This window comes from Odoribacter sp., assembly GCF_985060555.1.
The window spans coordinates 1-54,561 of the sequence record NZ_CFKYFN010000086.1; the positions used below are offsets into that span (position 1 = coordinate 1).

At 44.3% G+C, this 54,561-nt stretch carries 46 protein-coding genes; 34 read left to right on the top strand and 12 right to left on the bottom strand.

Annotated elements, in window-relative coordinates; translation table 11 throughout:
* On the bottom strand, positions 1-1,306 hold a 1,306-nt coding region (locus tag AC5RDS_RS10830), incomplete at its 3' end, for a DUF3945 domain-containing protein (RefSeq protein WP_494222335.1).
* Between the two features lie 752 nt (positions 1,307-2,058).
* On the opposite strand from AC5RDS_RS10830, the gene AC5RDS_RS10835 reads away from it, so the two are divergent.
* The 7 genes from AC5RDS_RS10835 (at position 2,059) to AC5RDS_RS10865 (ending at position 8,510) form a co-directional block, all read left to right on the top strand.
* Positions 2,059-2,874 (top strand): type IV toxin-antitoxin system AbiEi family antitoxin domain-containing protein, encoded by an 816-nt coding sequence (locus AC5RDS_RS10835; RefSeq protein WP_013611622.1) that lies wholly within the window; start codon positions 2,059-2,061, stop codon positions 2,872-2,874.
* On the top strand, positions 2,871-3,665 hold the full coding sequence (locus AC5RDS_RS10840) for a nucleotidyl transferase AbiEii/AbiGii toxin family protein (protein WP_013611623.1): 795 nt from the start codon (positions 2,871-2,873) through the stop codon (positions 3,663-3,665). Before AC5RDS_RS10835 ends, AC5RDS_RS10840 begins: the two co-directional genes overlap by 4 nt.
* Positions 3,666-3,805: 140 nt before the next feature.
* Positions 3,806-4,384, top strand: a complete 579-nt coding sequence (locus AC5RDS_RS10845; protein ID WP_022159449.1) for a hypothetical protein — start codon at positions 3,806-3,808, stop codon at positions 4,382-4,384.
* An 11-nt stretch (positions 4,385-4,395) separates the two neighbouring features.
* Entirely contained in the window at positions 4,396-4,845 is a 450-nt protein-coding gene (gene smpB / locus AC5RDS_RS10850; protein ID WP_013611625.1) for an SsrA-binding protein SmpB, read from the top strand.
* A gap of 147 nt (positions 4,846-4,992) precedes the next feature.
* Complete coding sequence (locus AC5RDS_RS10855) at positions 4,993-5,499, top strand: TlpA family protein disulfide reductase (protein ID WP_013611626.1); 507 nt, start codon at positions 4,993-4,995, stop codon at positions 5,497-5,499.
* A 249-nt stretch (positions 5,500-5,748) separates the two neighbouring features.
* Entirely contained in the window at positions 5,749-7,056 is a 1,308-nt protein-coding gene (locus tag AC5RDS_RS10860) for an acetyl-CoA hydrolase/transferase family protein (RefSeq protein WP_013611627.1), read from the top strand.
* Positions 7,057-7,157: 101 nt separating this feature from the next.
* Positions 7,158-8,510, top strand: coding sequence for a deoxyguanosinetriphosphate triphosphohydrolase (locus tag AC5RDS_RS10865; protein WP_041557241.1), 1,353 nt, complete (start codon positions 7,158-7,160; stop codon positions 8,508-8,510).
* 36 nt (positions 8,511-8,546) lie between these two features.
* On the opposite strand, the gene AC5RDS_RS10870 is transcribed toward AC5RDS_RS10865, so the two are convergent.
* The gene (locus AC5RDS_RS10870; protein ID WP_013611629.1) at positions 8,547-8,996 is read right to left on the bottom strand and encodes a GatB/YqeY domain-containing protein; all 450 of its coding nucleotides are present in this window, start codon (positions 8,994-8,996) and stop codon (positions 8,547-8,549) included.
* A 305-nt stretch (positions 8,997-9,301) separates the two neighbouring features.
* Between AC5RDS_RS10870 and AC5RDS_RS10875 the strand changes: the two genes are divergently transcribed.
* The 9 genes from AC5RDS_RS10875 (at position 9,302) to AC5RDS_RS10915 (ending at position 16,233) form a co-directional block, all read left to right on the top strand.
* Positions 9,302-9,646, top strand: a complete 345-nt coding sequence (locus AC5RDS_RS10875; RefSeq protein ID WP_013611630.1) for a Kelch repeat-containing protein — start codon at positions 9,302-9,304, stop codon at positions 9,644-9,646.
* 540 nt (positions 9,647-10,186) lie between these two features.
* Positions 10,187-11,419 carry a BamA/TamA family outer membrane protein gene (locus AC5RDS_RS10880; RefSeq protein WP_087381900.1) on the top strand — a complete coding sequence of 411 codons (1,233 nt, stop codon included), beginning with the start codon at positions 10,187-10,189 and terminating at the stop codon, positions 11,417-11,419.
* 15 nt (positions 11,420-11,434) lie between these two features.
* On the top strand, positions 11,435-12,766 hold the full coding sequence (locus tag AC5RDS_RS10885) for an MATE family efflux transporter (RefSeq protein ID WP_013611632.1): 1,332 nt from the start codon (positions 11,435-11,437) through the stop codon (positions 12,764-12,766).
* Between the two features lie 120 nt (positions 12,767-12,886).
* On the top strand, positions 12,887-13,054 hold the full coding sequence (locus tag AC5RDS_RS10890; RefSeq protein WP_157741833.1) for a sigma factor: 168 nt from the start codon (positions 12,887-12,889) through the stop codon (positions 13,052-13,054).
* A gap of 43 nt (positions 13,055-13,097) precedes the next feature.
* Complete coding sequence (locus tag AC5RDS_RS10895) at positions 13,098-13,418, top strand: RNA polymerase sigma factor (RefSeq protein WP_083813727.1); 321 nt, start codon at positions 13,098-13,100, stop codon at positions 13,416-13,418.
* Between the two features lie 111 nt (positions 13,419-13,529).
* Complete coding sequence (locus AC5RDS_RS10900; RefSeq protein WP_118121911.1) at positions 13,530-14,696, top strand: FecR family protein; 1,167 nt, start codon at positions 13,530-13,532, stop codon at positions 14,694-14,696.
* Positions 14,697-14,779: 83 nt separating this feature from the next.
* Entirely contained in the window at positions 14,780-15,454 is a 675-nt protein-coding gene (locus AC5RDS_RS10905; RefSeq protein WP_013611634.1) for a carboxypeptidase-like regulatory domain-containing protein, read from the top strand.
* On the top strand, positions 15,402-16,010 hold the full coding sequence (locus AC5RDS_RS10910; protein ID WP_022160213.1) for a TlpA family protein disulfide reductase: 609 nt from the start codon (positions 15,402-15,404) through the stop codon (positions 16,008-16,010). Before AC5RDS_RS10905 ends, AC5RDS_RS10910 begins: the two co-directional genes overlap by 53 nt.
* A complete protein-coding gene (locus AC5RDS_RS10915; RefSeq protein WP_022160214.1) occupies positions 15,967-16,233 on the top strand; it encodes a TlpA family protein disulfide reductase in 267 nt (88 codons plus the stop codon). Before AC5RDS_RS10910 ends, AC5RDS_RS10915 begins: the two co-directional genes overlap by 44 nt.
* 175 nt (positions 16,234-16,408) lie before the next feature.
* Here AC5RDS_RS10915 and AC5RDS_RS10920 read toward each other — a convergent pair whose 3' ends face one another.
* Positions 16,409-17,554, bottom strand: a complete 1,146-nt coding sequence (locus AC5RDS_RS10920; protein ID WP_228026172.1) for a MalY/PatB family protein — start codon at positions 17,552-17,554, stop codon at positions 16,409-16,411.
* Positions 17,555-17,724: 170 nt separating this feature from the next.
* Between AC5RDS_RS10920 and AC5RDS_RS10925 the strand changes: the two genes are divergently transcribed.
* The 4 genes from AC5RDS_RS10925 (at position 17,725) to mscL (ending at position 21,978) form a co-directional block, all read left to right on the top strand.
* Positions 17,725-18,660, top strand: coding sequence for a lytic transglycosylase domain-containing protein (locus AC5RDS_RS10925; protein ID WP_013611636.1), 936 nt, complete (start codon positions 17,725-17,727; stop codon positions 18,658-18,660).
* Positions 18,661-18,740: 80 nt separating this feature from the next.
* The gene (locus AC5RDS_RS10930) at positions 18,741-20,405 is read left to right on the top strand and encodes a nucleoside kinase (RefSeq protein ID WP_013611637.1); all 1,665 of its coding nucleotides are present in this window, start codon (positions 18,741-18,743) and stop codon (positions 20,403-20,405) included.
* An 82-nt stretch (positions 20,406-20,487) separates the two neighbouring features.
* Positions 20,488-21,528 carry an efflux RND transporter periplasmic adaptor subunit gene (locus tag AC5RDS_RS10935; RefSeq protein WP_013611638.1) on the top strand — a complete coding sequence of 347 codons (1,041 nt, stop codon included), beginning with the start codon at positions 20,488-20,490 and terminating at the stop codon, positions 21,526-21,528.
* 24 nt (positions 21,529-21,552) lie between these two features.
* A complete protein-coding gene (gene mscL / locus AC5RDS_RS10940) occupies positions 21,553-21,978 on the top strand; it encodes a large-conductance mechanosensitive channel protein MscL (protein WP_013611639.1) in 426 nt (141 codons plus the stop codon).
* 70 nt (positions 21,979-22,048) lie between these two features.
* On the opposite strand, the gene AC5RDS_RS10945 is transcribed toward mscL, so the two are convergent.
* Both AC5RDS_RS10945 and AC5RDS_RS10950 read right to left on the bottom strand, forming a co-directional pair.
* Positions 22,049-22,633, bottom strand: coding sequence for a porin family protein (locus AC5RDS_RS10945; RefSeq protein ID WP_494222336.1), 585 nt, complete (start codon positions 22,631-22,633; stop codon positions 22,049-22,051).
* 81 nt (positions 22,634-22,714) lie between these two features.
* On the bottom strand, positions 22,715-23,164 hold the full coding sequence (locus tag AC5RDS_RS10950) for a NanQ anomerase/TabA/YiaL family protein (protein WP_013611641.1): 450 nt from the start codon (positions 23,162-23,164) through the stop codon (positions 22,715-22,717).
* Positions 23,165-23,257: 93 nt separating this feature from the next.
* Between AC5RDS_RS10950 and era the strand changes: the two genes are divergently transcribed.
* The 10 genes from era (at position 23,258) to AC5RDS_RS11000 (ending at position 32,936) form a co-directional block, all read left to right on the top strand.
* Positions 23,258-24,139, top strand: a complete 882-nt coding sequence (era, locus tag AC5RDS_RS10955; protein WP_022160219.1) for a GTPase Era — start codon at positions 23,258-23,260, stop codon at positions 24,137-24,139.
* Between the two features lie 90 nt (positions 24,140-24,229).
* Positions 24,230-25,537: a ribosome biogenesis GTPase Der gene (der, locus tag AC5RDS_RS10960; RefSeq protein WP_013611643.1), complete on the top strand. Its 1,308-nt coding sequence runs from the start codon at positions 24,230-24,232 to the stop codon at positions 25,535-25,537.
* A gap of 97 nt (positions 25,538-25,634) precedes the next feature.
* On the top strand, positions 25,635-26,063 hold the full coding sequence (locus AC5RDS_RS10965) for a SoxR reducing system RseC family protein (RefSeq protein WP_494222337.1): 429 nt from the start codon (positions 25,635-25,637) through the stop codon (positions 26,061-26,063).
* 9 nt (positions 26,064-26,072) lie between these two features.
* Positions 26,073-27,065, top strand: a complete 993-nt coding sequence (locus tag AC5RDS_RS10970; RefSeq protein ID WP_046402393.1) for a Fe-S cluster domain-containing protein — start codon at positions 26,073-26,075, stop codon at positions 27,063-27,065.
* 20 nt (positions 27,066-27,085) lie between these two features.
* Positions 27,086-28,417 carry an electron transport complex subunit RsxC gene (gene rsxC / locus AC5RDS_RS10975; RefSeq protein WP_013611646.1) on the top strand — a complete coding sequence of 444 codons (1,332 nt, stop codon included), beginning with the start codon at positions 27,086-27,088 and terminating at the stop codon, positions 28,415-28,417.
* Positions 28,418-28,442: 25 nt separating this feature from the next.
* On the top strand, positions 28,443-29,432 hold the full coding sequence (locus AC5RDS_RS10980; RefSeq protein ID WP_182400474.1) for an RnfABCDGE type electron transport complex subunit D: 990 nt from the start codon (positions 28,443-28,445) through the stop codon (positions 29,430-29,432).
* Positions 29,433-29,490: 58 nt separating this feature from the next.
* On the top strand, positions 29,491-30,108 hold the full coding sequence (locus AC5RDS_RS10985; RefSeq protein ID WP_022160222.1) for an RnfABCDGE type electron transport complex subunit G: 618 nt from the start codon (positions 29,491-29,493) through the stop codon (positions 30,106-30,108).
* A 62-nt stretch (positions 30,109-30,170) separates the two neighbouring features.
* Positions 30,171-30,758, top strand: a complete 588-nt coding sequence (locus tag AC5RDS_RS10990; RefSeq protein WP_013611649.1) for an RnfABCDGE type electron transport complex subunit E — start codon at positions 30,171-30,173, stop codon at positions 30,756-30,758.
* An 84-nt stretch (positions 30,759-30,842) separates the two neighbouring features.
* Positions 30,843-31,415: an electron transport complex subunit RsxA gene (gene rsxA / locus AC5RDS_RS10995; protein ID WP_046402398.1), complete on the top strand. Its 573-nt coding sequence runs from the start codon at positions 30,843-30,845 to the stop codon at positions 31,413-31,415.
* Between the two features lie 117 nt (positions 31,416-31,532).
* On the top strand, positions 31,533-32,936 hold the full coding sequence (locus tag AC5RDS_RS11000; RefSeq protein WP_022160224.1) for a CCA tRNA nucleotidyltransferase: 1,404 nt from the start codon (positions 31,533-31,535) through the stop codon (positions 32,934-32,936).
* 1 nt (position 32,937) lies between these two features.
* On the opposite strand, the gene AC5RDS_RS11005 is transcribed toward AC5RDS_RS11000, so the two are convergent.
* Together AC5RDS_RS11005 and AC5RDS_RS11010 are read right to left on the bottom strand one after the other, a co-directional pair.
* A complete protein-coding gene (locus tag AC5RDS_RS11005; RefSeq protein ID WP_013611652.1) occupies positions 32,938-33,819 on the bottom strand; it encodes a diacylglycerol/lipid kinase family protein in 882 nt (293 codons plus the stop codon).
* Position 33,820: 1 nt separating this feature from the next.
* Positions 33,821-35,140, bottom strand: coding sequence for a UDP-glucose dehydrogenase family protein (locus AC5RDS_RS11010; RefSeq protein WP_013611653.1), 1,320 nt, complete (start codon positions 35,138-35,140; stop codon positions 33,821-33,823).
* 302 nt (positions 35,141-35,442) lie between these two features.
* Between AC5RDS_RS11010 and AC5RDS_RS11015 the strand changes: the two genes are divergently transcribed.
* Both AC5RDS_RS11015 and AC5RDS_RS11020 read left to right on the top strand, forming a co-directional pair.
* Positions 35,443-40,842, top strand: coding sequence for an alpha-2-macroglobulin family protein (locus AC5RDS_RS11015; protein WP_494222338.1), 5,400 nt, complete (start codon positions 35,443-35,445; stop codon positions 40,840-40,842).
* 460 nt (positions 40,843-41,302) lie between these two features.
* Complete coding sequence (locus tag AC5RDS_RS11020) at positions 41,303-41,938, top strand: AlbA family DNA-binding domain-containing protein (protein ID WP_013611655.1); 636 nt, start codon at positions 41,303-41,305, stop codon at positions 41,936-41,938.
* A 4-nt stretch (positions 41,939-41,942) separates the two neighbouring features.
* Here the strand turns inward: AC5RDS_RS11020 and AC5RDS_RS11025 are convergent, their stop codons facing one another.
* The 5 genes from AC5RDS_RS11025 to AC5RDS_RS11045 form a co-directional block, all read right to left on the bottom strand.
* Entirely contained in the window at positions 41,943-42,548 is a 606-nt protein-coding gene (locus tag AC5RDS_RS11025) for a MarC family protein (RefSeq protein ID WP_013611656.1), read from the bottom strand.
* Positions 42,549-42,810: 262 nt separating this feature from the next.
* Positions 42,811-45,723 carry a M16 family metallopeptidase gene (locus AC5RDS_RS11030; protein WP_087394135.1) on the bottom strand — a complete coding sequence of 971 codons (2,913 nt, stop codon included), beginning with the start codon at positions 45,721-45,723 and terminating at the stop codon, positions 42,811-42,813.
* Between the two features lie 27 nt (positions 45,724-45,750).
* Positions 45,751-46,332, bottom strand: coding sequence for a flavin reductase family protein (locus AC5RDS_RS11035; protein WP_046402438.1), 582 nt, complete (start codon positions 46,330-46,332; stop codon positions 45,751-45,753).
* Between the two features lie 130 nt (positions 46,333-46,462).
* The gene (rocD, locus tag AC5RDS_RS11040; protein WP_013611659.1) at positions 46,463-47,674 is read right to left on the bottom strand and encodes an ornithine--oxo-acid transaminase; all 1,212 of its coding nucleotides are present in this window, start codon (positions 47,672-47,674) and stop codon (positions 46,463-46,465) included.
* A 149-nt stretch (positions 47,675-47,823) separates the two neighbouring features.
* Positions 47,824-52,356 (bottom strand): translocation/assembly module TamB domain-containing protein, encoded by a 4,533-nt coding sequence (locus AC5RDS_RS11045; RefSeq protein ID WP_494222339.1) that lies wholly within the window; start codon positions 52,354-52,356, stop codon positions 47,824-47,826.
* 75 nt (positions 52,357-52,431) lie between these two features.
* On the opposite strand from AC5RDS_RS11045, the gene tsaD reads away from it, so the two are divergent.
* Both tsaD and AC5RDS_RS11055 read left to right on the top strand, forming a co-directional pair.
* Positions 52,432-53,451, top strand: a complete 1,020-nt coding sequence (gene tsaD, locus AC5RDS_RS11050; RefSeq protein WP_022160002.1) for a tRNA (adenosine(37)-N6)-threonylcarbamoyltransferase complex transferase subunit TsaD — start codon at positions 52,432-52,434, stop codon at positions 53,449-53,451.
* Positions 53,452-53,480: 29 nt separating this feature from the next.
* Positions 53,481-54,410: an NAD(P)-dependent oxidoreductase gene (locus AC5RDS_RS11055; RefSeq protein ID WP_306445969.1), complete on the top strand. Its 930-nt coding sequence runs from the start codon at positions 53,481-53,483 to the stop codon at positions 54,408-54,410.
* Positions 54,411-54,561 lie beyond the last annotated feature (151 nt).

Here is a 54,561-nt window from a genome sequence, read left to right on the forward strand (position 1 = left end):
AGATTTCCCGTGCGCCTTCCGGGGAGTCGGGATTGTAGCGGGTGTAGGACGGGCGGCCTGTCGCCTCGTCGAGTTTCACGTAGGAGGAGAACAGTTCCCCGTCCTTGCGCTTCATGCCCTCCACGAAGATGGCCTTGCCCTCGTTCAGGTCGTCAATCTGCTTCTTGGTCAGTTCGACGCCTCCCAAAGACTGCCGGTTGAAGAGCTTGTCGTTCTCGAAGATGAATTCCACGCCCCTGCGCTCGGCGTTGACCTGGAGGTGGGCGTCGAACGGGTTGCCCGATCTGGCTGTCATTCCTTCGACGAATATCTTCTTGCCTTCCCGCAGGTCGTTCTGCTCCTGCTCGGTCAGTTCAACTCCGCTGATTTCACGCGGTATGAAGACATTCTCGGCTTTCATCGCCACCACCTCGTTGGTCAGCTTGTCGATGCTGACGAAAGAGGGGACATACTCGCCGTTGCGGTTCTTCAGTTCCACGACACGCCCCATGTTGCCCGTCTCAAGCAAATTTTTCTTGTCCTCGTCCGAGAAGATGTGCCCGAAGTAGGGACGGTCGAGGTCGGGTTTCTGCCGGATACCGTGGATGCCCAGCACGATGTCCCCGGAGCGGGACTGCTGGAACGAGAGCCTCGCGTCGGTGCGTAGCACGGCGGAGCCGAAGTTCATGCTGATGGGCACGACCTGGTTGGTCTTGTAACCCTTGAGCATCTGGTCAAGTAGTCCCCGTTCCTGGAGTTCCTCACGGGAGAGCCCGAAGTTCTTCAGCTGTTCCCAGTTGATCATGGACTCGTTGTAGCGGTACTGGGGCTGTTGTTGTTGCTGCGTGCCGTCGCCTTGGGCGGCCTGCCGCTGTGTTTCATTTTCTTTTGACATTTCTTCTTGATTCTTGGGGTTGATACTTTGGTTTTCCTTGTCGCGGGGGACAATCTCGTATTTCTTGAGAAATTCCTCCACTGCCTTGGTCTGCTTTCCTGCCGCGATGTCTTCGACTGCCTGCCTCACTTCCGGGTTATCCAGCGTGTCTTCCTTGATGGTAAGGATACCGAAGCGTGTCGGGTCCTTGAGCTGGCTCCAGAAGTTCTTCAGGAAATTCTCGAACATGCTGGCGTAGCGGTCGATTTTCAGAAAGGAGTTTGTATGCTCCTTGTCTGCCGGAACCGTCTTGTACCTGCCGTCCTTGTCAATTTGGGACACTGCCTGTAAAATCAGTTCCATCTTGTCGAGGATAAGGATGATGTCGCTCATCTGTTCGTTCTCGGCGACTTGCGGTTTAGGGGGATCGTCCCTTCCATTTTTCTTTGCCATAACTTTGGTTTTTAGGGTTGATAACTATGATTGTCAGTGCAAATATATAGGATGATTTCTGATATATGATTGATTTACAATACGTTGTACTATATGTTTCATCGTTTGTCATCCTGTTTCACCGCGGGAGGAAAAGCGGGAGGCGGAAAAACGGGAAAGTCAAAGGAAAAAGTAAGGAAAAGCACCGGATTAAAGGGGCGGAAAAGGGCGGGCACACACGAATGGCAAGCCCCAGGGTAAGAAAAACGGCAGGAACGCCACGAAACCGGCAAGGAGAAAACCGTATTATGCAGAGTTGCGAGCGAGCTGTCTTTAGTCCCCGCTTCCTTGTGCCGCTCTATAAGACAGGAAGAAGATTTTGTATGGGGAATGTGTTGACGGCGTAATCCATTGGAACATCAAGTCCGGCAAAATACCGCTGTCAGATTGTTTTTTATCTTGTCCTATGCGCCGTAGGTCGCTTCGCTTGCTAAGTCCCGGCCGTCTCCACAACTCGGACGGCGATACCGGAACGTTTTTTCGGGTGAAAAATTACCGCAGGGAATTTTTTGCGCGAAAACCGCAGGCTCGAACGTGGAAGGTATCGTCCCTCCGAGTTACCTTTTCAATGGGACTTGACAAGGGAAGCGCGGCTATGATGGATTTTTATAGAGGAATATGGAAAAATGCACATTTAGCCCAAGATAATTGCAATCATTTTGCGTAAGTAATCAGGAAATGATTACTTTTGCAGAATCATTGCATCGTGTGATATGAAAAAGGATATAGAAAACTTGTCAGAATGGATTGAAAACAGGGAAATGAGGGGTTACTACACCTTCACCAAGGAAGATATTGAAAAGCAATTCCCTTCATTGGGCAAGGATTATATGAAAACCTATCTGTCCCGTTTGGTCACTAAAGCGAAAATCATTTCGCCCTGGAGAAATTTCTATGTCATCATGCCTATAGAGTATTCGCTGAAAGGGATTATCCCTCCGGTCTTCTACATGGATCAGCTTATGGCTTATCTTGACAAGAAATATTATGTAGCCTTATTAAATGCCGCAGCTTTTTATGGGGCCTCCCATCAAAGGGCTCAAACTTTTTCGGTAGCGGTTGAACTACCTTATATGAGGAGTACTTCTAAAAATGGCACATCCATATTATTCTTCTCTAAAAAAGAAATTCAAACGGAGTTCATAAGAAAACACAAAACCCAAACTGGATATATCAACGTATCTTCTCCTGAACTGACAGCTATTGACTTGATAGAAAACGAAAAGAGCGTGGGTGGTCTGAACCGTGTCTGCACTGTTTTGAACGAATTGGTAGATGTCGTGAATCTGGACAGCCTGAATGACTCCTTCTTCAAAGCATCATCTACACCGGTCTTTCAGCGGTTGGGATATATCATGGAACATATCTTGGAGCGAGAGGATTTGGCGGAAACTTTATATTCCAAAATGGAGGTCGCAGGATTAAAATTTAGAAAAGTTCCGTTTAAGGTAAACAAACCGACAGGATATTGTGAAGTTGATAAAAAATGGAAAGTGATTATTAACCAAGAAATAGAAATAGACGAATGATTCCCGAATTTGCAATCAGAGAATGGGGCGAACAGGTTCCATGGACAGAAACCGAACAGGTTGAACAGGATTTGTTGATATGCAGAGCCTTGACAGAAATTTATAAGGACCCATACCTTGCATCACATCTTGCATTTCGTGGTGGAACTGCCCTGCATAAGCTGTTCCTGTCACCCCAGCCCAGATATAGCGAGGATATCGACCTTGTACAAGTTAAAGCGGAACCGATAAAAGAAACATACGACCGCATCAGAGAAGCACTTTCTTTTCTCGGCGAGCCCAAAGTCAAGCAAAAGAAACATAATAACACTTTAATTTTTAGACTTGAATCAGAAATTATACCGGTTGTTCCGATACACCTCAAGGTGGAAATCAATTGCAAGGAACATTTCAATGTGCTACCAATGCAGGAAGTTCCATTCTCAGTTTCAAACAAATGGTATAATGGAGAGTGTCATGTCTTGACCTATCAGCTGGATGAATTGGTGGGGACTAAGTTGCGTGCTTTGTACCAAAGACGAAAGGGACGTGATTTATATGACTTGTATAAAGCATTGACCCTATCAGATGTCAACATAGCTCACGTATTGGCTTGTTACCAAAAGTATATGGAATTTGTGGTAGATCACGTTCCTACTTACAAAGAATTTATTATCAACATGGAAGATAAAATGCAAGATGATGAGTTTTTGGGAGATACCAAGCAGTTGCTTCGGCCAGATGAAGAGTTCAATCCACATAAAGGGTATGAGGTAGTCCGCACACTTCTAATAGACCGGTTACAAAAGTAATGCAAAGCCCATTCTTTCCATCCTTATCAGAAGAATGGGCTTTGTAGGCTTTCACCTTTCCCTAGCTTTGTCTTTCCCGGACAAAGTATCTTCAAAAATTCCTGTTGTTTTTCAGGAAAAATTAGATATTTTTGTCTGGCATGAAAAATATTAATTTCAAATATCTATACCGACGCACCGAACAATTGCTGATGGTTCCGGAGACTGTATGGCCGGAAGCCCTGAACGAAACTAATTCCGGAAAGGAATTGTATCGGAATTATCTGATTCCCATTACTATGGTTATCTCGATAATGGTTCTGTTGATCAATTTGATCAATTATAATTTTTGGCAAGCTACCGGTCTGACAATCATTAATCTGATAGCAATGCTCATCGGTAACTGGTTCGCCTATCTGATTACACGGGAATATTTGTGCCGGAAACTCTCTTTCGATACGAACCTGGCCTTAAATCTGACCGTATACAGTGGAGTGATTTTCATTATTTTTCATAGTATTGGAAATGCTCTGGGAAATATTTTTCTAGGCCAACTTTTTACGTTGCTCAGTTTTACTTTTATACGGACGCTTTACAAAGGACTTGGCCAAATCCCCCGATTGCATCCGGGCCAGAAAACCAATATTCTCGTCATCAGTTCACTGGCGATTATTTGTATTCCAGTCATTATCAATCAACTTTTGATGATCATCTTTGGAATTTCTGCTTTCAATATTTAATTTTTCAGTTTATGCCTAACGAAGTCAATATACGAAACAAACGAGCCTCCTTCGACTACGAATTTCTCGAAGAATATAATGCCGGCATCGTACTTACCGGTACCGAAATTAAATCTATCCGGGCCGGGAAAGCCAGTCTGGTAGATTCCTACTGCTTTTTTAACCGGGGAGAGTTGTGGGTAAAAGGGATGCATATCGCCGAATACAAACTAGGGACTTATTACAATCACGAAGAAAAACGGGAACGAAAACTACTGCTCACTCACAAAGAGCTGATCAAACTGCAACGTAAAGTGAAAGAATCCGGCCTGACCATCGTACCGGTGAAAGTTTTCCTCAACGAAAAAGGATACGCCAAACTCCGGATCGCCCTGGCTAAAGGCAAAAAGGAATTCGACAAACGGGAAAGCCTGAAACTGAAAGATGCCAAGAAAGATATGGAGAGGGCGATGAAAAGGTAAAAGGCTAAAAGCTATAGGCTAAAGGTTATTCGAGGAGATAAAAGAGAGAGGTTAAAAAGTGGGGAGATAGAAGTTGAGAGAAAGGGCTGTAACCGTTATAACTGAAAAAACAAAGGATAGACTTGAATACTAAAATTCTGATAAACAATGAAAAACACAATTATTTTACTGACCATGCTATTATTCAGCGGTATTGGATTTGCACAGGAAAGCAACAACGGCAAACAGTTGTGGGCAAAATCTTTTCTGAACGAAAAGGCACCGGAACTAACCGTAGAAACCTGGATTTCTAAAAAACCCGATACTGAGGGAAAATTCGTCATCATCGACTTTTGGGCTACCTGGTGTGGCCCCTGCCGGAAAGCAATTCCCGAGCTCAACGAGATTGCCAAAGAATTTTCGAAAGATGTCGTCGTTATCGGCATTTCGGACGAACCGGTAGAAAAGATTAAAGCGATGAAAGAACCCGTTATCGAATATTATTACGGAGTAGATACTAAAAAAACAATGGACAAAATCCTGGAAATCAAAGGTATTCCCCATGTCATCATCATCGATCCGAAAGGTATTGTCCGCTGGGAAGGTTTTCCTCTGCTCGAAAATCATAAATTAACCCCCGAAGTCGTTAAAAACCTGATCGAAAAATACAAGTAAACTAAAAAGGACGATTCTATACTTTACAGATAGAGTTGTCCTTTTTCACCATACTATTGATTATATATATCCGATCCGCAAACCATTACAGCAGTTTTGTCCGGTATTCTCCCCTATAATTTTATTACGCAACAAATTCTACACACAATTTACTCCCACTTTTTACCTTTTACCTTTTACTTTTTACTTTTTATTGCCTACCTTCGCATCGTTTGTGAGTGAAAGATTTTAATCTAATATAACAACATTATGGTTCAAGGTATAAAAACAGTATCATTTGAAGAAGCTGTCAAAGTGGTGAAATCGGGCGACCGGATTCATATTCACAGTGTAGCTTGTGCACCTCAGGGTTTGATCCAGGCTTTGTGTGCCCGCGGACGTGCCGGAGAGCTGAAAAACATTAAATTGCAACATCTTCATACGGAAGGCGCTGCTCCTTATGCAGAGCAGGAATTCGAAGGTGTATTCCAGCTGGAATCGTATTTTGTCGGCCACAACGTACGGAAAGCGACTCAGGACGGTTGGGCAGACTATATTCCGGTACACCTCAGTGAAACCCAGAAATTAATCCGTATGGGGATTACTCCGGTAGATGTGGCCATGATTCAGGTATGTCCTCCGGATAAACACGGCTATGTATCTATGGGTACTTCTGTAGATGCCACCCTGGCTGCCGTTCAAACGGCTAAAACAGTAATTGCGGTGATCAACCCTAACGTGCCGCGTGCCTGGGGAGATGCCATCATCAAATTATCCGATATCGATATCTTCTGCGAAGACAACACTCCGCTGATTGAAGCTAAACCGGCACAACCATCGGAACAGGATATTCAAATCGGTAAAAATTGTGCCGGCCTGATCGAAGACGGTGCTTGTCTTCAAATGGGAATCGGAGCTATTCCGAACGCCGTATTGTCACAGCTGGGTAACCACAAAAATCTGGGGATCCACACCGAAATGTTTGCCGATGGAGTATTACCTCTTTATTATAAAGGAGTAATCAACAACCTGAATAAAAAATACGATAAAGGGAAAATCGTTTCTACTTTCCTGATGGGTTCTAAAGCGGTATATGACTTTATCGACGACAACCCGGCAGTAGCTATGATGGACGTAGGCTATACCAACGATCCTTATATCATTGCCCAGCAACCGAAAATGACTGCCATCAACTCTGCACTTTCTATCGACCTCACCGGCCAGGTAAACGCCGACTCTCTGGGATGCAAATTCTACAGTGGTTGTGGAGGACAGTTGGACTTTATCCGGGGTGCAGCAGCCAGTGAAGGAGGTAAACCGATTATCGCCATGCCGGCTATCACAGCCAAAGGGATCAGTAAAATCAGTCCGACCCTGTTGAATGGCGCCGGAGTGGTGACCACCCGTTTCGATGTGCATTATGTCGTTACGGAATACGGGGTAGCCGACCTATATGGAAAAACCTTACAGGATCGCGCTAAAGCCTTGATCCGTATTGCTGCTCCTCAATGCCAGGAAGAACTGGACAAAGCTGCATTCGAACGCTTCGGAAGTCACTTCCACTTCATTACAAAATAAAAAGTAACCTTATACAAAGAGGCTGTCCCTAAAGTATAAACTTTTTGGACGTCTCTTTGTTTTTCAACCTATTATTCGATCTTATCTTCATTGCTTTACCTATGGATTGGAATCAACTTTTATCAGCCCATCGTTATCATCCGGGAAGTACCACTTCGTTGTTTCATTCGCACGACCGTTCGCAATTTCAACGGGATTACGACCGCCTGATATTTTCATCTCCTTTCCGTCGCTTACAGAATAAAACGCAGGTATTTCCCCTTCCGGGTAATATTTTTGTTCACAACCGTCTGACTCACAGCCTTGAAGTAGCTAGTGTAGGACGTTCGCTCGGAAATAAGGTCAGCCAATTCCTGAAACAACAGCAAGTAGAGATCGAAAATCCGGAAATTCTGGAAGAAATCGGAACCATTGTCAGCACCGGTTGCCTGGCCCACGACCTGGGGAACCCTCCTTTCGGCCACTCGGGCGAAGAAGCGATTTCCTATTTTTTCAGTGAAGGTGAAGGCCTGTATTTCAAAAAATTGCTTTCCGACGAAGAATGGAATGACCTAAGCCATTTCGAAGGTAATGCCAATACCTTCCGTCTCCTGACCCACAGCTTCAACGGACGCCGCCCGGGAGGCTATACCATGACCTATACCACCCTGGCTTCTATCGTCAAATACCCCTTCGAATCGACAAAAGCCAATCCCAAAGGATTCAAATACGGTTTTTTCCAGAGTGAAAAAGACATTTTCCGGCAGGTAGCCGGGGAACTGGGAATCCGCCAGCTCGGTGACCATCCGCTGCAATATGTACGCCATCCGCTGGTATACCTTGTCGAAGCCGCTGACGATATCTGTTACCAGATTATGGATATCGAAGACTCACATAAACTACGCATACTTTCTTATGACGAAACCGTCGCTATTCTGGAAAGCTTTTATGACAAAAATGAAGACAAAGAAGATCTGAAAATCATCACCAAAACTTTCAAGACGGTTACCGACAAAAATGAACGGATTGCTTTTTTGAGAGCCGGAATCATCAATAAGCTGATCAATGCCTGTGCCGACGTATTCTGCCAGAATTACGAAGCGATCATGAAGGGTGATTTCAACAGTACCCTGATCAAACAAGTCAGCGGAACGAACAAAGAAGCCTACGATGCCTGCACCGCCTTAGCTTACGGACGAATCTACCATACGAATATGGTAACCCAGATTCAAATTGCCGGTTTCAAAATACTCGGAACCATCCTCAAAGAATATACGGATGCAGTACTGAAACCGGAAACTTACTATGCCCGGAATATCTTATCGATCATGCCCGAACAATACAAGGTCAGTAAGGCAGATTCTATGTATACAAAGATTCAGACCGTAGTAGATTACGTCTCCGGCATGACCGACTCGTATGCCCTGAATCTCTATCGCAAAATCAAGGGGATCGATTTACCGGAGATTAAATAAAATCGGGAAACTTTATATTCAACGATCCTTACGTGCTCACCCCAGCAATTCCTTTACTTTAGCCGAGATCGCTTTACCGTCGGCCAGACCGGCCAATTTTTTGGTAGCGGTGCCCATCACTTTTCCCATATCTTTGGCAGAAGAAGCACCCACTTCGGCAATGATAGCTTTCAAAGCTTCAGTCAGTTCAGCTTCATCCAGTTGTTTCGGTAAGAATTCTTCGAGCACGGCCACCTGCCCGCTCTCCTGCTCGTACAAATCTTCGCGGCCCTGTTGTCTGTAAATTTCTGCCGATTCTTTCCCCTGTTTGGCTAATTTTTGAATCAGCTTGATACATTCGGCATCATCGATCCGGTCATTGGCCCCCGGGCGGGTTTTGGCTTCCAAAATCACTTTCTTGATATTACGCATCGTCTCCAGCCGAACTTTATCGTGAGCTTTCATGGCATTTTTAATACCATCGTTTACTTGTTCTTCTATCGTCATCATCTTAATTTATTACAACACATTCAACTGATTCATCAGTCTTAAATTCAACAAGAATATCCCGCAAACTTAAAAATCATATTTTTTAATGATTCAATAGTTGATAAGGAACTGACAATTCTTAAAACTTTTATGCTTAGAATCTCATTATTAATACTGTCTTCCTTTATTTTTTTTGCAAAATTAAAATTAATATTCCAAAACTTATTCACAGTCCGCCAATAATTTAATAATTGTTATGTATCAACAAAGTTTTTTAAGACCAATGAATTCAAAAGTAAAAATTATAATGGTCATATTCAAATATGCCAAATATAAATCATAAAAATAAATATGATTGTGAGAATTCTCACAGCAATAATCTATGGCAGTATAAAAGAACGACAGACTACATCGGATGGGATAAAATGAAGGACTTTCCAGGGAATTCAAAAATCGGGGCCATTGCTTTCGTAATCGAAAATAAAGCTTATGTAGGCTTAGGCAGATCTCAACTCAACGGAACCGTCTATCTTTGTTTCGGTCATAATGCTCACGAATATAGCCGGGATGTTTATAAATTCAACCCGGAAGAGTTTCGCTTTATACCGTTAAATACTCTTTTACCTGATAGATATCCGGGAATTACACGTTCCTATGCTTCTTTTTAACTATCGACGGACAGGAATATGCTTATATTGTAGGAGGAGAATTAGGATTAGATGCAGCTCCACCTTATTGGTATTGTTGTCGTTATAATTACTTGACAGACGAATGGGAAGAAGCACCTCCAATGCCAAGGACTCATCCTTATGTAACAACATTCACAAAGGACAACGCCGGATATGTCATATTTAATGATATCGCCTATAAGTTTGTATATTAGTACAAAAAACAAGAAATCTATTATTCGAAGTAGCTTATATTGAAAAGTGGTTATTCCCGAAATGAGGGTAACCACTTTTTTATTTTATCCTATTTTTGTATAATAAGGTTATTATAGATATAATCTGAGAAAACGAACCGATCAGAACCAGATGTGAATATAAAACCTAAATGATATCCGTTTCGTAATCTGATAATAGATTAGTAACCTCTTTTATCCGATAGAGTCGATAGCCATTGGTATATCATTGTCATAATATAAATTAACACATATAATTCCGATTGGCACAAATTTTGAAGTAAATTTGGCACATTTAAGAACAACTATGAAACTATTACTTCTTGTCCTGCTACTGTTGGTAGCGATCCCTGCATTTACACAGCAAGATTCTGTAAAAATCACGACACCGGGAGATACCGTCGTTGTGACCGAGACCTGGACCGTACGCCAACTGAAACAATTTGCCCGCCAGCAAAGGCGCGATTCGATCCGTGCCCATAAAAAAGTATGGCTTTCCATTCTTGGAGGTCCTTCCTATAACCCCGAAGCTTCGCTGGGAGTCGGTGGCGCCATGTTGATGACTTTCCGGATGAACCCCGACGATACCATCAGCCAACGGTCTTTTATCCCGGTAGGCTTCAATATCTCTATCAACGGGACTTTCGTCGCAGCAGGAGCCGGTACGTTGTTTTTCAATGAAAATAAATTCCGTATTTACATCAAATACGGTTATCGTACCGAACCGGCCAATTTTTATGGCATCGGCTATGATGAAATCAAAAAAGCCGAGGAACTAAAGGACCGTTACGATAAGGATTCGGTGACCTTTCATAAAGCCAGCATACAGTTCTTTCCCCGTTTTGTGTGGGAAGTGAAACCGAATATATACGTAGGTACACTTCTGGATTTCAACTATAATTATACGAAATCCTTGGCCGACTGGATGAAAACCAATCCGGCCATCCTGAAATATGGTAACCGTTATCACAATATCGGAATAGGTGCTTTGTTCCAGTACGATACCCGGGATGATGTCGCTACCCCTTTCGAGGGCGTATTCCTAAGCGCAATGGGAACCCTGTACGGGAAATATCTGGGCGGAAATTACAATTATGAAATGCTGGAACTGGAATACCGCCAATTCCGTCAGGTCTTCAAACGCCGGAGCACGCTGGCCTGGACAGCCAAAACCCAGATCGGTATGGATAACGTCCCTTACAGCGAACTGCCGAACTTCGGTAATCCCTTCGATCTGCGCGGTTACGCCTGGGGTAAATACCGGGATAAATCGATGGCTTACGGCATTATCGAATACCGGCACATGTTTATGTCGCAGGAAGCTTATGCCCGGGGCGCCTTTTGGTCGAAGTTCGGAGGGGTTGCCTGGATCGGTACGGGTACGATCGGAAAAACCCCGGCCGACTGGGATAAATGGAAACTCAACTATGGTATCGGACTTCGTATTCAGTTACAACCCCGCAAAAATTTCCGTCTGGATATCGGCAAAGAACCCGGACAGAAATGGGGTATTTATATGAATATGACCGAAGCTTTCTAATCGTTCCCACAGCACATGAGAAGCTCTGTAAAAAATAAAATCATCTGGACGATAGCCCTTCCGATTATCTTCGGAAATCTGGCACAAACCCTGATCGCCTTAACCGATACGGCTTTTCTGGGACGGGTCAGTGCTGTCGCTTTGGGAGCTTCGATGATGGCAGGTATTTATTATTATATTTATTCGACTTTAGCCTGGGGATTCGCCATCGGTATACAGATCATCGTTGCCCGCCGCCTGGGTGAAGGGCGTCTGGACCGGATCGGGGTGATTTTCGAGCACGGGTTGTTTTTCGTGCTTTTTCTGTCTACAGGTCTGTTTCTGATACAACATTATTTCACCAACGATATTCTGGCCAGGATCATCCAGTCGCCTAATATCTACGCCGCTGCAGTAGAATATATGGATTACCGGCATTACGGTATTATTTTTGTATGTTTTAATTTTTTGTTCCGTTCTTTATATATCGGGCTGTCCGATACCAAAGTCATCAGTTTCACGACAGCCATCATGGCTATGGTGAATATATTCCTCGATTATGTCCTGATATTCGGTAAATGGGGTTTCCCCGAAATGGGTGTCGGTGGTGCAGCACTCGCTTCTGTATGTGCCGAAATATCCGCTACATTTTTCTTTATCGGGTATACGCTCGTCAAGCTTCCGCTAAAAACTTATTCCTTATTCTATTTTCATAAACTGGAAGGCTGGCTGATGAAATCGGTTCTGAAACTGGCTTTTCCCACCATGATCCAAAAGTTACTTTCTTTCGGGACATGGTTTATTTTCTTCGCTCTGGTCGAACATATGGGCGAGACACCGATTGCGGTGTCCGGTATTGTGAGAAGTGTTTATATGCTCGTTATGATCCCCGTATTTGCTTTCGGTGCAACGGCCAATACGCTCACCAGCCGCCTGATCGGCGAAGGGAAACAAAACGAAGTGATGCCGACTGTCTTCAAAACGATCGGACAAGGGCTGATCGCCATTCTGCCGGTACTCTTATGCTGTTTGTTTATCCCTCATACGGTGCTGTCTATCTACACCGACGATTTGGTCTTAGCCGATGCCTCTATTCCTTCTTTGCTGGTTATCTGCTGTGCTTCGATCGCTATGAGCTTCGGAATTCCACTGTTCGAAGCCGTATCAGGTACAGGTAATACGACCAATGCGTTGATACTGGAATCTGTCGTACTGATCGCCTACACCTTTTCTGTCTGGTTTTTCGCTTCTTACATATCCACCCGCGTAGAATGGGTATGGACCAGTGAATTTACTTATGGAACCCTCATCGGTCTGGTGTCCTGGCTTTTCATGAGATTCGCTTCCTGGCAGCGTAAGAAAATCTGAACATGTAGAAATTTAGTATTTTTGATACGGGATTCAGCCAGTGGCTTTTGCGAATCAAGCGGAATACTTTATCTTTGCATAAAAGTCGCGCAACAGATAACTAACGACGAAAGCATGAGTATGGAAAAGACATATGCCTATGAAGTAGAAAAAATCTTTACTTCCTGGTATAGTTCGCTGTGTTATTTTGCCTTTCGGTATGTACAGGACGATGAAACGGCCCGGGGCATCGTTCAGGAGGTTTTTGTCCGCTTAATGGAAAAGCGACAGTCAGTCCAAAGTGAGTAACATCTGAAAAACTTTTTATATCTGACCATAAAAAAACGATTGTCTGAACCATTTACGCAACCGTCTCTCGCGGGAACACTACCTGAGTTATCTGAAACATGAAGGAGAACAGGACGAATTCGAATGCCGGATGATCGAAACGGAAATTTTCAGCCGGCTGAGAAAAGCAATAGAAAAATTACCCCGGGAATGCCGTAAAGTATTCGAGTTGTACTATTTCGAGGGGATGAATAACGAGAAAGCGGCCCAAACCCTGCGAATCAGTATTGAAACGGTAAAAGCCCAAAAGAAACGGGGCAAACAGATACTGCGAAAAAATCTGCAAGAGTTGTACCCGCTGTTCGCCTTATTATTCGGTCTGTGATTTCGGTTACTTTTTCCTTAATTAATCCGAAGTCACCGGTAAAATAAAAAAATTCATTTTCATTTACCCCTTTTTGCATATCATCGTGTAATAATACAAAATGGTTGCAAAATGGGAGTAAAAAACGACATTACTATTATCCGGCTTATTCTGGGTCATTGGGCTGGGAAACTATCCGAACCGGAGAAAAAAGAACTGGACAACTGGCTGGCACAATCGGAAAAACACCGGATTTATTTCCAAAAATGGTGTGACGATGAACGGCAAAATGAGTTGTTGTCCAAAATCGGATGCTACGACCCCGGGGAAGGGTGGCAACAGGTGGTCCGTAAAAGAAACATGCGGCGCAACCGCCGGTGGTGGCTGGTAGCAGCAGCTTCTGTCGCTATTCTTTTCGGGGGACTGGCAGTCTACCGGTATAGCAAGATTCCTGTTTCTCTCCCCTTAGCCAGCGAGGAGACCTCTATATATCCCGGAAAACGCATGGCCCGGCTGATTACCCCTTCAGGCGAAACAGTATTATTGGATACACTACGGCAAACGGATACACAGCAAATGAAGTTGCATAACGATCAGGGACGGGTGGTCATTCAAGCCGCTTGCGGAGATGCAAACGGTGATCAACCTGTTTACCATTGCCTGGAAGTACCCCGGGGTGGAGAATTCAGTTTCCTGTTGCCCGACAGCACGACCGTATTTCTGAATGCCGAGAGCCGTCTGCGCTTCCCTGACCGATTCGTTCCGGGGAGTGAAAGAATCGTATATCTCAGTGGTGAAGCTTATTTCGACGTGAAGCGTGATCCCCGTTCTCCCTTTCTGGTTTGCCTGGAACACTCGGCGGTAAAAGTGACAGGTACTTCCTTCAATGTCAAGGCGTACCCCGACGACACGAACGAAGCGACCACCTTGATCAGCGGAACCGTATCGATGGGGATCGGCACTACGGAACAATGGATCGTCCTGAAACCGGGCGAACAGGGGTATTACGACGCTACCCGGGAAACACTGTTGCAGCAAACCGTGGACGTGAATTATTATACAGCCTGGAAAGACGGCGTGTTTGCCTTTTACCGGCAACCCCTGGAAGAGGTCATGAAAACACTGGGATGCTGGTATCTGTTCGACACCCATTATCAGAACGAAGCATTGAAATCTATTCTTTACACGGGGAAAATCAATCGTCATGCTTCCATCCGGGAGGTCTTGCACACCTTCGAGCTGATGGACGAACTTACATTCGACATAAAAGGAAAGGAGGTTATTGTCAGGAGAAAATAAAAAAAGCAACCGCTTCTTCTTGCACAAGAACCGGTTGCAAACTTGTATAAACAATTTACAAATCGTTTTAACACAACAAATTTATGAAAAAAAACAATCGGTTGTTGCCGGATTGGAAAGATTCCGGTGGCTTGCAACAAGTAAGCAGAATGATGAAATGTGTGCTATTCTTTATGCTGACACTCGTGTGTGGTGTCCAGGGGAAAGTGTATTCCCAACAGTATACACTGGACCTACATCTGAAACAAACTTCTCTGGAAGAAGTTTTCAACCGGATAGAGGCCCAGACCGGACTGAAATTTTTGTACAATACCCTGCTCACCGACTCAAAAGGGAAAGTGGATGTCGAAGCCCGGCAGGAAGACATCCGCAAAGTGCTGGATGAATTATTGAATCCCCTGGGTCTCACCTATATATTGAACAGTAATCATATTGTGGTCAAGCAAGCAGATGCTGCCGCCCCACAGGAAAAAACGGTGATCAAAGGGAAAGTGACGGATAGCAAAGGCAGTCCCCTACCCGGCGTGACGGTACGGATCAAAGGAACCAATATCGGTGTCGTTTCGGACAACGACGGCCACTACGAATTAACTTTACCTGCCGGAACCGATCCGACACTGATATTTTCTTTCGTCGGTATGCTTTCGCAGGAAGCAAAATATACAGGCCAACGTGAGCTGAATATCATCCTGCACGAAAATATAGGTGGATTATTCCACGGATTTCTATGCGCTGCTCTTCCTCGCCACACCCCGTGACAAGCATCCCGAAAAGTTCATGTGGCCGGAGTACTACAAACACATTGCCTCACCGCAGAAATATACGACGGATGTCGTATCGCAATTTCCGGAAGGGGTCAGAATGCCGGGCGTGTACGCCGAGTTTACCAACCGGGAGTCAGGGGAAAAAGAGAGATATAATCCGGACGATGTGATTACCTTTTTACACAACGACCATCTGATAGGCGAATATCTGCAGAACAATGAGTTTCGCCGATATAGATCCTACGAACAATATTCGGCAGGTATGGAAAAATACGGCAAATATTTTGTAACGCCCTCTCTCAAAGCACGTATCGAAGCGTTAGGAGCTCCTCTGTATGACACCAAAGCCGGTTCCCCGGCGGCGGATTTTACCTACCCCGACGTGGAAGGCAATAGAGTATCGCTGTCCGACTTCAAGGGGAAAGTGGTACTGGTAGACGTCTGGGCCACCTGGTGCAGCCCCTGCCGGAAGGAAATCCCCCCATCTGAAAAACCTGAAGAAGGAGATGCACGGCACCGATGTGGTCTTTTTAGGCGTTTCTGTCGATGAAGCGAAAGACAAACAAAAATGGCTGGATTTCATCGAAACAGAGGGGTTAAAAGGTATCCAACTCTTAGCCAATGGCTGGAGCAAAATCACAAAAGACTATAAAATCAACGGTATTCCCCGTTTCATGGTCTTTGACAAAAAAGGCAACATTGTCTCAGCAGATGCTCCCCGGCCTTCCAACCCCGAATTGAAAAAAATGCTGGAAGCGGAACTCAACAGATAATCCTCACCCGATTCTATCTGAAAATCAAGGGCTGCCCTGCTTTTACCCTCTTTTCCTCCCCACTCTCCCGTCAGTACCTTTCTTTCCCTACTTATTTCCAAAAATTAAAATCTGTACAGAAAAAACTTTATAGACATTCATTTTTGTTTTGCATAAATAATCCTTTACAAAAAATTTACAGACAAGCTCTTTTTATCCGTTCCAGGCCATCTTCCAAAACACAACGGGGACATCCGATATTCATCCGGCGGAATCCCCTGCCCTCTTCACCGAATTCCAGACCGTCGTTCAGTCCGACTTTTCCTATCTTCACCAATCGTTCTCCACAGGCTTCATGCGACAAACCGGTCCCCCGGAAATCCAGCCACAATAAAAACGAACCTTCGGGTTTCAATACTTTGATCTGTGGTAGTTCTCTCTCGAAATAATCCAAAGCGAACTGTACATTCCCTTCCAGATACCGGGTCAGTTCCTCCAACCAACCGGCCCCATACCGATAGGCCGCTTTCAAAGTAACGTGTCCGAAGATATTTCCCAAGTCCAGGTGCAAAGTCGTTAATTCACGATTGTATACCTCCAGAATCTCAGGGTTGGAAGCAATAATCACCGAATTCATCATACCGGCGATATTGAAAGTCTTACTCGGAGCCATAGCGGTCAGCGTACGGGCAGCGATCTCCTCCGACACAGAAGCCATAACCGTATGCCGATGTCCGAACAAAGCCAGATCTGCATGAATTTCATCGGATAGAATCAGGACATCGTAACGGCAGCACAATTCTCCGATCCTTGCCAATTCCTCACGGGTCCACACCCGTCCGACAGGGTTATGAGAATTACACAGAATGAGCATTTTCACTCCTTTTTGTAACCCCTGTTCGAAGCATTCCCAGTCGATCACATACTTTTCGGTATCTCTTATTAAAGGACAACATACCAATTCGCGGCCATTATCCTTTACTACGGCATGAAACGGAGGATATACCGGAGTCATAATCATCACCTTATCGCCGGACTTAGTAAAAGCCCGGACAGAAATCGCCAGTGAAGTAACAATCCCGGGGCTGGAAGACAACCATTCTTCCTTTACCTCCCAACGATACCGCTGTTTCACCCAATTACGAAAAGCATCCTTACCATCATCCGAACGGAACGTATAACCGAAAATCCCCTGTTCACAACATTTACGTGCTGCCTCCTGCACCTCCGGGGGAACCCGGAAATCCATATCGGCCACCCACATCGGCAACAGATCCGCACAACCGAAAACATCCTGCAAACCGTCGTATTTCACACAATCGGTGTTCCGACGGTCAATCATTTGATCAAAATTATACCTATTCATAAAAGTTATTGAGTTACTGAGTTATTAAGTTACTGAGTTACTGAGTTGCTGAGTTGCTCTTGGGAGCTCTAATCGTTATTCCTAATCATTATTTTCTAATCTTTTTATTAACTTTGCACGTACAAATATAAATTTATAAATCTACAATGAAAAGACAAAATACGGTAATCTATATCTGTGTCATTATCACACTCTTGAATGTAGCCGGATTATTGTTTATTGCCTGCAAAAGTAATTCACCGATCGCAACGGCTTCTACTCCGGTTCAATCCTCAACTTCAGGTTATTATAGCGATGCCTATATGCCCGAGGCCCTGACTTTTGCCGGAGAGACCGTACCGTTGCAACGCCTGGATGTACAGGAAGCACTTCGGAAAGAACTGATCGTCAATTCTTATTTACATTCACATACCATTCAGATTCTACAAACGGCTCCCCGGGTTTTCCAACTGATGGAACCGATTTTGGAAAAGAACGGTATCCCGGAAGATTTCAAATACCTGGCGGTCATCGAAAGCCGTCTGAACCCTCAGGCCCAATCACCTGCCGGAGCAGTCGGAGTATGGCAGTTTCTGAAAGGTACCGGAAAGGAAAACGGTTTGGAAATCAATAATGAAGTAGACGAGCGCTATCACATCGAAAAATCGACAGAAGCCGCTGCCGCCTATCTCAAAAAAGCTTATGAGAAATTCGGTTCGTGGACACTGGCTGCAGCTGCGTATAATGCAGGCGCAGCTATGATTTCCCGGCAAATGGACCTCCAGAAAGAAACGAATTATTACAATCTCCTGTTGGGAGAGGAAACGGAACGTTATGTATTCCGGATTCTGGCCCTGAAACAGATTATGAATCATCCCGAACTGTACAATTTTAAAGTAAATACCGTTTATACTTTCGAAAAAACAGAAACAGTAGAAGTGAAAGGTCCTGTCAAAAGCTGGGCCGATTTTGCGCAAGAGCAAGGGATTACCTATAAAACCCTGAAGCGTTTCAACCCCTGGCTCCGGAAAACCGATTTAAAAAATCCACGACACAAAACTTACACGATCAGTATCCCTAAGAAAAAAGAACTGTACAAATAATAAAAATCACGTTAGATGAGGCACGGTATTTGTTTATACATTTTTTGTTATTACTTTAGCTAAGCATTAAATGTATAAATATGAGGACAGTCAATATTACTTGTGAAAATACACACCAGGAATACGAAATAGAGTTAGGCACTACACTTAGAGATGTAAAAAAGATCATCTTCCCGGAAAACCATAATCACATCCTCGGGGCTTTGGTCAATAATCAGTTACAGGACTTGCAGTTCGTTGTAATGACCCCTCTGCGGGTCAACTTCATCGATGTCACGACCCTGGACGGATACAGCATTTATTCGCGTTCGTTGATTTTCGTACTATATCAAGCTGTAGCCCAATTATTTCCGAAGAAAACACTTCGGGCCGAATATTTTATTTCGAACGGCATTTTTTGCCGGATCGTCAACAAAGAAATCGTACTGACTCCGGCAATCATTTCCGAACTGGAAAATAAAATGAAAGAAATCATTCAAGCCGACTATCCGATTGTACGGGAAGAAATCCCTACCGACGAAGCAGTTCTTATTTTCAGAAAAAGAGGGTTGAAAGATAAAGCAGACTTAATGGAAACCCGGGGAAAACTTTTCACTTCCCTTTATTATCTGAACGATCTTCCCGATTATTTTTATGGGACCCTGGCTCCTTCGACCAGTTGTCTGAAAACATTCGGTCTGATCCCCTATAAAGAAGGTATGCTATTGCAACTTCCCGACCGGACCGATCCGACCCGGGTACTGCCTGTCATTCCACAAGATAAGTTGTATCAGGTATTCAGTGAATACAAACGCTGGGGAAAAATCCTTGAAGTGACCGATATCGGGCATCTGAACAAAATCGTGGAGTTGAAATATTCAGGTCCTATGATCAAAATCAGCGAAGCACTCCACGAGAAAAAAATTTCGCTTATCGCCGATAAAATCAAGGCCCGGCATAAAAAGGTAAAAGTGATATTGGTCTCCGGTCCTTCTTCGTCCGGGAAAACCACGTTCAGCAAAAGATTGGCCATACAACTGATGGTCAATGGCATGAAACCCGTCAATCTTTCTCTGGACAATTACTTCGTCAACCGCGAATTTACTCCGAGAGACGAAAAAGGGGAATACGATTATGAGTCTATCGATGCCCTCGATATCGCCACCTTTACGGATAATATACAACGGTTACTAAAAGGGGAAGAGGTCGAAATTCCTAAATTCTCTTTCGAAACCGGACAACGTTATTATGACGGTGAAAAGCTAAAAATCGCCCGGAACAATGTGATCATCGTCGAAGGTATTCATGGGCTGAATCCCCAACTCACCCGGTTGCTGCCGCCGGAAACCCTTTTCAAGATATTCGTTTCTGCGCTGACCTCTATCGCTATCGATAATCACAACCTGATCAATCCGACAGATAATCGTCTGATCCGGCGCATGGTACGCGATTACAAATACCGGAATTATTCCGCCCTCGATACCCTGAAACGTTGGGAAAGTGTATTGCTGGGCGAACAAAAACATATCGTACCCTACCAGGAAGAAGCCGACGCGATCTTCAATTCTGCTTTGATTTATGAATTAGGAGCATTAAAAACACAGGCTGAACCTTTACTCCGGGAAGTAACCCAACAGCACCCCGAACATTCCAAAGCTTTACGCTTATTGAAATTTTTTTCTTACATCCGGGCTGTACCGACCCGTGAAATTCCACCGACCTCGATCATCCGGGAATTTTTAGGAGGAAGCAGTTTTAAATACTAAAAAACAGTAAATATATCTCTTTCCTTGCAACCAGTGAGGTGACTTTCATCGTAAAAATGAAAAAACATTTACGATTTTTACGATGAAATTTCGTTACCTGGTTTTCATATCGATACTTTCTTTTTGTCTGGCGTGTCAGGGAAAAAAGAAAGCTACTCTTTCCGATCTGCCCCGGCCGGTAAGGGTGATAAAAGTCGAAGCCTTAGGCACTTTCAACCATCAATATACCGGAACCGTAACAGCCCGGAATTTCAGTATACTGGCCTTCCGTTTGCCGGGTACCCTGACCGAAGTCAATGTCAATACCGGCCAAAAAATAAAAAAAGGGACGGTGATCGCCCGAATCGATCCCTATGATTACCAACGGCAATATCAAACCGCTTTAGCCAATTATAAAACAACCGAATCTATCTACGAACGTAATCAGCGCCTCTATGCTGCCAATGCCGTAGCCAAACAAAACCTGGAAATAGCCCAAACCGATTATATTCAGGCCACTTCAGCCCTGAATATGGCCCGGCGTACTCTGGATTACACCGTACTGACCGCACCATTCGACGGGTTTATCGAACAACGCTTCGTCGAGAATCACGAAGAAATACTTACCGGGCAATCGGTCGTCCGTCTGGTAGATCCTAAAGACATCGAAGTTAATTTCATGCTTCCCGAAACCAGTATCCAACTACTCGACATCCCGAAAAAGATCTATGTCGAATTCGATTCCCAAAAAGGAAAACTTTTCACGACAGAGGTCAAAGAGTATATCTATTCCTCGAACGGTTCGGGGATACCGGTGACTCTACTTATTACGGACAAACAGTTCGCCCCGTATCGGCAAAATGTATTTCCAGGATTTTCGTGTAAAGTGATCGTTGAAGTCGACAATATGATATCCGACAAATTCGTCCTTCCGGCCAGTGCCTTACAAGAAGCACACCATCAGGAATATGTATGGATCGTCGACCCGGCAAGCCATACAGCTCATCGTCAGCAAGTCAGGATAAAAAAATACAACGATCATATCCTTGTCGAGGCTGGCTTGAACCCGGACGATCTGATTATTATAGCCGGAATAGCTTCCATCCGGGAAGGACAAAAAGTGAGACCTGTCAAAAACCAGTAAATAAACACCCAAAATAAGACCAATATGAGCTTTTTAAAAGAATTCAAAACTTTTGCCATGCGTGGCAATGTTGTAGACATGGCTGTCGGTATCATTATCGGAGGCGCCTTCGGTAAGATCGTCTCTTCTCTGGTAAGCGATATCATTATGCCCCCGATCGGACTGCTGATCGGAGGAGTAAAGTTTGAAAGTCTGAAAATCGTCCTGAAACATGCACATACCGATGCCGTTACAGGAAAAGTCACTGAAGCCGTCAGTATCAATTACGGCAATTTTATCAATACAGCCCTGGATTTTCTGATTATCGCCTTTTCTATCTTCTTATTCGTCAAGCTGATCAACAGTATGAAAAGAAAAGAAGAAACTAAGCCCACTCCTCCACCGGCTCCAAGTAAAGAAGAACAATTGCTGACCGAAATCCGGGATCTACTGAAAGGAAAAAACAGTTGAAAGGGCTGGAAACCAAAAAAAGCTCCCGGCACATCACCGGGAGCTTTTTATATGACCGATTCATTTTATCCTAGAACAGTCCACCGAACCGATACCCAACCGACAGCTGGAATACACGGTTTTTATTGTTCCCGTCATATTTATCCTTATCGAAAACATTACTCAACCCCAGATTATAACGGGCCGAGAACATAAAATCATCCCAATTATAAGAAAGCCCGATAGCAAAATTCACGGCCAGTGTATTTATATCATTCATTTTATGTTTGACCGTCGTATCGCCATCTTTATACTTTGCTTTAGCATTCAGGGCAAAACCGAATTCCGGTCCCAGGTCGACGCTCAACTCATCCAACACATATAACTTGGCCAATACCGGAATATTCAGGTAATTAGCCCGCAATTTAAGTTTATCGCCATTGATTTTATCCCGGGCTCCCTGTCTTGAATACACCAATTCGGGCTGGATAGCAAAATAATCGTTAAACCTGAATTCAGCGAACCCACCCACATGGAAACTCAGTTTATTTTTCTTATCGGAATTCGAAATATTGGTCATATTCAAACCGACTTTCGGTCCGACCACAATTTCCGTCTGTGCCTTTGCACCGACAACCATCAATACAACAACAACTAGTGTAAATAATTTTTTCATACTTTAAATTGTTTTTAATCATCTAACATCGCCTAACAAAAACTATGCCTTTCCATACGCAAATCTCCCCCGATTGTTAATCTATAATTTAACTTTAACCACCATTTTCTTCATTTTACCGTTCCCGATGCAAGGAGCATGAGCATCTTCCGGGAAAAAGATCACAAAGTCTCCAACCGGCAGCGTAAAATACAAAGCAGGCCGTTCCTGATAAAACAGGATATCATTTTGTACCTGATAGCCTTCTTCTTCTTCCATCGCCAAGCGGCCCCGCTCTTCCCACCCGAAAGTTTCCTCCTGCAATAAGGGGATCTGGATATCGATAAACCGGTTATGTGCTTCCAGTTTCGCCGCTTCCCTGGATTTCCCCGTCACTTCATCCACATTCACCCAAATTTTATCTTCTTCAAGTATTATTTTCCCGGCAGTCACCTGCTGCCAATTCCCCGACCGAACATATTCGAATACCTTTTTGAAATCGGGATGCAGAATTTCAAATCGTTTCGTCTGTGTTAATGAACCTATTATCATTTTTTTTATTTTTTTTCAGTAGGTAGCAAAAGTATTAAAATTCCGTATAAATCGCTATCTTTGCCGGATAAAACCATAATATCGAAACCGAATATGCATAAAGCTGGATTTGTCAATATCGTAGGAAATCCGAATGTAGGGAAATCTACTTTAATGAACCGATTGGTCGGAGAGAAAATTTCTATTATCACCTCCAAATCACAAACTACCCGTCACCGGATCAAGGGAATCGTAAATACCGACGACTATCAGATTGTATTTTCGGATACTCCGGGAGTGGTAAAGCCCAGCTATAAGATGCAGGAATATATGCTGGAATTTTCTAAATCGGCTTTAGTCGATGCCGATATCATTCTTTATGTAACCGATGTAGTCGAAAACATAGAGAAAAACCTGGATTTTATCGATAAAGTCAATAAATCGGACATCCCGGTATTGTTGGTTATCAATAAAATAGATCTTACCACTCAAGAGAAATTAGAAGCACTGTTCGATAAATGGAAAAGCCTGATTCCCCGGGCAGAAATTTTTCCTCTTTCGGCAACCGAGAATTTCAATGTCGACAATTTATACAAACGGATTGTAGAATTATTACCCGAAGGTGAACCTTTTTTCCCCAAGGACGAACTGACCGATTTACCTTCCCGGTTCTTTGTGAACGAGATTATCCGTGAAAAAATTTTGCAGTATTACGACAAAGAAGTACCCTATTCCGTAGAAGTGGAAGTGGAAGAATTTAAAGAAGACGACAAACGGATCAACATCATGGCTGTCATCTATGTAGAACGTTCTTCCCAAAAAGGGATTATCATCGGAAGCCAGGGAGAAGCCCTGAAAAAAGTCGGTACCCAGGCCCGGCTCGATATCGAAGCCTTCTTCGGTAAAAAAGTATTTCTCAATTTATACGTCAAAGTGCTGAAAGACTGGCGTAATAAAGACAGTGAGTTAAAAAATTTCGGATATGCAAACAAATAAAGTAAAAGGTTAAAAGTTAAAAGCTATAGGCCGATCGATTTTCAGCCCTAGCTTTTAGCCTTTAGCCTTTAGCTTTTTACTTTATATTTTATGAGTAACATAGTAGCAATAGTAGGAAGGCCCAATGTAGGGAAATCGACACTTTTCAACCGCCTTGTCGGAACACGGAAAGCGATTGTAAATGAAGAAAGCGGTGTGACACGTGACCGGAACTACGGTAAATCGTCCTGGAACGGGAAGGATTTTTCAGTCATCGATACCGGTGGATATGTCTCCAACAGTGACGATATTTTTGAAGAGGAGATCAATAAACAAGTCATTCTGGCTCTCGACGAGGCAGATGTCATTCTTTTTATGGTAGACGCCGAGATCGGAGTGACCGACCTGGATCAGAATTTTGCCCGTTTATTACGGAATATCGATAAACCGGTTTACCTGGTAGCCAACAAGGTCGATAATCACGAGCGGCTTTATGAAGCCCAGGATTTTTACCGATTGGGAATAAAAGGAGATTTATTTTGTATCTCTTCGGTCAGTGGCTCGGGAACAGGTGATTTGTTAGACCAGGTCGTCTCCCATTTTCAAGAGAATACGATCGAAGATACCGACCACCTTCCGCGAATCACGATCGTCGGACGTCCCAATGTCGGAAAATCTTCTACGATCAATGCCCTGATCGGAGAAGAACGGAATATCGTTACGGACATCGCCGGAACGACCCGTGATACGTTGAATACCCGTTACAACCGTTTTGGTTACGATTTTCTATTGGTCGATACGGCAGGATTACGTAAAAAGGCAAAAGTAAGCGAGGACGTCGAATTTTACTCGGTCATGCGTTCGATCCGTGCCATCGAAGAATCGGATGTGTGTATACTTCTGATCGATGCGACACGAGGAATGGAAGCCCAGGATCTCAATATCTTCCATCTGATCGAAAGAAACCGGAAAGGAGTAGTTATTGTCGTCAATAAATGGGATCTGGTAGAAAAAGACGGGAAAACACTGATCGAATACGAAAAAAGCCTGCGTGAAAAAATAGCTCCGTTCAAAGATGTCGATATCATCTTTGCTTCAGCCCTGACCAAACAACGATTATTGAAAGTATTGGAGGCTGCCCTGCAAGTATATGCAAACCGGACTCAAAAAATAAAAACATCGGAGCTCAACCGGATCATGCTTGAGGCCATCGAAAATTATCCACCTCCAAGTCTTAAAGGGAAATACGTCAAAATCAAATACATCACCCAGTTGCCGACCCATGCTCCTTCTTTTGCTTTCTATTGCAATCTGCCGCAATATGTAAAAGATCCCTACAAGCGGTATCTGGAAAATCAAATCCGGGAAAACTGGAAATTTACCGGTGTCCCGATTCAGATTTTCATGCGCAAGAAATAACTAAAAGCTGCCTTCCGGCAGCTTTTATATTTTAACTTTTAACCTTTTACTTTTCATCTTTTAATATTACCTTTGCATTTGTTTTTAAAAAGGGAATATGGGTAAAAGCAGCAGAGTACAACATGAAGGTATTGTAAAAAACATCTCTACACAAACGTTGGAGGTGAGTATTATCAGTCACTCTGCTTGTTCGGGTTGTCATGCTAAAAGTGCCTGCGGAATTGCCGATATGAAAGAAAAAGTTATCACGGCTCAACGTCCCAGGGAAGAGCTTCGTCCGGGAGACAAAGTAATCGTATACGCATCGGTAAATAACGCCTTCTACTCGGTATTACTGGCTTATATTATGCCGTCCATATTGATTATCGCCACCATCTTTTTTTTAGAGAAATCCGGAAGTAGTGAACTATACGCAGCGATCAGCAGCCTCATCCTACTGGCCGGATATTTTATTATCCTGTATTTCTGCCGGAATAAAATTGCCCGGAAAATTAATTTTACCGTTGAAAAAATAGCCAACTATTAAATATAAAACATGAGTACACTAGTTATTACTATTATTTCGTTATGTGCTATTGGAGTTGTATCTGCGGTGATACTCTATTTCGTAGCGCAAAAATTCAAGGTGGAAGAAGATCCGCGTATCGACATTGTCGAAGGCTTACTTCCGGGGGCCAATTGTGGCGGATGTGGCTATCCGGGCTGCCGGGGATTAGCAGAAGCTGCCGTAAAATCGGAAACGATGGAAGGTATCCTGTGTCCGGTAGGAGGAGCAGAAACCATGAATAAAGTTGCAGCAGCCTTAGGCCGGGAAGTAAAAGCCCAGGCGCCTAAAATTGCTGTAGTCAGATGTAACGGAACTTGTGAAAACCGTCCCCGCACCAGCCAATACGACGGAGCCCGTTCTTGTGCCATCGAACATTCCTTATATGTCGGCGATACAGCCTGCGGATTCGGCTGTCTGGGATGTGGCGACTGTGTTGCAGCCTGCCCGTTCGATGCGATACACATGGATTCTACGACATTATTGCCTGTAGTCGACGATGACAAATGTGTAGCCTGTGGCGCCTGCGTGAAAGCCTGTCCCCGGAACATCATCGAATTGCGCAACAAAGGACCGAAAGACCGGCGGGTATTTGTTTCCTGCGTCAATAAAGACAAAGGCGGAGTAGCCCGGAAAGCTTGTAAAGCAGCTTGTATCGGTTGCGGGAAATGTGCCAAGGAATGTCCGTTCGATGCAATTACGGTGGAAAACAATCTGGCTTATATCGATTACAGTAAATGCCGTCTATGCCGGAAGTGTGTCGGCGTATGTCCTACCGGAGCGATCCACGAAGTGAACTTTCCTCCCCGGAAGACAGAAACCGAAGCTGAAAAAAACCAGCAAACCACGATCAAACCGACTAACAGTTGTGCAACCCCCGGACAAACGGCAACCGATCCGGTAGGTAAAGCACCGGTCAGTGCTTCTCCTCAGGTCGAGTCTATAGAAGCACAGAAAACACCAGAAACAGATAGTAAAAATTAAAAATCTAAAACTTATACGCTGTGTTAAAGACATTCAAAATCGGTGGTGTCCATCCACCTGAAAATAAATTATCGGCAGCTGGGAAAATACAGGTCTTACCTATTCCCGAAAAGGTGATTATTCCGCTCGGTCAGCACATCGGAGCTCCGGCAACCCCTATCGTTCAGAAAGGTGATAAAGTAAAAACCGGACAGTTGATAGCACAAGCTTCAGGTTTTGTTTCAGCTAACATACATAGTTCGGTTTCCGGCACAGTATCGGCAATCGATAACATCATCGATGCCGCCGGATTATCGAAACCTGCCATCACCATTCAAGTGGAAGGCGACGAATGGATACCCGAAATCGACCGGTCGGAAAAGCCGGCACATAATATTACTTTATCGAAAGAAGAAATAGTCAAAGCAATCGCTGCTGCCGGTATCGTCGGTATGGGTGGAGCGACATTTCCTACTCAGGTAAAACTGACCCCTCCTCCCGGCAATAAAGCCGAAGTATTGATTATCAACGGAGTGGAATGTGAACCTTACCTGACCGCCGATCATCGGATCATGCTCGAGAAAGCCGAAGAAATTATTATCGGTGTACAAATTCTGATGAAAGCGATCGATGTCAAACGGGCTATTATCGGCATCGAGAACAATAAAAAAGATGCGATAGCTCATTTGCAGGATATAGCCGGAAAAGTACTTGGCGTAGAAATATGTCCGTTAAAAGTGAAATATCCGCAAGGAGGTGAAAAACAACTGATTCAGGCTACGGTCAACCGGGCGGTTCCTTCCGGAGCACTTCCGATCGCCGTGGGAGCCGTTGTACAGAATGTGGGAACAGCCCTGGCGGTTTACGAAGCCGTAATGAAAAACAAACCCCTGATCGAACGGGTAGTCACCGTCACCGGTAAATCGGTAAAAAATCCGGGTAATTTCCTCTGCCGTATCGGTACACCGATTTCGAAGCTGATCGAAGCAGCCGGAGGTATGCCTGAAGATACGGCTAAAGTGATCGGCGGAGGTCCTATGATGGGAAGAACGATGGTAAACATCGATTCACCGGTGATGAAAGGCACCAGTGGTGTATTGCTGATCAACGAAAAGGAAGCGGCCCGCCGCCCCATGCGTAATTGTATCCGTTGCGGTAAATGTGTTTCTGCCTGCCCGATGGGGCTCGAACCGTATTTACTGATGAAATTATCGCAATTCAATCTGTTGGAACGTATGGAAGAAGAAAAAGTCATGGACTGCATCGAATGTGGATCATGCAGTTTTACCTGTCCCTCAGATCGTCCGTTGCTCGACTATATCCGTTTAGGTAAAGCCCGGACAGGTGCTATGATCCGTAGTAGAAAGAAATAAATAACGTCAATGGTGTAGATCAAATATTATGAATAAATTACTAATATCTCCTTCTCCGCACGTTCACAGTGGTGATTCTATCGAAAAGAACATGTATGGAGTACTTATAGCGCTCATTCCGGCTTTCATCTGTTCTGTGCTGTTTTTCGGCATGGGAGCTATCATCGTCACCCTGACTTCGGTGGTGGCTTGCCTCTTTTTTGAATATGTAATTCAAAAGTTTCTTCTCAAGCAGCAACCGACGATTTTCGACGGTTCAGCTTTGATTACCGGTGTATTACTGGCTTTCAACGTACCTTCGAACTTACCGGTCTGGATTATCGTTATCGGTGCCCTGGTGGCAATCGGCATCGGTAAAATGAGCTTCGGCGGCTTGGGGTGTAACATTTTCAACCCGGCTTTGGTAGGCCGTGTATTTTTGCTTATCTCTTTCCCTGTGCAAATGACCACCTGGCCGCTTGCTCAGGGATTTGCAGGATCTTATATCGATGCACAAACCGGTGCCACTCCTTTAGCTATGCTCAAAGAAGCGGTAAAAACCGGACAGTCCGTTACCGATTTATTATCGGCCGAGAGTTTTATCGGTTACAAGAACATGCTGATCGGAAACATGGGTGGTAGTTTGGGTGAAGTTGCAGCATTGGCCTTACTGATCGGTTTTGCCTATATGTTATTCCGGAGAATCATTACCTGGCATATTCCGGTAAGCATTTTCGTCACTGTAATTGTATTTTCGGGTATTCTGAATCTTTGCAATCCCTCTTTATATGCAGGTCCTGTTTTCCATTTGTTATCCGGAGGTTTGATGTTAGGTGCAATCTTTATGGCTACCGATTACGTTACTTCACCGATGAGCAACAAAGGAATGATCATCTATGGAATAGGAATCGGCCTCCTCACAGTTGTGATCCGCGTGTTCGGTGCCTATCCGGAAGGAATGTCGTTCGCTATCCTGATCATGAATGCTTTCACTCCGCTGATCAACAGATATTGTAAACCAGTGAGATTTGCATAATTTATGATTTACGGTCCCGATCGACCGGTATAAATCAAAAATCTTAAATATATTAACGATGGGAAAGAAATTAGAGTCTAACTTTACAAATATGGTGGTGGTCCTGTTTAGTGTCACCCTGATTGCTTCAGCAGCCGTAGGCTATGTCTACTCACTGACAGCAGGCCCGATCGAAGCCGCCAAGCAAGCCAAACAAGTAAATGCGATCCGCGAGGTGATTCCGGGAGAGTTCGACAACGACCCGAATGCCGACGTTTGGAAAAGCCAGACCGCTGACGGCGGAGAACTGGAATTTTATCCGGCGAAGAAAAACGGAGAACTGATAGGAACAGCAGTAAAAACCTATACCAACAACGGATTCGGAGGAAAAATATGGTTAATGGTAGGATTCAATCCGGATGGTAGCGTAGCCAATTATTCGGTGCTGGAACACAAAGAAACGCCGGGATTAGGTTCCAAAATGGATGTATGGTTCACCCCCAACGGGAAAGGAAATATTACGGGTAAAACTCCCGGTACCCAAGGGTTGAAAGTATCGAAAGACGGTGGAGACGTAGATGCGATCACAGCAGCAACCATCTCGTCACGGGCATTTCTGGACGCTGTAAACCGGGCAGCAGCCGGTTTGGCAGGCAATGCGGATGCAGCTTCCGGAGCAACACAACAAACAAAATAATTTATGATTTCAGATTTACGATGAATCTAAAATCGTAAATTCAAAACAAAAATTCCAATTCTATGAATAATTTAAAAGTCTTAACCAACGGCATATTCAAAGAAAATCCGACTTTTGCGCTTTTATTGGGTATGTGTCCGACCTTAGGGGTGACCACTTCGGCCATCAACGGCATGGGAATGGGGCTGGCTACGGCATTTGTACTGGTGATGTCCAATCTGGTGATCTCACTGGTTACCAATATCATTCCAGATAAGATCCGTATTCCTTCCTTTATTGTCATCATTGCAGCTTTCGTAACTGTAGTGGATATGTGTATGGCCGCTTATCTGCCTTCACTGCATGAATCATTGGGTTTGTTTATTCCTTTGATCGTAGTGAACTGTATCGTATTGGGACGTGCAGAAGCTTTTGCTTCTAAAAATAAAGCGATTCCTTCCATGCTCGACGGTTTGGGCATGGGACTGGGCTTTACATTGAGCCTGACGCTTTTAGGAACGATCCGTGAAATACTGGGAAGTGGTAAAGCATTCAATTTTCCGATCTTCAACGAGAATTACGGAATGCTGATCTTCGTCCTGGCCCCGGGAGCATTCCTGGCATTGGGTTATTTGATCGCTATCGTAAACCGGATCAGAAAAACAAATTAAATTTCAGATTTTAGATTTACGGCTTACGATTCCTGTTTCATTTCTATCGCAAAGCTGAAATCATAAATCAAAAACAATCGAATTATGGAATATATCTTAATATTTATCGCTGCGGTCTTTGTCAATAACATAGTACTGGCACAATTTTTAGGAATCTGTCCGTTCCTGGGCGTATCTAAAAAGGTCTCTACGGCTTTAGGGATGACCGGAGCCGTAACCTTCGTGATGATCCTGGCTACCCTGGTTACTTTTATCGTCCAGAAGACTATCCTGGATCCGTTTGAAATCGGTTTTATGCAAACCATTACTTTTATTCTGATCATTGCAGCCTTGGTACAAATGGTAGAAATCATATTGAAAAAGGTCAGTCCTTCGCTTTATCAGGCGTTAGGTGTGTTCTTGCCCTTGATCACCACCAACTGTGCTGTACTGGGAGTTGCCATTATGGTGATCCAAAAAGATTTCAACTTACTCGAATCTTTGGTATTCGCAGCCTCTACAGCGATCGGTTTCGGATTGGCCCTGACGATTTTTGCCGGTATCCGTGAACACCTCGAACTGGTAGCCATCCCCAAAGGGATGAAAGGTTCCCCTATCGCATTGATTACAGCCGGCCTGCTGGCCATGGCCTTTATGGGATTCTCCGGGATCGTATAAAATCCGGCAAATTTATAACCGTATAAAGTGAGTGGTATTTATTTTATACCGCTCATTTTTTATACCCGGCAAAAGAATAAATTTAATATTTTTGCAGGCATAAATTATTCAGACGACATGCAATTACCGTTGAAGCATCCGATTTTTAAAATACTTTCCGGGATAGCCGCCGAAAAAGGCATAGAAGCCTATGTCATCGGTGGTTATGTCCGTGATCTGTTATTACAGCGTCCTTCCCAAGATATCGACATTGTCGTTCACGGCAGTGGCATCGAGCTGGCCGAAACCGCTGCCCGGCGGTTAGGTAATCTGCGGGTATCGGTATTTAAAAACTTCGGTACTGCCATGTTCCGGTATAAAGGTATGGAGATCGAGTTTGTCGGAGCCCGCAAAGAGTCCTACCGGGCTAATTCACGTAAACCCATCGTCGAAGAAGGAACGATCGACGACGACCAAAAACGCCGCGATTTTACGATCAATGCACTGGCTATCTCCTTGAATCAGGAGAATTACGGAGTTTTGATCGATCCTTTCGGAGGCTTGCAGCATCTGGAGGAACGCCTGATCAAAACACCCCTGGACCCAGGCCTCACCTTCTCGGACGATCCCCTACGCATGATGCGGGCCATCCGTTTTGCTTCACAATTGAATTTTCAAATCGAGGAAAATACCTTCCAGGCCATAGCCGAATACCGTCACCGTCTTCCGATCGTATCGATGGAGCGGATTATGGATGAATTCAATAAAATCATGCTTTCCCCCGAACCATCCCGGGGTATCCGTTTATTGGACGAAGCCGGATTATTGGAAATCTTCTTCCCGGAACTGACCGCGCTTAAAGGTGTAGACCGTGTACAGGGAGTCAAACACAAAGATAATTTCTATCATACACTGACCGTCCTGGACACCTTATCGCTGTACAGTCAGGACTTGTGGTTACGCTGGGCCGCTCTGTTGCACGATATCGGTAAACCGGCGACTAAAAAATACATTCAGGGACAGGGGTGGACCTTTTATGGGCATAATCACGTGGGTGAACGCCTGGTCGGTAAAATATTCAACCGTTTAAAACTCCCTCAAAACGAAAAAATGAAGTATGTACAGAAACTGGTCAACCTGCACATGCGTCCTATCGTTTTGTCGGAAGAAACCGTGACCGACTCGGCGGTACGGCGGTTATTGTTCGATGCCGGCGACGATATCGACGACCTGATGACCCTGGCCGAAGCCGATATCACCTCAAAAAACGAAGAGAAAGTAAAGCGTTTTCTCGAAAATTTCAAGACGGTACGCCGCAAACTCAAAGAGGTGGAAGAAAAAGATTCGATCCGGAATTTCCAGCCCCCCATCAGCGGTGAAGAAATCATCGCCACTTTCCATCTGCCTCCCTGTAAAACTATCGGGGATATCAAAAATGCAATTAAAGAGGCGATATTGGATGGAATTATCGGTAACAATTACGAAGAAGCCCGGGAATATATGTTCAAAGTAGCGAAAGAACTTGGAATAGACTCCCAATAAATCAGTCTATTTTCTTGGGAACGACAACTTTCAGTATGCCCTTATGCATTTTCAGGTGAATCGGCGAATGCATGATATAGGCATCCCCGTCGATATGTACACGCTCGATATCGCCTTCTACGATAGCTTCCTCGCACTGAATTTCCTTATAATAGGACAATTTGTACAGTTTCGAATTGATGAAGAAAAGTAAAAACCACAGGATCTCGAAGAAAGCCGGCCGTTTCAGGATGCAGATATCCATCAAACCGTCCCGCACCGAAGCATGAGGGGCGATATAGGCATTGTTGCCGTATTGGGAACTATTGGCAAAGCTAAGGATAAAACAATTTACCTTCATGACTTTGCCGTTGCCGGTGATCTTGTATTTCTTTTCCGGATAACGGAACCATAGTTTAATAGCCGCATAAATATAAGAAAATACTCCCCTCAATTTCAAATGGTTAAATTCATGGGCCACCTCGGCATCGAATCCTACCCCACTGACATTCAGCGAATACTTGCCATTCATCTCCAACACATCGATTTGAGCGAATTGATCGGTCAGTACCTGTTTCAATGCCTTGGTCATAAAAACCGAATAACCCAAATGCCGGGCAAAACCATTGCCACTCCCCAGAGAAACGACCCCAAAAGCAACATCACTACCACACAAAGCTCCTCCCACCTCATTCACTGTACCATCTCCCCCAACCGCTACAATATGAGTATATTTTCCTTCTTGCCGGGCATCTTCGACCAATTTACGGGCATGTCCTGCATACTCGGTAAATACAATATCATAAGGAATAGAATCATACTCCGGAATCCGACGGATCTTCTCCGGCAATTCTTTCCCAAGGCCTAGCCCCGATATCGGATTTACTATAAAAAGAATATGCATATTATCGATTTTTCCCTATCCCATAATAGGTGTATCCAAATTCTCTCATTTGTTCAGGATTGTAAATATTACGTCCATCGAAGATGACTTTTTCTTTCAAGGCTTTCTCTATAAAAGTAAACTTCGGAACTTTAAATTCCTGCCATTCGGTCACGATAATCATGGCATCGGCATCCGTTAAAGCGTCGTACATATTGGCAGCGTACCCGATACGGTCGCCCAGCCGGCGCTTGGCTTCTTCCATTGCAACCGGATCGAAAGCTTTGACGGTCGCTCCCGCTTCCAGCAATTGGCCGATCAGTACCAGAGAAGGAGCCTCCCGCATATCATCGGTTGCCGGCTTAAACGACAATCCCCAAAGTCCGAAATGCTTTCCTTTTACATTTCCTTCATAATGTTTCTGAATCTTATCGAATAAAACCGTCTTTTGCCTCTCATTCACCCGCTCTACCGCTTTCAACAATTCCATTCCATAACCATATTCGTCTCCGGTACGGATCAAGGCCTTCACATCTTTCGGGAAACAAGACCCGCCATATCCACAACCTGCATTCAGGAATTTTTTACCGATCCGGGTATCGCTCCCGATCCCTTTTTTCACCGCCTCGATATCAGCACCGACGATCTCACACAAATTAGCGATATCGTTCATAAAAGAAATACGGGTAGCCAACATCGAATTAGCAGCATATTTCGTCATCTCCGCAGAGGGAATATCCATAAAATAAATGGGAGTATTATTCAGGACAAAAGCATGATACAATCGTTCCATCACTTTTTCCGCCCGGGCCGATTCTACACCGATCACCACCCGGTCAGGCCGCATAAAATCGTTTACCGCATCCCCTTCTTTTAAAAATTCAGGATTCGAAGCGACATCGAACACTACTTCTACTCCCCGCTTATCCAGCTCTTCCTGAACAGCCAATTTCACTTTCCGGTTCGTCCCCACCGGTACAGTGGATTTGGTCACCACCACTACATATTCCTCGATCAAACACCCGATCTCATGCGCCACTCCTATAACATAAGACAAATCGGCACTACCATCCTCATCAGGGGGAGTACCTACTGCAATAAAAACAGCATCGGCATCTACCAAGGCTTCTTTTAAAGAAGTAGTAAAGAACAACCTTTCGTTGGCCCGGTTTTTGATCACCAGCTCAGCCAAACCGGGTTCGTAAATCGGAATTCCTCCCTGATTCAGCTTATCGATCTTCGAAGCATCGACGTCTACACAGGTAACGGTGACTCCGGTTTCTGCCAAACAAGTACCGGAAACAAGTCCGACATATCCGGTTCCTACAACAGCTATTCTCATATTTGCAATTTTCTTTGTTACGAAAGTTTGCTCAGATCAATTCCTATTTTTAACGACTCCTGCCCCTAAAGGTTACAATGATCTATATACTCTGAGCACTTTGATTTATTTTGACAAAAATATAAAAATAAACCCCTTCACCCAGTATCTTTGTAAGATAATTCTCTAATTTTGTTAGACAATAAATTGAAAAACGTATCCGGAACAGGCTGGAAACGTAATATTCAGGTATAAAATAATCTGTTATAAACAAATACCCTTGCGCCATGATACACAGGATGAACCTAGCGGCACTATTTTTTATGGCTGTTCTATTGCTGACAGGCTGTACAAACAAAGAAAAAACCGATTTCAGTAAATACATCACCGGTTATACGAGTGGAGTCATCAAGTCCTCTTCTTCCCTTTCGGTCTATCTGGGTCAACCGTCCGATAAAGGTTTCCAGGCCGGTAGTACCCTCCCGGCCGATTTATTCAGGATATCTCCGGCTATAAAAGGGGAATTGATTCTAAAAGATAACCATAGTATAGAATTCATTCCGGCAGAACGTTTCAAAAACGGTACGACATACAAAGTCACGTTCAATCTGGGAGCACTTTGTAACGTCCCCAAGCCTTATGAGAAATTCAACTTTGAATTCGATATTGTCCCGCTGGTTACGATTTTCGAACCCGGTGTTCTGATCAGCGAACCCGATCATGAAAATGAATTACAATATCAGGGGATGTTGCAAAGTTCGGATGAAACCGATCCGACAGAAATGGAACAAAAACTGACGGCCACCTATAACGGTCAATCCGTCACACCGGAATGGAATCATCAGGGTAACCGGCATTATTTCGCTATCCGCCATCTGTTAAAAGAAAAAGAAAGTAAAACACTGAATTTAAAATTCAGTAAAGACATTAAAGCAACCGACGGCACCGAGATCTCCATCCCCGGTCTGAATGATTTCACGGTGTTGAATGTCAAAGCCAGTGACAGTGAACCACCGGTAATCCGTATCTATATGTCGGAGAATATCGATCCGAACCAGGATTTGAAAGGTTTGTTCAGCCTGGAAGGAGCCTCTACCCTGAATTATAAAATCTCGGATAACATCATTTACCTTTATCCGGGTAACACTATCGAAAATAACCAACCGAATCTGACTATCCATGCCGGGATACGCAGTGCCAACGGTAATACGTTGCATACCGAATATATCCGGTCGGTACGTCTCTCCAGCACCAAACCACAAGTACAACTCATCGGCAAGGGGATCATCGTCCCGGGCAACAATCAGGTACTCATTCCTTTTTCTGCTATCGGACTGCAAGCCGTCGACCTTGAAATCATTCAGGTGCTCGACCAAAACATGAACTTTTTCCTGCAAGAAAATTCTTATGACGACCGCAGCGAACTGACCCGTACAGCCCGACCGGTATTTATGAAAAAAATCGATCTGAAAAAAGATCATCCCCATATCGACCTCGATAAATGGAATGACTTTACCATCGACTTAAGCGATCTGGTCAATCTGGAGAAAGGTAATATTTATCGTTTCAGACTGAAATTCAAGAAATCATATACCATTCTTTCCTGTGCCGATGAAAGTCCCGACTCGGATTATGGGGATACGGACTGGGACAACCCGGGTTCCTACTACAGCGAATATTATTATCCATCCGGTTTCGACTGGGAACAGCGCGAAAATCCTTGTCATATCTCCTACTACACCGGTGATCGGTTTGCAGCCCGCAATATCATCAATACTTCACTGGGAATTATGGCCAAACAAGGAGCCGACAATCAGTATGTCGTATGCGTTTCCGATCTCAGTACCGCTGAAGCGATTCCGAACTGCAACATCAGTCTTTACAATTATCAGAATCAAAAGATCGATTCGGCAAGGACCGATAAAGAAGGATTCGCGTATTTAAAACCGGCATCTCCGGGCTTTATCGTACTGGCACAGAAGGGTAAAGACAAAGCCTGGTTGCGTTTAGCAGAAAACAGTGCTCTATCCCTCAGTAACTTCGACGTCAGCGGACAACATGTACAAATGGGGGTAAAAGGATTCATTTATGGTGAAAGGGGGGTATGGCGTCCGGGAGATGAAATCTATTTATCCCTGATCCTGGAGGACAAGCTCGGTGTCTTACCGGAAGGTCACCCGATCGTTGCACAACTGGTCGATCCCAACGGGCATATTACCCAAACTTTAAAAGGAGCGATTACTCCCAATAATATCCATTGTTTTACCTTCAAAACCGAACCCGAAGACCAAACCGGTTATTGGCATGTCCTCTTCCGTATCGGTGGCCTGACTTTCAAACAGACATTACGCATCGAAACAGTGAAACCGAACCGTCTGGCTATACAAATGTTATTTCCTAACGATAAAATTATCGGTACCGGTGTTTCCCTGAAACCTGTAGAAGTGAAGACCAAATGGCTGAACGGAGCACCGACTTCCAATCAAAAAGCGATCACAGAGGTACGTTTATACCATGCCGATGCAGGTTTCTCCGAATTTCCGGATTATCGTTTTTCCGATAAATCCAGGTATTTCGAACCTTCGACAGAAACCCTATTCGACGGGCAAACCGACCAGCAGGGAAATTTTTCATTCAGCCTGAACAAGATCAAAACCGAAGATGCTCCCGGAATATTAAATGCAGTCTTCACCACCCGGGTATTTGAAAACGGCGGGGATTTCAGTATCAGCTCACAAAGTATCCGCTATTCCCCTTACGATGAATATGTAGGAATACGTCTACCTGAAAACGACGATAATTGGTACTCCACCGAGCAACCTGTTCGATTACAAGGCGTTACGATTACCCCGACAGGAAAACAATCAGGAAATGCTACCATTCAGATTGAAGTATATAAACTCGACTGGCATTGGTGGTGGGATTCGGAAGATGAAAACCTGGGATCTTATGTCAACCGGGAATATAGTAGCAGTGTATTGAGCCAGAAAGTCAAAGCCACCGACGGTCGTTTTCAGTTGGATCTTCATATCCCGAAATATGGACGTTATTTTATCCGGGCCACCGATCCTTCAGGGCATACCTCCGGTTTAATCGCCTATTTCGGTAGCTGGTCGGATAACGCCGATCAAACTGCAGCGACCACCTTACACCTGAACAGCGACAAAAAATCTTACCGCGTCGGCGAAAAGATAAAAGTTACAATTCCTTCAGCAACAGGTAGTGTAGCCATCGTCAGCCTTGAAAACGGGAAAACCGTCAGCAACATGAAACGGATCAATACCTCTGCCGGTAACACCACCTTCGAGTTGGAGGCCACCAGCGAGATGTGTCCCAATACATACATTGCAGTCACTCTGCTTCAACCTCACAACAACCGGAACAACGACCGTCCGATCCGAATGTATGGAGTTGTCAATATCCATGTAGAAGACCCGGCTCTCCATTTGAATCCGAAGATCAAAATGGCTCAGGAACTCCGACCGGGAAAAGAGTTCAACGTGGAAGTTTCTGAAAAAGACGGCAAGGCGATGAATTACACCATTGCGATAGTCGACGAAGGACTGCTTTCGCTGACCACTTTCCGTACTCCGGATCCCTTTGCTGCTTTCTATGCACGGGAAGCCCTGGGCGTAAAAACCTGGGATTTCTACGACTATATCTACGGTGCTTATGGAGCCCGTCTGGATAAAGCTTTTGCTGTGGGTGGCGACGAAGCCTTGAAGGATTTACAGGACGAAAAGACCAACCGGTTCAAACCGGTCGTCTTATTCGACGGTCCTTTCAGTTTGAAAGCCGGAGCTACTCAAAAACACACCTTCAAAATGCCGGAATATATCGGCGAAGTACGGACGATGGTCATTGCAGCTACCAATGGACAATATGGAGCAGCCAGTGTCAACAGTACGGTAAATAAACCCCTCATGGTATCGGTTGCCCTTCCCCGTCTGTTCACACCGGGAGATGTCATCGATATTCCGGTTACCGTTTTTGTCCTGAAAGATCATATCCGGGAAGTCACCGTAAAGATGACTACCGACGACAAAATCACCCTGACAGGAGAAAAAGAACAACACATCCAATTCGATAAAAAAGGAGAACAAGTTGTCTATTTTAAGGCTCGGATCAATAGCCAAACCGGGATGTCGACACTTCGGACAGAAGCGACATCGGGCAATGAAACAGCTATTGTCACCGAGGATGTTCAGGTACGTATCCCTAATCCGAGAATGACGGAGATCGAAGAAAAAGAAGCTAAAGCAGGAGAGACTGTTTCTTTCGATACCCGCATTACAGGAGCCGAACCGCTTTCTGTCCTGGAGGTATCCTCTATCCCACCGTTAAACCTGGAACAACGCCTCAGTTACTTGCTCGGCTACCCTCATGGCTGTGCAGAGCAAATCACTTCACAGGCATTTCCGCAATTAGCTTTATCCTGGCTTCTGGCATTAAGTCCGGCACAACAGATCACGGCAGAAAATAACGTCAGAGAAGTCATCAACCGTCTGAGAAGTTATCAGACCCCGGAAGGAGGCTTTGCTTACTGGCCTGGAGAGCCGTATATTTCGGAATGGGCTACCTCTTATGCTGTAAATTTCCTGGCAAATGCCCAAAAACAAGGCTATGCAGTCCCGATTCAGATGTTACAGCATGCCACGAACTATATGCGTCAGGTGGCTAACAGCTGGAACCGCACAGAACCGTGGTCACAGCAAGACCAAGCCTATCGTTTGTATGTATTGGCTTTAGCCGGTAAACCCGATCTGGCAGCCATGAACCGACTGAAAGAGACCCGCTTGCAACGTCCGGTTTCACAATGGCTGCTGGCCTCCGCTTATGCTTTAAGTAATCAACAGGAAATCGCTACGAAAATGATACGCGATCTGTCCTTCGAAGTCACCCCTTACCGGGAAACGGGAGGAACGTTCGGTTCTACTACCCGGGACAATGCCCTGATTCTGCAATCGATGGTCATCCTGAACATGCAACAAGATGCTTACCGCATGTTAGAGAAGATTTCTAAAGCCATGGGATCCGGCAATTGGTACAGTACCCAGGAAACCTCTTTCGCTCTTTATGCAGCCGCCCAGTTCGTACAAAAATACCTGGGCAGCCAAAAAGGAATCGATATCACAGTAAAAACAAATTCAGGTAACGAAAACGTCAAAACCGACAAGACAATCTGGCAAAAACAACTCGTTTTGCAGGGTGACAAAGCTTCGGTTACGGTGACGAACAACGGTCAAGGTTCACTTTTTGTCCGTCAGATCAATAGTTCCGCCCCGCTGGAAGTGGTCAAGGAAAAAGTCATGTCCGGAATGTCGATGCATGTGCGTTATTATAATGACAAAGGTACTCCGCTCAACATCGAACAGCTGCAACAGGGGGAAGACATTACAACCGAAATTACAATCAAAAACACGGGCCTGACCGGTACTTATCAGGAACTGGCTTTAAACTATCCGGTACCTTCCGGCTTCGAGATCATCAATGACCGTCTTACCGGAAACACCAGTGCCTGGAAAGAGGCAGAATATGTCGATATCCGGGACGACCGTTTTTATGTCTATTTCAGCTTGGAACAAAATCAGTCTAAGACTTTCCGTTTCCGTTGCAATGCAGCGTTCCGCGGAGAATATATGTTACCGGCAATTTATTGTTCAGCTATGTACGACAATAGTATACAGGCTATTTTACCGGGAGGAAAAGTGAAGATTGAATGAGTTGTAGAGTTGCTGAGTTAAAAGAGTTGCTGAGTTAAAAGAGTTACTGAGTTACTAAGTTTTTGAGTTTCTGAGTTTCTGAATTATTAAGTTATTGAGTTAGAAGAGTTAGAAGAGTTAGAAGAGTTACAAGGCATTAGCTTAATAATTTAAATACAAAGCAAGATCATATTTGCAACACATTGTTAAAGTAAATATATGACTACAAACATTAGCCTATACACTCAGGGGTCACACCAATCCAATAACAAACTCTTTCAACTCAACAACTTTATAACTCAGCAACTCTTTTAACTCAGCAACTCTTTTAACTCAGCAACTCAGCAACTCTATAACTCAGCAACTCAGCAACTCAGCAACTCTTTTAACTCAGCAACTCTTTTAACTCAGCAACTCTTTTAACTCAGCAACTCTTTTAACTCAGCAACTCAGCAACTCTATAACTCAGCAACTCTATACCATGAACAGTAAAGATTATATTTATAAACTGATAGAAGAAGGAGAGCACCAACAACAGGATTTCAAATTCGAGATCTCGGATGCGCGGAAAATAGCCAAATCCTTATCGGCTTTTTCCAATACGGACGGAGGGCGCTTGCTTATTGGGGTGAAAGATAACGGAAAAATTGCAGGAGTGCGTTCGGAGGAGGAAATTTACATGATCGAGGCAGCAGCAAAATTGTATTGCCAACCTCAGGTAAACTGTCAAATGCAGATTCACGATATCGACGGACACACTGTGTTGGAAGTCATTGTACCTCCCGGAACAACCAAACCTTATTATGCCAAAGATCAGACAAATAAATGCTGGGCTTATATCCGTATAAAAGACGAGAATATCCTCGCTACTCCGGTACATTTAAAAGTCTGGCAACAAGAAGGGACCCCAAAAGGTTCCTTTCTTCATTATACAGAGCAAGAACGATTACTATTGGATTATCTCACAACCCATCCGGCTATAACCCTTAATCAGTATTGTCGTCTGGCCCGTATTCCCCGGATAAAAGCAGAAAATACACTGGCAAAATTCATCCGCTTCGAATTAATCGAACCCATATTTGAAAATCATCGGTTTTATTTCCGAGGCTGTACCTGATCGTTCAGGCTAATGTCTTAATAAATAAAGTAATACCGTCGAATACCATTTGAAGGCCGATCGTAGCAACGATCAATCCGATAATTCGGATCAAAGGATTCATAAAATTATATTTAATCAGAAAACTACCGATCCTTCGGGCTTTCAGCATAAAGAAAAGGTTCACAGCCAAAGCCAGTAAAATAGCAACGATCGTGACAAAACGGCTATACTGAACAGGGAAAGTAACTGCAGCAGTAATCGTAGCAGGTCCGGCAATCATCGGAATAGCTATAGGTACAGTGGTTAAATCGGCAATCTTAATATGTTCATCCACTTTCATAAAAAATCCTTTCAACAAACCGGACAAACCGTTATACATCAGCACAGCCCCACAAGTAATCTGAAAAGAGTAAAGCTCGACCCGAAAAACATAACTAAAAGTCACCTGTCCCAGATAAAGAAAAAAAATCAGAATAAGCATTGCCGTAATCGTCGATTTAATCGAAATATACCGTAACTCGGTTGGAGAAAAACGTTCCTGCAAAGACGTGACGATCAACACCTTCTGTATCGGATTTACCAAAGCCAGAATGGCCACGAAACAACTCAATATTAAATTAAATTTCATTACTTTCCCCTATTAGATCTGCTCAACAAAGATAGTACAAAGGAATGGGGTTTCAAATTTATTTTGAGTCAGTGATAAAGAGTTACAAAGGTTACAGAAGTTACAGAGGTCGCAAGGATTTAACCGCCCCTATACAACCTCTTCCCCCCCTCATGTAACTCAGTAACTCTTTTAACTCAGCAACTCAGTAACTCTTTTAACTCAGCAACTCAGTAACTCTTTTAACTCAGCAACTCAGTAACTCTTTTAACCCAGCAACTCTCTAATACCCAAAAATCTGTTCGGTAGTCAGTCGCTCTACGGGACCATAAGAAGATAATTTTTTCATATCCAATTCTTTTTCATCTCCCAATACACAATAGGTATATTTGCGGTCTTTCACCCATTTTTCCTGAAAATCCTTTACCTGATCCAGGGTCAGTTTCTGCAAATCGTCGAATAACATTTTCCGGCGGTCACTGTCCAATCCCAGGTCCTTTGCTTCCTGATAGGCATCGAAAATTCCGGCTCCGGTAATCCGGTCGGTCCGTAACCGGGCAATCAAAGCTTCTTTTGCCAGATTAAAGGCAGCTTCAGACTCAGGCATATGATTGATAACTTCATCGAATGCAGTCAAAGCATCTCCCATCTTATCATTCTGAGTAGCGATAAAAGTAGAATAAATATAAGGCTTGTCCAGACGGGAAGGCTCACCCAAACCGGCAGATGCCGAATAAGCCAATCCCCGGGCTTCACGCAATTCCTGGAATACGATCGAATTCATACCTCCCCCGAAATACTCGTTATATAAGGTAGCTACCGGATAAATATTCGGATCGAATTTTTCTCCCCGGTTAGAAATAGCAGCCATATATACCTGAGCAGCAGCATACGGAGCTAACAAAACCTTACTTTCTCCGGTTTCTCTGATCTTAAAAAGCGAAGCCTTATCTGCAGCGATCAGCTTTTCAGGCACCTGATGGTACCGATTCACTTCTGCCACAACTTCTTCCTGGGTCTTCGGGCCGTAATAAAGGACAGTATGTTCGGTCTTGCTCAGATCACGAAGGTGGGCCAACAGCTCTTCCGACTTTAAATTTTGTATTTCATCAGCCGAAAGCACATTGGTCGCAGGCGATTTCGGTCCGTATAAACCATATTGCATCAGCATTCTGAAATTTGCCTGCTGATTTAATTTTGTATTCGCTCTCCCTTCCAGAATATCACCTTTCATAATTTCCAGTACTTCCGGATTGGGTTGAGCATCTGCCAGCAGAGATTCGACCAATTGAATCGCCTCTCCCATATTTTCGGATAAACCCGAAATAGTGAGATAGGTACGGTCAGCTCCCGGACGAATACCAAAATCACAAGCCAAACGGTAAAACTCTTCCTTCACCTGTTCCGGACTCAATTCGGAAGTACCCAAATAATCCAGATAGCCGGCAGCAGTGGAAAGATAACGATCCTCATTATTTCCTTTCTCAAAAGCATAAGTTAAAGAGAACAGGTCGTTCGTCGGGTTTTTCTTATACCACAAAGGAATATCGGATTTGAGTTTTCCTTGAGCCATATCTTTTGAAAAATCGACAAATACCGGTTCGATGGGTTTTACCGGTGTTGTCCGGATCTCCCGCAAAAAAGCACTACTCTTATCCCGGTTGGTCACAATCGGAGTGATGGCCGGTTTAGTCATTTTCTTTACACTTTCGTCTTTCCCCTGCCGTTTATTGACCACGACATAATTATCTTTCAGATGAGTATTGGCAAAATCTATCAGCTCTTGTTTGGTAATTTTACTCATCCGGTCGAGTGAAGCCACTTCATCGGCCCAATTCGTACCGTTGACAAACGACTCGACAAACCAGGTTGCTCTGTCTTCATTGCTTTCCAATTGTTTTTGTCTGTCGCGTTTGTTATTATTGATCGTCGCAGCGATCAGGTTCTCGTCGAATTCTCCTTTTTTCAACTTTCCGATTTCTTCCAACAGCAGTGTACGTACTTCTTCGAGGGTTTGTCCGTTTTTAGGTGTTCCTTCCATTAAAAATACACTGTAGTCAGCTAATAAGAAAGGATAGGCAGCAGCTCCCAACATTTTCTGTTGTTGATTGATATCCAGGTCGATCAAACCGGCTTGTCCGTTGTACAACACCTGAGCCAGCAGATTCAAGGTTTCTACGTCCTCACTGTTTGCTCCCGGAAATCTCCACGCCAAAGTCACATTTTCAGCTTCCGGTCCCACCACTTCTTTCACTATAGGAGAGGTAATCGGCTGCTCCGGTTGAAAGTTCAGTTCAGGCAAGTTCTGACTCGGTTTCATTCCACCGAAATAACGGTTTATCGTTTCGATCATTACATCGGGATCAAAATCTCCGGAAAGACAAACCGCAATATTATTAGGTACATACCATTGAGTATAGAAATTCTTAATATTCGTAATAGACGGATTTTTCAGATTTTCCTGTGTTCCCAAAATGGTTTGAGTTCCATAAGGATGGTGGGGGAAGAGACCGGCCATCACCTGATCGATCACTTTACGGTTATCTTTGGTCAGGGACATATTTTTTTCTTCATAAACAGCTTCCAGTTCGGTATGAAATCCCCGGATAACAGGATGCTGAAACCGATCGGCCTGTATTTTAGCCCAGTTCTCTACCTGATTCGAAGGAATATCTTCCTCAAAAACAGTCTGGTCGTAAGAAGTATAGGCATTTGTCCCGGTAGCTCCGATCGCCGCCATCAATTTATCGTATTCATTGGGAATAGCGATCTTAGAGGCCTCATAAGACACACTGTCGATCTGACGATAGAGAGCAGTCCGCTGAGCCTCGTCCGTCGTTTTCCGATATACCTCGAACAAAGCTTCTATCCGGTCCAGCATCGGTTTCTCCTGTTCGTAATTCTGTGTTCCGAAACTATCCGTTCCTTTGAACATCAGGTGCTCAAAATAGTGGGCCAACCCGGTCGTCTCTGCCGGATCGTTCTTTCCACCGGCGCGGACGGCGACATAGGTCTGAATCCGGGGTTGATCTTTATTGACCGTCATATACACCTTTAAGCCATTGTCTAAAGTATAAATCCGGGCATTCAACGGATCTCCGGGCACCGACTCATACTTAAAGCGGGAATGATCCCCGCACGCAGCGATCAGGACCAGTACACCCAATAGCCACATCGTTTGAAACATTTTTTTCATCTTATCTTTTCATTAAAATTCCTTCTCTTATTTCTTATTTTTCTTCTTCTTTTTCTCCACGGACCATCCGAATTTCCCGATCTTCTTGCCCAGACCGAAATATTCCCCATGAGTATACACCAAAGGATTTGCACGGTCGAGTTCAAATTTTCCCGTTTCGGGGTTCAGATACCGGTCATCGGCCTGTACATTCACCACTTCGGCCAGAAACAGATCATGTGATCCCAGAGGGACGATCTCTTTCACCCGGCATTCGATGCATACAGGGGCTTCTTCAACAATCGGCGCCCGAACCACTCCGGCCTTTCCGGGCGTGAGTTTCATCTCTTCGAATTTCCGGTAATCGCGCCCTGAACGAACTCCACACCAATCCGTAGCAAAAGCCAGGTCTTCGGTTGTCAGGTTGATAACGAATTCGCCCTGTCGCCGAATGATCGGATAAGAATACCGCTCCGGCCTTACCGAAATATAACACATGGGCGGATTGGTACAAACCGTTCCAGTCCAGGCCACTGTAAACAAATTATATTCTTCGGGAGTCGCACCGCAACTCACCAGCACTGCCGGTAAAGGATAAATCATCGTTCCCGGTTTCCAATTGTGTTTCATACCCATTCGTTTTCCAGACCGTCGTATGAACCGATCAGCCTGCGACAAAGATACAAAAAGACGAAAGGCATTCTCTCGCCCTTCGTCTTTTATTTTAGCAGCCGGCACCTATGCTCCGGCTGTTGTCAAGCTATTCGAATTCAGCTATCGTATTTTCTATAATACCGATGGCTTCCATGAGTTCCATCTTGTTGATCACCAAAGGTGGGGCAAAACGGATAATATGCTGGTGGGTCGGTTTAGCCAATAAGCCTTTATCTCTCAATTTCAAACATACATCCCAAGCGGTTTTACCGTTCTTAGGCTTAATCACAACGGCATTCAACAATCCTTTACCACGTACCAGTTCGATCATATCCGAATGGATTTTACTGATCCGATCCCGGAACACTTGTCCCAATTTCTCCGCATTCTCGGCTAGTTTTTCGTCCCGTACCACTTCCAAAGCAGCAATGGACACTCTGGCTGCAATCGGATTCCCCCCATAGGTCGATCCATGTTCACCGGGCTTGATACAAAGCATAATATCGTCGTTGGCCAGTACACAGGAAACCGGCATCATTCCCCCCGACATCGCTTTACCTAGCACCAGAATATCCGGATGTACTCCTTCATGGTCACAAGCCAGTAATCTACCGGTACGTGCAATTCCCGTTTGTACCTCATCGGCAATAAACAAGACATTTTTGGATTTACACAGTTCATAGGCTTTTTTCAGATATCCTTCATCCGGCACAAAAACACCGGCTTCCCCCTGAATCGGTTCCAACAGAAAACCGGCCACATCAGGATCCTGAAGTGCTTTCTCCAAAGCCGGAATATCATTATAAGGAATCTTGATGAATCCGGGAGTGAAAGGTCCGTATCCGGCATACGATTCGGGATCGTTAGAGAGCGAAACGATCGTAATGGTACGTCCATGAAAATTCCCGTCACAAACGATAATCTTGGCCTTTCCATCGGGTACCCCCTTTTTCATATAAGCCCATTTCCGACAGAGTTTCAACGCTGTTTCATCGGCCTCTGCTCCTGTATTCATCGGTAACACCTTGTCATAACCAAAGAATCGGGTCACAAATTCTTCCCATTCTCCCAGCACATCATTATAAAAAGCCCGCGAAGTCAATGCCAGTTTCTGAGCCTGATCGGTCATTGCCTTCACAATCTTCGGATGACAATGTCCCTGGTTCACAGCCGAATAAGCAGAAAGAAAATCGAAATACTTTTTTCCATCTGTATCCCAGACATAAATACCTTCTCCCCGTTCGAGTACCACAGGTAGCGGGTGATAGTTGTGAGCCCCGTAACGAGCTTCTCTGTCTATAAATTCTTGTGCTGTCATAATATATAAAGTTTAAGTTCGTAATCGTTTGCAGCATGCAATTTGTAAAAAAAACAGCATATTAAAAACAATTTCCCGTTTTTTTTATAAAATCATTTTCAAACCGGAATTTATCATAACGGTGAAAACAGACAGAACACCTATCCCGCTTACTTTCTCTTTCGTAAAAAGCCGAAATATTTCCGCAACAGTTCCCGCAAAGTATCGAATGATTCCTGATAAGACACCCCTACTCCCTGAATGGTTTCCGTATTATTATATAGCAGCTTCTCGTTCGTATGGGAGTAAGCCTTCATTTTCAACGATCCTTGTTTATTTAACTTCACTTCGATATCGAAGTCTCCGGCAATATTATTTTTGCGATTCTCGTCCCCGGCAGCGTTCCGATTACCTCCGACATCCATATTTCCGTTAGCAGAAATCGTAATCCGGTCATCGAGAAGCTGAGTTGAGACAGCCAGTTCGAACTCATCCGATGTCATTTCTTTTTCCCGGTCTCCCCAACGGTAAGCAAACCCGATATCTACATTGCTGCTAAACTGTGAAAACCAACGGGATAACTGATTGGAAAACATCTCCGTCAAAGTCGTCACCCCTGCCGTCTGGGCTTGTAAACCATAATCCCCCGTATTGTCTGTCCGGTAGAATCGGTTCAATACCAACAGAGAAAACATTTGTTTATTAATCTCGTCCTGGCTGGAAAAAAGACTCTGGATATAACTTTTACTCTGGGTTTCCAGTGTCGGGAAGTTTATATCGAATTTTACTACCGGATTGGTCAGGTTATCACTCAGATTCAGGATACATTCCACCGGAACCTTTCTTCCCGATTCCGTAGCGATCTTTTCATCGGGATTCGACTCATCGGAAGAGAGTTTTTCTGCCGGTAACAATTCGGTAATCGTCGTTTTCAAATTATATACCGCATTGATATTCAACATTGCCTCATAAGGCGAACCGCTCCAGGAAATCGTTCCCCCGGGAGTAAGTACAAATTTTTTATTCACCAGGTTGCTCAAAGTAAAGAGATAATCCCCTTTTGCAATCTGATATTCCCCGAACATATTCAGATTTCCGTCTTTATCGAAAGTGATCTTAATATCTCCGTTTCCCGTAGTTTTCAGAATATCTCCGACCGTCGGGTCAAAAATCACCTGTACATTCAGCTTATCGTTGACCTCCAGGTTCGCATTCAAATTAATATCCGATACTGCCGATTTAGGTTGTATCTTCTGATTCTCCGGCTGTCCGGTATGGACAAAATGCAAAAAATTATTGGACTGCTCCGTCATGCCTGCCGACAAGGGAAGATACAAACGGGAATCATTCTCCGTCCGGGCATTGACCGTGACATTATCCACCCCATTATGGTTATCCAAATCGGCCAACCCACTCAGATATACCTGACCATAAAACGATTCGTTATCTGCAAAACCGGTATTCAGCACCATAAACTTTTCAAACCGGGCATCGAGGCGGTAACGATTTTCCCAAAACTGATATTCTCCATTCAACACCGCTTGCTGCCCATGAATATCTTTCATATAAAAATTACGAAACAACAGATGATTATTTACGATATGAACGCTATCGTGAACAAAAAATTTAGTATTCAAAACATTGACTTTCATCCCTACCGAATCGAAATAGACAAAACCGGAAATATCCGGCTTATAGGTATTTCCTGAAATCCGCACATTCCCGGACAAATTCCCGGCAGTCTCCGTGACAAAATCAGAAGCATAGATTCCTAACCGCTCCAATCCCACTTTTTCCAAATGTATGCCGACATCAATCGTATCCTTCTCGGGCGTATAATACCCCTGTACCACTAAGGGCACAGCATCGTCTACTCTGTTTTCAGCTCCGACAATGACGTTTCTGTTATCCGCATCCCAATACGAACGCAGGCTCAACGATCCTAAAGTATCCCGGTTGATTCCCCAGTTATCGACATTAAAATCGGTAATCAACATAAAATTTTTATAATAATCCTGAAGAGTCAGCGAACCGGTAGCGATTCCGAACAAAAATGGCCGGTGTTTCAAAGCGATCCGGCTTACATTCTCCAGATTGAAATTCTCGAGTTTCACGAATAGCTTTTCTTCAGTAGATTCGGAGAGTTTACCGTTAACCGACAAACTCTCTTTTCCCCGCTGCATAAAAAAGTCACTTACATCAATCTCTTTACCGGCGATAAAAACCGAAGATTCCTTGACCCGCCAAACGCTATCGTTCATCACAATGACTCCCGGATGAATCCGGATTTCCGTGTTATAACCATACTTTTCATCGGGAGAGAAAACGACACAGGCAGACAATTCCCCGCTATAAGTCTTATCTCCCCAATTACACCAGCTCAATCTATTGTCCAGATGGTTATCCGCAAGCGTTAACTCATTCCTGACATTATAAAGCTGGTATCCATTGCCATAAATGAGCCGGTCGGTAGTATATTTCATATCCAGCCGTTGCATATCCCCCACCAGATCGATTTTGGAATGAAGCAGGCTGATATCCTCATAACCGATCGAATCGGTCGTCAGGCGAAGACGCAATTGTCCGGTTTCATTCCGGTAATCGGAAGTAATCAATGTACCCGAAGCTATATACAAATCAGGATAGAGAACCTGCAAAATCCGGCCGGCATCTTTTACCTGCACGGTATATTGAAAATCGAACTTTTCAGGTTCTTTCCGTTTCGGATACTTCCGGGTCTTTTTAGGCTGATGTACCGAATAAGCCGGTAAATAATTTTGCATCAATCGAAAAACAAACGGAGCAGGGCGCAATTCCCGAAAATTTCCCGAAATAAAAAGATCCACGACATCCGATTTTAAAGTAGTAGTATTATGATCTCCCTTCTGGTTATCCTCCATACTAATTTTATCTATCGTGAATGTAGCTGTATCACAGGTATATTTGAAATCCGTCAGGGATAAATTGGTAAAACTCTTATTTTCCTGCCCGGCATGAATGATCTCGAACGAAGTTTCGAGCGCCTCCTGTCCCCCTTTTATATCCAAACCGAATGCCGCCAATTCATCGATCCGTAACTGTCCCCGGGTACTCAAAAAATTCAGGGAATCACTCAAATCATAAGCCAGCAATACCCCTCCCTGCATCTGCTCGTTCTCCACGGTGGCCATCACATCCAGCTTTCCCGTCTCATAAGTCATGGCCACTTTCATATCTTTGACATTCCCTTGATGGATATTCAGACGCTCCACTTTCGAATCTATATGAAACGAAGGTCCCCGGGTATCCCAGACTCCTGCATAACTACCGGACAAACTACCGTATCCCAGCATCGACAGCCCGGACAACTTTCCACAGTCGACCTGATAAAAATGAAAATCCCCACCCATGGCATCACAATCGGGCTTTTTGTCCGGACAAGGAGCATAACGAAACGTCAGATTTCCTGCCAAAGCCGGAGTAATACTCTTCGCCTTCACCATAAAATCCGATAATGTACCTTCGAAACAAATCGACTCGAAATCGACAAAAGAAAAATGATGCAGAGGTTCCGGAACCGGAATATACCTATCGAACCAGGGCAAATAGACGGTTTCCAGATCATCGGGATTCAAATGCGCCTTATACAAATCGATATGAAACCGTGTATTCCATACATCCGGCAATCCTTCCGATTTAAAACTTCCCTGAAAAACGGTTTTATCCCCTAATTCAAAATAAAGGTCATGACCTTCCAGCTTATTGATGGTGTTATTGACAATACCGCTGCATTTCACCGTATTATCGATCCCTCTCAGCACTCCGTTAAAATATGCCAGATCGATAAAACTCACCGACGAGGGCCCTAATTCATAATATTGTTGCATCCGGGTCGTAAAATAACGCCAGTCGTGCTGATCGGGTGTCCAGCTGAATTCCAGTTTCATCAAGTCGAGACTACTCCGTTCAAGTTCTATCCGTGCATCCGTAATCGTCAAATTACTCTCCCGGATCCGAACCCGTCCATCCAATTCCTTCATCCTCAATCCCGACTTCTCGATAAAACTCAAACCGGAAACGACGATCTGTGAATATTCATCCCCAAAGTCAAAATCCGTAATATCGACATTCAAATCCCGGCATTCCACATCCGTCCAGTTAACGCCATAATCCACCGGTTCATATTCTTCTTCACGATAAGTGAAACGGGAATCCCGCAGACTGACCTTCTTCAATCCCATCAACCAACCGCTCTGTTTTTCACCGCCCTCCCCCTCTGTATCGGCAGGAGCGACCCGCTGTAAAGAATCCAGAAACATCTCTATATTTGTCGGCGATCCTTCCCCACGCGATATCCATAAATTAAAATCAGCCTGATTCAAAACAATTTCACCGATCGTGAAACTCTTGTTTACGATATTGAAAGAATCTGCCTTTACCCGCAAATCCTGGCAATATAATAAAGTATCGTTTTTAAAGTCTTTTAATAAAACTTCTTTCAGTACCAAAGATTTTACCGGACGGAAATCGACATGGCCGATCTGAATAGTAACACCGGTAGACGCTTTAACCTGCTGAGTAATATATTGAACCAACGCAGTTTGTACATACGAAGTCTGTAACAGGAGATAAAGCATCCCTGCCAGTAACACCACTCCCGTTGCACAAAACAATAATATCCGAAGAACCTTTTTTATACCCGCAGTTATTTTTAGTTTGCTCACAAAAATATTAATATTGCATCAGATTTGAAAACGATTGGAGTTCAAAGATTAGAGAATAAAGTTTAAAGAATAAATATGACTGTAATTTTAGGAATCGAGTCTTCTTGTGACGATACCTCTGCTGCAATATTGAAAGATGGCCTTGTGCTAAGTAATGTCATTGCCAGCCAGAAAGTGCATGAAGCTTATGGCGGAGTTGTCCCTGAACTGGCCTCACGGGCACACCAGCAAAATATAATTCCCGTGGTATCAGAAGCCATCAAAAGGGCCGGTATCGAAGTGAAAGACATCGATGCTGTAGCTTTTACCCGCGGACCGGGGTTATTGGGCTCGCTCCTGGTAGGAACTTCTTTTGCTAAAGGTTTTGCCCTGGCCAATCATTTACCTATGATAGAAGTAAACCACCTGCAGGCGCACATCCTGGCTAATTTTATCAAAGAACCGGGAGTGGAAAGCCGGCAGCCTTCTTTCCCTTTCCTGACCCTGCTGGTGTCGGGCGGAAATTCGCAGCTGATCGTTGTACACGATTACCTGAAAATGGAAATGATCGGACAAACGATCGACGATGCTGCGGGGGAAGCCTTCGACAAATGTGCCAAAGTGATGGGATTACCCTATCCCGGCGGTCCGATTATCGACCGACTCGCGAAAGAAGGTAATCCGGAACGCTTCACTTTTAACAAACCGCAAATACCGGGGCTCGATTACAGTTTCAGCGGACTGAAAACTTCATTCCTCTATTTTCTGCGGGATGAACTGAAAAACAATCCCGATTTCATTCAGGATAACCTGAACGACTTATGTGCTTCTCTTCAAAAGACTGTTATCGATATTCTGATGTCTAAATTGAAAAAAGCAGCCAAACAAACGGGAATAAAACAAATAGCCATCGGCGGAGGTGTTTCGGCCAATTCGGCTTTACAAAAAGCAGTACATGACGAAGCAGCCCGCTCAGGCTGGGAAGTTTTTATTCCGCGTCTGGGATTTTCCCTCGATAATGCCGGGATGGTAGCCGTTACCGGTTATTACAAATACCTGGCAGGACAATTTATCGGCCTGGACGCAGCTCCCTTTGCCCGAACCACTCTCGAGTAAATCCGTATAATCCCTATAATAACGATGTTATGAAACTCCTTGTCACCTACAATATTCCCCGGGAACCCTTCCAGAATCTGCCTGCAGATTGGGAAATCACCTTTCCGGAAAAGGAAGAATTCAGTAAAACGGAATTGCTGCGCATACTACCCGATTACGATATTATGCTGGCCATATTTCATGCTCCGATCGACAGGAAAATCATCGATGCCGGAAAAAAGCTGAAGCTAATCAGCAATTATGGAGTGGGTTATAATAATATCGATATCACCTATGCCCGTGAAAAGGGTATAGCTGTGACCAATACCCCGAAAGCGGTCAATAGTCCTACGGCCGAGCTGGCACTGGCCCTGATGCTGAGTGCAGCCCGCCGGATTGCCGAATGCAATCAACGTATCCGCATAGAAAAAGAAAGTATGTGGGGCACTATGCGCAACCTGGGATTCGGATTGGAAGGAAAGACCTTGGGCATTATAGGCCTGGGCAATATCGGTAAAAATGTCGCCCGTAAAGCAGAAGCTTTCGGAATGAATATCATTTACTATAATCACCACACCGAAGTTCCCGGTTACCGACGGGTCGAACTGGATACCCTGCTCCGGGAATCCGACTTCGTCACTCTTCATACCCCCTTGACTCCCGCTACCCGGCACCTGATCGGACAGCGTGAACTGAGTTTGATGAAACCGACAGCCATTCTCGTCAATACAGCCCGGGGAGCTGTTGTCGATGAGCAAGCACTGGCCGAAGTATTGAAAAAACGTCAAATAGCAGGTGCAGCCCTGGATGTCTTCGAAGACGAACCTCACATCACAGAAACCCTCTACGCTTTGGAGAATGTCGTACTCACCCCCCACATCGGAACCGGCACCATCGATGCCCGCATCGCCATGGGTCGTGAAGCCCTCGAAAACATCCGTCATTTCCTGGCAGGTAATCCAACCAATGTCGTCAATTAATATCATAGTTACAGCGGTCAGGGTTAATTTTTCCGTTAAAACTATTCTAAATGTAGGTTTATTTTTTCTTTCTATTCCGATTCCGGGTTTTGTGCCGTCAGACCGGTTCGCCTGGAACGGTCCGGTAAGGCTTTCCTTCACTGACCGGCGG

Coding starts and splice junctions, on each gene's coding strand:
- rocD (WP_013611659.1), bottom strand. CDS start 47,674: ATGACAGCACAAGAATTTATAGACAGAGAAGCTCGTTACGGGGCTCAC.
- AC5RDS_RS11020 (WP_013611655.1), top strand. CDS start 41,303: ATGAACAGTAAAGATTATATTTATAAACTGATAGAAGAAGGAGAGCAC.
- AC5RDS_RS10885 (WP_013611632.1), top strand. CDS start 11,435: ATGAGAAGCTCTGTAAAAAATAAAATCATCTGGACGATAGCCCTTCCG.
- AC5RDS_RS10875 (WP_013611630.1), top strand. CDS start 9,302: ATGCCAAATATAAATCATAAAAATAAATATGATTGTGAGAATTCTCAC.
- AC5RDS_RS11000 (WP_022160224.1), top strand. CDS start 31,533: ATGCAATTACCGTTGAAGCATCCGATTTTTAAAATACTTTCCGGGATA.
- AC5RDS_RS10920 (WP_228026172.1), bottom strand. CDS start 17,554: ATGATTGACCGTCGGAACACCGATTGTGTGAAATACGACGGTTTGCAG.
- AC5RDS_RS11005 (WP_013611652.1), bottom strand. CDS start 33,819: ATGCATATTCTTTTTATAGTAAATCCGATATCGGGGCTAGGCCTTGGG.
- der (WP_013611643.1), top strand. CDS start 24,230: ATGAGTAACATAGTAGCAATAGTAGGAAGGCCCAATGTAGGGAAATCG.
- AC5RDS_RS10905 (WP_013611634.1), top strand. CDS start 14,780: ATGAAAAAAAACAATCGGTTGTTGCCGGATTGGAAAGATTCCGGTGGC.
- AC5RDS_RS10900 (WP_118121911.1), top strand. CDS start 13,530: ATGGGAGTAAAAAACGACATTACTATTATCCGGCTTATTCTGGGTCAT.
- AC5RDS_RS10870 (WP_013611629.1), bottom strand. CDS start 8,996: ATGACGATAGAAGAACAAGTAAACGATGGTATTAAAAATGCCATGAAA.
- AC5RDS_RS11030 (WP_087394135.1), bottom strand. CDS start 45,723: ATGAAAAAAATGTTTCAAACGATGTGGCTATTGGGTGTACTGGTCCTG.
- tsaD (WP_022160002.1), top strand. CDS start 52,432: ATGACTGTAATTTTAGGAATCGAGTCTTCTTGTGACGATACCTCTGCT.
- AC5RDS_RS10945 (WP_494222336.1), bottom strand. CDS start 22,633: ATGAAAAAATTATTTACACTAGTTGTTGTTGTATTGATGGTTGTCGGT.
- AC5RDS_RS10965 (WP_494222337.1), top strand. CDS start 25,635: ATGGGTAAAAGCAGCAGAGTACAACATGAAGGTATTGTAAAAAACATC.
- AC5RDS_RS10840 (WP_013611623.1), top strand. CDS start 2,871: ATGATTCCCGAATTTGCAATCAGAGAATGGGGCGAACAGGTTCCATGG.
- AC5RDS_RS11055 (WP_306445969.1), top strand. CDS start 53,481: ATGAAACTCCTTGTCACCTACAATATTCCCCGGGAACCCTTCCAGAAT.
- AC5RDS_RS10845 (WP_022159449.1), top strand. CDS start 3,806: ATGAAAAATATTAATTTCAAATATCTATACCGACGCACCGAACAATTG.
- AC5RDS_RS10890 (WP_157741833.1), top strand. CDS start 12,887: ATGGAAAAGACATATGCCTATGAAGTAGAAAAAATCTTTACTTCCTGG.
- AC5RDS_RS10985 (WP_022160222.1), top strand. CDS start 29,491: ATGGGAAAGAAATTAGAGTCTAACTTTACAAATATGGTGGTGGTCCTG.
- AC5RDS_RS10860 (WP_013611627.1), top strand. CDS start 5,749: ATGGTTCAAGGTATAAAAACAGTATCATTTGAAGAAGCTGTCAAAGTG.
- smpB (WP_013611625.1), top strand. CDS start 4,396: ATGCCTAACGAAGTCAATATACGAAACAAACGAGCCTCCTTCGACTAC.
- AC5RDS_RS11025 (WP_013611656.1), bottom strand. CDS start 42,548: ATGAAATTTAATTTAATATTGAGTTGTTTCGTGGCCATTCTGGCTTTG.
- AC5RDS_RS10880 (WP_087381900.1), top strand. CDS start 10,187: ATGAAACTATTACTTCTTGTCCTGCTACTGTTGGTAGCGATCCCTGCA.
- AC5RDS_RS11010 (WP_013611653.1), bottom strand. CDS start 35,140: ATGAGAATAGCTGTTGTAGGAACCGGATATGTCGGACTTGTTTCCGGT.
- AC5RDS_RS10925 (WP_013611636.1), top strand. CDS start 17,725: ATGAAAAGACAAAATACGGTAATCTATATCTGTGTCATTATCACACTC.
- AC5RDS_RS10990 (WP_013611649.1), top strand. CDS start 30,171: ATGAATAATTTAAAAGTCTTAACCAACGGCATATTCAAAGAAAATCCG.
- AC5RDS_RS10970 (WP_046402393.1), top strand. CDS start 26,073: ATGAGTACACTAGTTATTACTATTATTTCGTTATGTGCTATTGGAGTT.
- AC5RDS_RS11015 (WP_494222338.1), top strand. CDS start 35,443: ATGGCTGTTCTATTGCTGACAGGCTGTACAAACAAAGAAAAAACCGAT.
- AC5RDS_RS10915 (WP_022160214.1), top strand. CDS start 15,967: ATGCACGGCACCGATGTGGTCTTTTTAGGCGTTTCTGTCGATGAAGCG.
- AC5RDS_RS10865 (WP_041557241.1), top strand. CDS start 7,158: ATGGATTGGAATCAACTTTTATCAGCCCATCGTTATCATCCGGGAAGT.
- AC5RDS_RS10835 (WP_013611622.1), top strand. CDS start 2,059: ATGAAAAAGGATATAGAAAACTTGTCAGAATGGATTGAAAACAGGGAA.
- AC5RDS_RS10935 (WP_013611638.1), top strand. CDS start 20,488: ATGAAATTTCGTTACCTGGTTTTCATATCGATACTTTCTTTTTGTCTG.
- AC5RDS_RS10855 (WP_013611626.1), top strand. CDS start 4,993: ATGAAAAACACAATTATTTTACTGACCATGCTATTATTCAGCGGTATT.
- AC5RDS_RS11035 (WP_046402438.1), bottom strand. CDS start 46,332: ATGAAACACAATTGGAAACCGGGAACGATGATTTATCCTTTACCGGCA.
- AC5RDS_RS10950 (WP_013611641.1), bottom strand. CDS start 23,164: ATGATAATAGGTTCATTAACACAGACGAAACGATTTGAAATTCTGCAT.
- AC5RDS_RS10930 (WP_013611637.1), top strand. CDS start 18,741: ATGAGGACAGTCAATATTACTTGTGAAAATACACACCAGGAATACGAA.
- mscL (WP_013611639.1), top strand. CDS start 21,553: ATGAGCTTTTTAAAAGAATTCAAAACTTTTGCCATGCGTGGCAATGTT.
- rsxA (WP_046402398.1), top strand. CDS start 30,843: ATGGAATATATCTTAATATTTATCGCTGCGGTCTTTGTCAATAACATA.
- era (WP_022160219.1), top strand. CDS start 23,258: ATGCATAAAGCTGGATTTGTCAATATCGTAGGAAATCCGAATGTAGGG.